Consider the following 57,671-nt stretch of genomic DNA (forward strand, 5'->3'; position numbering starts at 1 on the left):
ATTGGCTCATTATGAACCATCAACAAAGGTAATCAATATCACCAAGATGCGCGGCGGTGGCAGCTTGGGACATGAGTATTTTCATGCGATTGATAATTTGATTAAAGACCTATCTACTCAATCGGTTGGAAGTGCTAAATTCATGGGCACTTCAAATCCTGAAGAATTGCCAGACAAGGATTTATCAAGTGCATTTAAAGCACTACAAACAGCATTGAAAGTGCAAGAAAACGTTTTAGTTTATGACTTCAATAAGCATTACATTGAAGATGTTGATAATGTGAGTGATATCCGTAAGCGCACAATAGAAAGTCATGCCAGGTCAATCATGCGAATATCTGGTGTAGATGAAAAAACGGCTTCCATTGAGGAGATGAATCGTGGCTTGGCCAAAGGTGCGGCCAGTATGGTAGGGATGAATGCCTCATTACGCCCTCGTTATGCAGCGGCTGCTTTATTGTCACGATATTGGGCGCTAGGTGAGCAAAGTGGGGTAAGTATTGTAGGTGGTGTGCTCACACATGAAATTGATGGATTCTCTGCTGATTCTGAGTTCGTTCAGGCTGCAATTGCATTGGATGAAGGTAAGGTAGATAAGTACTGGTCAAAAGATTATGAGATGGCCGCACGTGCATTTTCCGCTTATCTGCAAGACCGGCTGGAAGAACAAGGCCGCAAGAATGATTATTTGGCTTATTCAACGAAGGGCGGCAATGGTAGAGCGGGCGAAATTGCATATCCACAAGGCCAAGAACGTTTGCGGATTAATGCGGCATTTGATGCTGTATTTGCGGTGATTCGTGAGAAAAAAGTGTTTGAAACGGCTAGTGAGAATACTGCTTTGATGGATTCGTTATTTAGTTCTAATTAAAATATATTTGCCGCAAATTTTGCGGCAAATATTTATAAAGAAAAACTTTCAATATGGAAAATATAGAAAAAAATCAAATAGTTGCAATATTATTGAAGTCGGTCAAACGTGATAGGCTGATTGACTCATACTGCCATTTAGGTACTGTTCTAGTACCTTTTTTTGCATCTTCAATTAAAGCCTTTAGATTTATATCTGGATTATTACCTAGAATACACTTCATGCTTTCGTAATATGATTTAGATTTTGATTTAGCAAAAATTTCAAATGGATAAAATGAGCGTGTATACATTAAAGTAGTTGGCCACCATTGTATAAAATATGTATCCGTAGAGTTAATTTCTGCTCTCAAATAAAGAATAAAATCGGCTTGCATCAAATCAATAAATTCAAGGTTTATTCCATTTGCTCTTTCCTTTAAAGTTGTTGCATGTAAATTAGCATATCCAAGGCTTAATCTTTGATTTCTAAATCCGAAAGACTCGCAATGCTGCTTAAATATTAAAAAAGAAGATAATGGTTCTCGACTATCATGATGAAGAAAGTAGAAATTTTTATTCAAAAAATAATTTAATTCTTCAAATTTTTCATTTTTAATCATTAATGCAACAAAATACAAAAATAATTCATTGATGATAAATTTGAAATTATCAAAGTCCCACCCTGCATAGGATGTAATATTTTCAGGCCTAAACAAATATCGAATGTTATTCTCAAAAAACTTATGAATAATATTTATATATTTGTTACTTGATGAATACTGGATAAGTGCTGAAACTAATTGAATGAACTCATTTCTTGCAGGAAGAAAATCACTTATATTATTGAAAATTAAATCGTCTAATTCGATTTCTTTTTCACTAGCAAGAATATCACTTATTCTAAATTTTTCGAGATTAGTATTATAAAGATTTAAATAATCCGCTAATAATCCATTAGTATTTGATTTATCATTCCGTATTGCATCTAAGCATCTTTTATAATGAGAAGTTGTATTTAAGGAGATGTGATTACCTTCATTTAAATAGGCAGGTAACATGCCTATTTCTGGTTTTTGATGTAATGGTTTATTGAAAATCCATCTAAGCAACTTTTCATACTCACCAAGATACTTTTCATCATTACTGCTTAAGTTTATATATATTTTCCCAGCATAATAGGTTGGTATAAATGCATTTCCGTTATCATCATATTCTCTAATTACAGCTACAAATTTTTCTTGAACTACCTTGTTGTACAATTCTGAAGAAACTATTTGAGCTTCAATTCCAACACCACCAGCTCTTGCATTAGCCTTGGAAGCATAAGTTTTATCGCATATCAATAATACTTTTGTAATTTCTGGGTCATTTACCATTCTCTCCATAAAAGCAATAGAGTCATGACCTTCTTTTAAGTCCCATTTATCTAACATGGCATCAACGCCGTCTTGGCGAAGGCTTGTAGCTAACTCAAGAACCCAATCTTCATGTTCAGGGCTTGACCAACTGTAAGAAATAAATAATTTTGGTGGATTAGACATATTGATTTACTTGAAAAATTACGGTTGTAGGAAATAGTTTTTAAAAAGTTAAAATTAAGAAAGTTGCGGTTCATTTGAAACAGTTTGACTCGGTTTTTTGCTGTTATTTTGAGCCAAATTCTGAAAATACAAACCGGTACTTTCATGTACTTTTTTAATAATAAAGTTGGAATATTTTTCAGTATTATCAAAACCAGCAGTATTCACTCTCAAGCAAGTTATATCAGCATTTCGTAATATTAACTCTTTGTTGAAATCACTTTGTTTAGAATGACCACCGCCATCCACTTCAATGACAACAACAGGCTTTCTATCGTAATTGATTAATACAAAATCAACATAAAAACCTCCATGGAGGTCTTTAGGTTTTTCAGAGGCAGTTTGTTTAATAAAAGCTCGTAGTGGTACTTGTGGGCAAACAATCAATTTTAATTTATGTTTTGAAATTATATGATTAAGCGTTAAATAGCAGTAAAACTCGCCCTTATTTATCAGTTCTGTTTGTTCATAAGTTGATTTAGAGATTGCCATTCCACGAGCAGTTGGATTCTCAAATAGCTGCTTTTCTTCAGAGGCCTTTCTCATTGCTTCAAATTTAGGGTTTGGTGTTTTCTTTTTGGTACCCTTATCATTAAGAAATATTACATACCCGACAATTGCGGCTATACAAACTATAGCGATACCTAAAATAATTTCCACTTGAGTATTCCCTTGTAATTATTAATATTGGTAGTTTTCAATAATTATACTGCATATTAGAGCATGTGCTATTGTTTTGAATGATAGAATAAATTGCTGCCAGAAAAGCGGTGATAACCTCGATACCGCAGCCTTCATTGAATGAGCGTGTGCAAGTGATTTCGAGCCTTGCCTGGTAGCAATAAAAAAGGCCTCTAATGAGGCCTTTTTTTAAATTGTTATGATGCTTCCATACAAATCAGCCATTTCATCTGCCAAATCTAAAGCGTATTCATTCGTTTGGTATTTCATAAAATAAAGGCAAGTTGCGAGAATGGCCATGTTGCCATTTGTGAGACCATCAACATCATATCGGAATTTGCCATTGTCGTTAATGCCGGCAATTTGAATGGTATCGCCGACCTGATACTTAAGTAATTCATCAGGAATATCAATGCAACCGGAGGCTTTGAGTTCGTTATAGGCCTGTAATGCTTCTGAAAACTGGTCAGGTGAAAACAAAACATTGAAATCGCGTCGGACAGGCGAATCTGAAATAACAGTGTATTTTTCTTTCCCTTCAAAATTGGTGGCGTCTTCTTCCATCAAATACAGGCACATATTGCCATCATCATCTATTTCAATGCCTGATTTTATTGAAAGAGGTGTGCCTTGATATCGAGTAAATGTCGCACAAATCAGACCTGATTCATTATCGTTTTCTAAATCCATATTTAATCCTATAGGAACATTGAAAATATTAGGGGTTTGACCGTCTATTATCAGTGCATCAAATACCGAATTATTTGGAGTTCCTATGCCTATTGATGCCATCGCACTTGGTGTTGCATTCCGTGAGATAAGCAATGCCAGCAGAGATAAGAAGTCTTATGAAGTTCATTCAACGCATTATGTTCAGCCGCGTGAAACCTTAGACCCAAGCCTTACCAATCAGCACGTGTACAAAAATCGTGCTGACTGGTTTGTTTCAGCTGCAATCAATGGTTTTGTAGATGTTGATGTGCCAGTTCAAACTGGTGGCCGGCGTTACATTCCTCTTGCTGAAGCCATCGCTTTGACAAGTCGAGCATTGGGTAAGAAGAAGAAAAATGGAATGAGGTTGTACTGATATGAAAAAGCAATCAATTACCCAAGATTTAAATCGTGTACATGCGCGTGAAGTCACTGCAGATAAGACACGTGAAAATGCATTAAACATTTTGAACTTGGGTAACGTGGCTAACATGCCCAAAACCCAAGCAGAAACGGTTCTAAATCGTATTAATCGCAATAGTGGTGCATTTGTTGAAAATATTGAGCTGGAAGATTTATCCAAGTTCAGTAAGTCGATGAATGAGCTACAAGATGAATTCAATCGAACAAAGGTAAGAGGCGGCATTCATCCTAAAACGGTTATTAACATGAGCCGTAGAGAGGATATACAACGGTACCAACGTGAAATTAATGCTGCGTTACCGGCGAAAAAAGATAAGAATGGAGTTGTAATATTTCGTGTTAATGCCAGTGCTCAGTCAAATGTATCGCATCATATGGTTCAAGTTGAATTTTTGAATTTTCAGGCCGCCTTGTCAGGGGGGAAAATAACAAATAATTTGGCGGATGCTGTTTTACAAGGTGCAGTACGCTTTGATTGTGATTGTGGTCGTCATCGATTTTGGTACCGGTATATTGCCTCAGTTGGAAGTTTTGCATATGGGAAAGCAGAAACAGGCTTTCCTAAAATAAGAAACCCAAATTTAAAAGGACTGGCCTGTAAACACGTTATTTTTGTAATGCGTATGCTGACACAATCGCAGTCAATGACTGGGTTTATGAAAAATTACCTATCTGAATTTCGTGAAAACCCGTTACAACGCAAGAAAACCTTATCAAATAAACAGGCTGATAAAATCGCGGCTGCAATAGCAAAAGAATCTTGGCGTAACATTAAAATTAGACGAACAAATAACAACGCATTGCCGAAAAACATCCGAGATGTGTTCTCAGCAAGCAGTAACAGCAGCATTCGTGGAACAGGTATAACGCCATCGCAATTGGCCAAAGCGAAAGCAAAAGACATTGCCCCACAAACAGCTGTTCGTGAGATTCAGCAAAAGCTGCAAAATCCTGATGTGCTTAATCAATTATCGCCGCAACAATTGGCGCAAATTCAACAAATATTAGGGGGTGATAAGTAATGTCGTCACTATACGAAAATGGTAATCCAGTCACCGCTGCGGTCAATCGTGCTGTGAGAATGGTCACTTTAAATCATCCCTGGTCAATTGATGCGGTGGTGTATCGAAAAGAACGTGTTGTGCCAGCCGGTGAAGATAATAAATTGATTGGTGGAGCAGCAATATTGGGCGGTATCAGCGATGAAGCCGACTATGAAATCACCGTACAAGGAGCTTGTAAAGTCAAATTTACAGGGCAATCAGAAGCCGCAAAACTTGCAGGAGACGGACTTTCATACACAATGCAGCCCGAAATTACAGCGATGATAGAACCAATCATTGAAAATGAGTTTGTAATTGAAAAATATGACCGCGTTTATTTGATTCTTCCGAATCTGTACATTGCCTATGAAGTAAGTGATATTAAATCGCCTGAAAATCTTCCAAATGGCCGCAGTTATTTGTATTACTTACAGCCTTTGGAGCAAGAAGCACAAACTGATTTAGATAATCTCATTTAACACGAGGGAACACCGCGAATTGCCCGTAGTAAGGCCACCGAAAATGTGAGCCACGCTACGGGATTTTTTCGTTTACCTTTGGAGATTATTTATGCCTCAAGCAATTATTCCCACCACCAATGCGGCCGATTTGCGCCCAGAGGTGCAATCACAAACTGCTCAATACTTCGCCCATGCAATGCAACAAGCTGGTGTACAAGAACAATCTGGCCGTGCTGCATTCGACAGTGTAAAGGCAAGCGAAGCATTACATGCGGAAAGTGCACCAGATGTTGTCGCATCATTGATTCAATCATTGCCAGAGCAAGTGACAGGCATTGGTGGTCGTTCTAAAGACACTGCAAGTATTGTAATGGATGCAGTTGCATCTTCAAGCATTGCATATAAAAAGGAACATGGCCGCCATGCTCCTGATTGGGTATTTGATACTGCAATTCGTCAAGCATTGACAATTGCGAACCCTGAATATGCCCGTCAAATTGGCCTTGGTGAATATGCTGGCAAAGCATCAGTATTTGATGATGTAGGCTCAGTTTCAGGTGGAGCGATGAAAATTGGCCAAGTATTGGTCGCTATCACCCAATCTTTCGCTGAAAACATTCCATTTGCCGGTAATATTGCATTAGGTAATGGCTTAGAAGGCCGAATTTTCAATGTCGGTCATATTGCTGGTAACGATGTTGGTGCCTACAAACAGGGCGATAAACTGGATGGATTGTCAGGCGGCAAATCGTTCATGCAATCTAAGCGTTTGGTTGATGGCGCATTAGACGCTGGCAAATATTCTGGTGTTGTAAAACATCAAGTAGGCGATGCAGACGGTTGTCCAATTCGCCCAGATTCAATTGCAGTGCATGTGAATGGTTTATTGGTTGTATCTTCCGCCGTTTCTACCAGCCGAAACACCACCGCTGTATCAGCTTCAAGTGATTTTAAACTGCCTTCAAGTGCCACTCCATATTCAGTCACATTACGCTGCCCAGATGTGACAAAAGGTGCAATGGAAGCCACATTTACTCCTGATTTACCAGCCGGTGCAGTTGTAGCATTTGCTGCTGATGTGGATTACGAACACAGTTCTATGATGAACGCAAACAAGCGTCCAATTGTTTCTGTAATTGCTGATTCTAAATCATTGCGAGCTCATTACATTTCAGGTCGTTATAAACGTACCCAAGAAGCAAAACATCAGTGGAGTGCAGATGTTGGCTTGGATTCTTCTTCTTTGGCTTCTTTGGCCTTGCGAAATCAATCTGGCGCTGAACGTCACAATATGGCTACCAAATTGATGTATCAAGTTGGTCGTGCTTTTCAAACCACGTTTAGCTTGAATTGGCCAACTCGCTTAGATGAGCGTTCGATGGCGAGTATTCTGGGTGATTTGACTTATGCATTAAGCGAAGCTGATACAGCAATGATTGCTCGTACTCAGGTTTCAAGCATAGGTGTTATCTATGTTGGTCAAGGTGCGGTACCGTACTTCGATTCAATGCCGCCTGAAGTATTCACACCAAGCAATATTCAACGACGAGCCGGTGTTTACCGTCTTGGTACTTTCTTGGGTCGATACGAAGTTTACTATTCACCAATTGAAGAATTGAATGTACCAAACACCGATGGCTTCCAAATGCTGTGTATTGGCCGCTCAAATCAAGTTGGTGCAAATCCGTTTATCGTTGGTGATGCATTAGGCGCTCAATTGCTGCCACAAAATATTAATGATGATGGTGAACAAGGCTCATTCTACTTCCAAGCATTGGGTGACACTGTAAACCCATGGACAGAGTTTGCGTGCGCCGCCGCAATCATCAATGTAACCAAACAATAACCTGAAAGGGGATGAACATGGTAAGACCTAAAAAAGACACCACAACATCCCCTGCTGCAGAAGTTGCACAGGGGACAGTAGTGGGACAAAACGAAGTTGTTGAGGCTGTTACGCCTTTATCTAGTTCGGAAAGTGAATCAGTTGTTGATAGCTCTACAGGAGCAACAGAACAGACACAAGATGAAGAATCACCAATTCAACCAGAAGAACCTCGTATTTTGAGTTTCCCACGAAAAATGGTTGTTTCAAATTTATCACCAACTGCTTTTACCATTCCGCAGTTTTCCATTTTGGTACCAGCCGGTGAGCAAGGGCTTGAAGTGGTGGTTAAAAATGCAGACCAACTGAATTTAGCGAAATTGAATATTGGGACATTCAACTCCCTGAATCGTTGGGATGGTGTCCATGTTGGATTAATTTTGGAAGAAATGCAGGAGGACGTTGAATGAGCGGACAAAATATTTATCAAATGAGCCCATTAATTGGGCAGCAACCAGGCGTGCAAATTAACCCTGCTGTTGACCGCACAGACCGCCTTTTGCAAGAAAGTGGTGACCAAACATTTGCTATTGTTGCAAAGCTTTCTCGCGGCCGAATTGATACGCCAATGCGCGTATCTGCTGACCGTTTGATTCGCTATTGTGGTCGTGCTGGTTCTTTACGTGTATCGGAATTAAACAGTTCCTACATTCAGATTGTGGAAGCAATTACCACCGGTGCAGCTGCTGTGGTGGTGTCACGCTTGGTAAGTGATGAAGCACTGAACCAATTCATGGTAATTAACCATGGCACCATTGATACCAATACACCGACTTCCATTGATGCCATTTTTACATTATCCGAAGAAGCCCCAACCGGTGCTGATTGGTTTGCACAAATCAAGGTGGCTGATTGTATCAATGAAGGTGTGATGGTTGAGTTGAGTAAAGGTAAATCCGCAGACCAACTGACCGTTAAAATTCGCGAACGCAAGTTCAATCGCGCTGGTAAGGATATTGCAACCGGCGAAGTATTGTATGAAGTGACCGGTTCTACAAATGTTGATGCAGTAGATGACAGCAATCAATCTACTTACATTGGTGATGTGGCTGAAAAATATTATGGTGATTGGTTGCAAATCGAAATCAATCAACAAAGCCATTTGATTTTAGCTTCTGATACTTTGGATGGACAGACTATTTCAAAAGAAATGTTGCCATTTTCTGATACCGGTAATTTAACAGATGCAAATTTTGTGGCAAGTGCTGATGCAATCCGTAAAACAGGTTTGCAATATCGATACATCATTTGTGATTCTGCAAACACCGCTTTGTTAAATGCACTGTATTTGGCTGCAGTAGCCAATAATCGCAAAATGATTGCGGATGTACCTGGTAATTTAAAGCCTGGTGCTGCAATTATTTGGAAAAATCAATTTAATTTTGATGCCCAAGATGCGATGTATACAGATTGGATTTGGACTCCAGTAAAGCGACAAGACCCAACACAAAAAAATGGGATTGTTTTGTTATCTTCAGTTGGTCAAAAAGTAGGTTATTCGTGTGAGCGAAACGGACGTACAAATGGTTTTGGTTTGCCGCCATTACACCAACCAATTGCCGGTAGTGACTTCCGTTTGACCGGTACCAATTTCACCCAAATTTATGAACCTGACAATGTCGAATTGGCTGATTTGGCTGAGGCTCGGATTAACCCATGTATCTATCAAGAGTATCACAATGGCTCGGGTTGGGTTTGGTCTGATTCCTTATCTGGCACTGAAAAAACAGGTATCTCTAAGCTTTCCAGTGCGACTGAAATTGTCATTTGGTTAATGCATTACTTTGGCCGTTACAGCAAATCGCATTTGCAAAAGCCGATGACTGAGCGCATTAAAAAGCAAAAAGAAGAAATGGAAAAAATCTTAACTTGGGCAGAGGCCTCAGGTTGGTTGGTTCCAAGTGTTTCGTTGGGTGGTGTTGCATTCACCTATGAAGTTGCACGCAATATTCGTTACCCCGATGACCGCATGGATTGGACTATGAACGTAAGTATTGAAGGTGTCGTTCGCCAAGTGGTTGGTTCAACCAATATGTACTCAGTAGATTAAGAAGGAAAAGACAATGTTTGGAAACAATATTGCGAACAGCATCATGCAAGCGACAAATGCATTGGCAGAACCAACACCCACACAATCTGCAACTTTTGACAGCGTGACTTATGATTCAACAGATGCTCGTTCAACCTATGAATTGACCAATTTGCGTTTAAGTGTTGCTTCTGCAATTGCGGCTTGGGCTGAAACTGATGATTTAGATGATGGTGAAACGCTTTCTGACCGTCTCTATTATTTGATGTGGGGCATCATTGATATCGATAAAAACGGTGAAATTGATGCTGAAGAAGCCGATTTGATGGAAAAAGCCTATCAAATTGCTGCTGATTACTTGGTAGATAAAGGTGCCGAAGAAAGCGATATTGTCGCATTTTTGAATGATGACGATGATGACGCTGCTGAAAACATTCAGGAGCTGTTACGTGGGTCATTACCTGATGGTGAAGAAGCTGAAACCGATGATTTGGAGGCCTTCGCGTTTGGTGAAGGTGATGGCTCGGAAGATACGGCAATGGATGCGGTTTACAAGCGCAAAATTGCAGTTCGCAATGGCAAAAAGGTAATTGTTCGCAAGCGAATTGCTGGCAAAGTTCGATTATCGGCGGCACAGAAAAAAGGCATCATGAAAATGCTGCGTAAATCTCACAATGGTAAGGCTCGATTGAAGCGTATGAAATCATTGCGTAAGCGTAAATCAATGGGTCTGTAAGGCATAAGGAGCAATTGTGAGTTGGATTAATTCATTAGTCAGTGCAGGAATCGAGGTTCTTTCTAAGCAATTTACGCTTACATCGAATTGGGGCGGCCTGAATTCTCAACTAATCTGCACAATTGCTCCTTGTGATAAAAACGGAGCAGTAATAGGGGCGGGGGTTAGTGCCCCTTTTCTTGATGCAAATTTACAGCAGCAAATGAATTGGAGCTCACCTTTTGAAAACATTACCCCAGAGTCACAAAGCCCAACTTTAGCAGCTGCTCTCCAAAGCGGAATGATTGCGCAAACAGTTGAGTCATTAAGTGCTGCAGCAAGTGGTGGCGATGAAGCTAAGTCAGGTTTCATGTCAAAATTGTCTGAGTTTTTGCAACAGGGTGAAGGCAGAACAGGCATAACAAAGCTTAATTCAACACAGGTATTTACGGGCAATGAGCCACTCAAATTTGATGGAACACTGGCGTTTCGTGCGTATGCTGACCCATTAAGCGAAGTGACGCAGCCTATCACTGCGCTTTGGAAAATGGCCATGCCTAAAAGTTTGGCTGATGGAGATACCATTGCCAACAATGCAGTAAACGTAGCCCAAATGGCTACAGGTTGGGTTACAGGCAATACTAGCAGCTCTGATATTAATACCATAGTCAAAGCGATATTCCCATCAGAGGCACCAGGATACGTAGCTCTACAATATCGCGGTAAAACATATGCTCCGATGGTCATTGAAAGTATTTCACAGCCTTTGGTTAATCCAACCAGTGCATTAGGTGATGTATATGCAACGGTACAAATTAGCTTGGGAACACACCGAAGTTGGGATGCAAAAGACATTGAAAATAGTGGTCAGAGTGCACTAGGTAGACTTGTAAGCGATACCGTGAGCGCTGTTTCCAGTTTATTTAAATGAAAGCGATGACCAATGTACAACCCAACAGGCCAAAAGAAAATTGTTGAAGCTGCCGCTGCTATTGGTGTTCCTGCCATTGCAGCAGAACACACTATGGTGATTCGAGGTTTAGAAGACTATCAATACTTGCTTCAATCCTTTGCCATACCAAATAACACTCCTGAAGAAAATATTTTGTATTACTTGCCTGGTGGCATTGAACAGGCGACACAGCAAATTGCTAAGGTGCATCAACAACATCCAATTAGCTTCCGTGAAACAACGGCAGGCAGCATCATTGATTTGTTGGAATACTTGACCGACGAACGCAATGTAACGAGCCGTCGTGAATTTACATTTGACCTGTATCGCGGTACTCCTGAATTGCATACGCGAAAATGGACAGGCCATAATGCTTTCTTGTTTGGTATTGAAGCCACGGAATTTGACTATGAAGACCGCACTACGTTGGTGAAACCCACAGGTCAAATCTCATACAACTTCTACAAATCGAATAAAGGCAGTATGTAACCATGGCAGAGAAAACCATTACAACTTTGGTGGCTGAATACATCGATGCACGTGTAATGAATTTTCTTGATGAATCCAAGCTGACGGCCTTATTTATTGAGGCCGCAGCAGAAGTGTATGGTTGGGGCGATTTGAATAATCATAACCGCCATTATCAAGCTGATTCAAATGGGTGCATGGAACTCGTTGCAGAAAGCATTGCAATTACTGCTGACTTTAAACTTGATGAATCTGATTGTGCCATTATTCTGCCATTTGCCCATTTAAAGGCTGAGAAAGAAACTGCATTATTGCTTGAAGCCAGTAAAAACCATGGATTAGAGCAACATGGGCGACAGAGTGCTGAAATTGAGTTGGAAATCAGCAATTACCGTGAGATGTTGCATAAAAAAACATTTTACGTAGAGCCAATTACGATTTAAAGAGGTTTCAATGTCAATTTATCAGCCAAGCGTGTTTTCAGGCCTTGCTCAAGCCGGTAGTGGCATTTTAGGCAGTGTTGGCAGTGGTTTGGCCGGTGCCCTAGGTAGTGCTGTTTCTGGTGCGCTTGGCGGTGGTGTGGTTGGTTCACTTGCAAGTGGTGCCATTAACTATGGTGCCAATCTTGCAATTGGTAAGGTCGCGCAAAACATCAATAACCTTGGTTTTGAAGCAGACCAAAGCCTGGAACGATTTTTATCAACGAATCTAACAGATTTGGGGTTAGGTGCTTATGGCTCAAGTAATGCTGATAGTAATGCTTTGCTATTTGCCGGCGGCCTGTCTCTTAAAGAAATGCGCCAAATAATTGAATTGGCCGATGGCAAAAATCTATCCCATAGTAATTTCTTCTTGCTTGAAGTAAGTGACCCATATGGTAGTGATGCTACAGAAGGCCTACAACCACATTTAAGCAAGTTCAATCTATTTACCCAAACTTTGGATTTAAACCCAATAGAGACCACTGGAGACCCCATACAGATTGGTTCTGCAACATTGAACATACCAACTCAATCTGGATTGACCGAAATGAACTTGACGGTGCTTGATGACCGTTTTGGAACCATAAAGCGATGGGCAAAACAGAAGCAAGCCATGAGCACCCCATCTGATGGTAGCGTAATGCCGGCTGTGTATCGTACTTTTTCCGTAAGAATCATTTATGGTACCAATAAAGCCTATGATGATTTTTACAATGAGCGTTACACCATGGAGTTGGCTGGCACCCAAGTTCAGTTAAGTAGAACTGAACAAGGTTTGGAGAATATTTCTATTCGTTTAATACAAGAATCAACATTTATGCCCACGAGATATTAATCATGGTGACAATTAATACAAATTTTGTTATGGGGCAAATCGAACATTGGCTTGGAACACTTACAAACGGATATTTGGGTTCAAATTACGGGATTGATTTGTACGAGAAATTGCAAAAACCAATGTCAGAGTTTGATGGTGATTCAATTATTCGGAAAATGCGGCAAGATATACCATTACTTCAGGCAATCAGTAGTGATTCACTGAACATTTATTTTCAACGAGCCTCTTTTGATTGTGTGAAATTTTATGTGCAAGTAAATGGAATGGCGCGAGAGTTTGAAATCAAAGTCTAGGGAACACGGAAAAATACAGGCCGCCGGCCAAAGATAATGATGCTCAACAAAGGTTGGGCATTTTTTCATGGCTTACACAAAAGACGAACTATACAACGAAGCACTTAATGAGCTGAGCAATGTTGAGGCTCTGGCTGAGCGCGTGCAAATCGGTGATGTGACTATTACACAGCCGATTGCAGCAATTGCTCAAATGCTGGCTATGCTTTCCATGCAAACTGATTTGGGTTTGTCGGAATATTGGACACGTGCGCGTGATTCTTTTGTATTGGCTGATGCTGCTGCACGTCAGATTCTGCCATTCGGTTCTGCCAAAGTATTCAAAATTGCAGTACGCAATGATTCAACTGCACCGCTTACTTTGCTTGCCGGTCGACGATTATTAGACCAACGCTCACGTTTATGGGTGGTGCGTGAAGGTGTGATTGTGCCTGCTGGTGGTACAGCAACATTAACGGCCACTCAATACAATGAGTATGAATTTACACATACCGTAACAGAATCAAAATCATTCTATTGGATTGCAATACCGGAGCCAGAAGCGAATCAATCCCTTATTTCAATGCAAGTCATTAAGGCTGCAACTGGAGATGAATTCGTACACACTGAAAAATTCAACAATATTGAATTGGACTCGCTTGTTTATCATGTGATGGGTGATGAAAAGCTGAACATGTACATTCAGTTTGGGCACATGGGCAAATTTGGCTATACACCCACCATTGGTGAACAAATTACCATCAAAACGCGCCAATCGTATACTAATTTCACCATCGATATCGGCTCTCAGTTCAGCCTTGAGTATTCAGGTGAAAAAGAAGAATTTTTAAGCTTCTTTGCTAATGAAGAATTACAAGCTGGTGGTGGGGCTGCGTCAATCAGTGAACTGCGCGAACTTGTCAAATTCCCATATTTGTATGATGAAAATGCTGTGTATTTAGGTGAGTTTACGCAATTAATTCAGCGAAAAATGCGGCCATTTGTGTTTTTGGCAGTATGGAATGAAGCAGTTGAAGAAAGCGTTCGTGGTGCCAATGTAAACAACATCAATACATTGTTTGTTTCATTACTGAAATCCAACACCACTATGGCATTGGCTCAGGCTGAAATTACAAAAATCATTCAACAGGCCGACGACAGCTACAAAATAAAATTTGTTGGAGCGAAAGAAGTACAGGTTTCGTTTAATGTTTCAATTTGGCTTTCTCCATTACATGATTCTGTTGCTGTTTCCCAGAAAATCAAGCTTTGGGTCATTGAAAACTTTGGTCGAAATTCAACCTGGGCACGCCGTGGCCGACAACGCATCAATATTTCTGATACTACTGACAAGCTCAAAGCAGCGGTACCAGAACTGAGCGATGGTAAGAGTGATGTAGTCATCAATGTGGTAGACCCGAATGTCAATCTACCAGAAGCATTTCGATATGTGTCAGATACATCATTGAAAATCACCACAATTGGCTTGGTATTGGATTAATACCATGTACGAATTGTTGCCTTTAAAAAACTCCCATACTGCCAATCAAGTTGAAGCTGAGTTAAATGAGCTCGTAATCTTGCTTTATCAAAAGCTACTGTATGAACGAGCACATGATGCAAATGTATCAGGTTTGCCGTTTTTGGGCTCATATGAGCTGGTTACCAATAGTTTGGTGGCTGGTAATGTGGCTTCGTTTGATACGTCATCAATTTCAGATGCCGATATGCGCTATCTGTTACTTGCATACAAATATCGGAACGGTAAGCGAGGCATTCATTTTTTAAGAACATTCTTGAAATGCGTGTGGGGTGGTGACTTTGAAGTCAATCAGCTTTGGCAACACAAGGCCAAAACCTACCCATTAGAGCAGAAAACCCGTACTCAAATTACGGAAGAAAGTCTCAATATTGATGACTATTTTTTAACTTCACGTCTACGTATTTCACTCATTGCAGAAGTAGCGCAGGAATTTCCCATGGATGTTGCGCAAATGCTTAGAAACACACTTCCTGCACGGCTTTTTATTGCCGAAATATCACAAGAGCAAAAATCTCAAGGAAACATTTTTTTTGCAACACATGCAGTGGCTTATTCGGTGGTGTTTGAAGCAACCGATTTTGTACCGCTCTAGGATTGATTATGGCCGACAAAAAGTTACTCTTTCAAATTACACCAGATGGATACCAAGCAATTTTAAATAATGAGCCTGATAACAATGGTTTCAAAGTCAAACTCACAAATGCACAAGTAATAGATACAGCAAATGTGAATCGTGGTTCTTTTGCGACTTCAGGCCGCTTAATTGGCAGTGACCAAATTACTTTACGTGTAAAAATTGCAGACAGTGTAAATACATATAGCGTTAAAGAATTACGCCTTGTGGATGGCTATGGCGGTAAAGTTTTCGGCCGAATTTATCGCGAAGATGGTTCCGCAATTGATGTCATCAATCCTGCAAAATTTGCTGTGATTATTGCCAATATCAAGCTTTCTGCTGTTCCGAATGGTTCAGTCACCATTATTGATAGCAGTGAATCGGATGCGACATTGGCGGGTGCTTTGGATGGTCATATTGCGTCACCAGCAGCACATAAATGGAGCGCAATCACTGATAAGCCAAACTTGAATACAGGTAATGGTTTGAATGGTGGGGGAAGCTTAAATAATCCACTGACGATTCAATTATCAACACCAAGCACAATTACTGCTACTAGCACGAACACAGCAACTGCCAATACATCTGCTGGTCATAGTCATGCAATTGATAAGGCAACAACAGCGATTGCTGGTATTGTGCAGCTCAATAATACCCTGACAAGTACTTCTGCAAGCCTTGCGCTAACAGCAGCTCAAGGTAAGGTCTTGGAGGATGGAAAAGTTCCATACACTGGTGCCACAAAAAGTGTTGATTTAAACGGTAAAGATTTTACTAATACCGGTTCTATTAAGCTAGGCAATGGTAGCAACAACGCTACGCAATACATTTACTTGGGAAATCACGGATTATCTACAGGGAATGGTAACTACTCGTTAATCCAAAATGGTAATTTCGTTGCTTCTGGTAAATTCATAGGCTTGTCGAATTATGGCGTGGATGGCAATCACATTTCATCAATTTTTTCTGATGAAAGTAATGCGTATGTGCGTATAGGTGCGACAAATTACACACTTGCATTACAGAAAACCAAAGTTAATGCTGGTAATGGTTTAGATGGAGGCGGTGATTCTTCAGCAGACCGGACAATTACATTAGGCACTCCAAGCACCATTACAGCCTCAAGCACCAATAATGTTTCTGCAATCAGTCATACACATGCGATTGATAAAGCTTCTACAACAACTGCTGGTGTCGTTCAACTTAATAATACGTTGACAAGCACATCCACAGGGCTAGCTTTAACAGCAGCACAAGGCAAAGCCTTGGAGGATAAAAAGGCAAATTGGGGTACAACGGCTAGTGATTACAAGATTGGTGATGTGTATACCAAATCCGAAATTAATCCTTTAAACATTAATGACACAACCACAAACACTGTTAACTCAAACGGTCATACTCACTTTGTGCCAAATGCGGCAATTGGTACCCGTGGATTGGTTGCTTTAAATGATACTGTTGGAACGTATTCATTGACAGATGCACCTACAATGACCCGACATACCAGAGATACTTACAAAATACCTGGTACTTCTGCAAATTTAGATGATGCTTCATTGCAGCCACTGGCTTTATATAATTTCACTGCAGGAGATGGTGTTTCTTCATTTGCTGGTTTTGGTTATGTACGAACAGCAATGTACAGTACAGAATCGCAAATGACACAGACGCTTACACCCTATGTTAATAGTGTTGCACCAAAAATGTGGGTGCGTCAAAAATATGGTGGAAACTGGTCACAATGGGGGCGCATAGATGGCGCAGACTTTGGAGCTGCGGTAGGTGAAACAGGTTACATTTATAACAAACCAACTACATTAGCCGGATATGGCATCACCGATGCTATTAATGTAGTGAATGGGTATGGCCGAAATTCATTAACGGTGGGAAACAGTCAGTATCCAGCATTCAGGCTGGAGCCTACAACCGGTGCATACAGTATGATTATGGAATGCAGTGGAACCCAGGGTTACATTGCAATCCGCCCACGTGGTAGTTCTGGCTCTGCAACTTCTCAAACTTTGTATAATTTTCCGTCAAGAAATTCTGGTTCAGAAAATTTGGCTTTAGACGTTGCTACTACAGACCAATTGTTTGTTAAGAAAAATCTTTACTTAGAAGATTTAAATGATATCCGTACTTTTGGCTCATACGGCCAAACAACAAATGTCAATGCAACTAATGCACCTAATTACCCATACAACGAAGCTGGCTCTTTACTTGTATTGCCAAGTGCCTACGGAGCAATGCAGTTTTATGTGACATTGACTGGAAAATTAGCGATGCGTAATGCCAGTTCAGCTAGCGCATGGAGTTCATGGAGAACTTACACGACTCTATCTGACTACAGCATTACCGACGGAGTCACAACCAATACTCAACAAGCAATTTCTGGTGTGAAAACTTTCAGCGACACAACAGGATTTTCAAGTACAAAATTGGTAGGCTTTTCTTCATGGCAAGACGCAGTGCGTCTAAGTGGCACATTGCCAGTCATCAGCACTGGTTCATTCGGTATAGGGTTTCATGCGCCAAACCGCACGATTTACTTAATAGACATTGAAAACCAAAGTTACTTAGCCACATTCAATTTTGCTGATGGTAAAGCAACCTTTACGGGAGCACTCAATGCGGCTGGAGGTCTGTTCAAAGGTACGGTTGAGGCTGCATATTCAAATGTACAAATTCAAGCGGGAACAGGTTTAACTGGTGGTGGCACATTAGCTACCACAAGAGCCTTAAACATTGATAAAGCGTCAGCAGCTCAGCTGACTGCGGGCACATTAGACAAGGTATTAACCGCAGACATTGCAAAGCCAGCATTAGATGCCAAAGCCAACAGTGCCATCACTATGACTGCTGGTATTGGTTTAACAGGAGGCGGCAATTTAGCAGCTAATCGTACTTTTTCCGTGGAAAAAGCTACAGCTGCTCAGTTGACAGTTGGTACTGCAAATAAAGTTGTCACAACTGATGTACTTGCGCCGTTCTTAAACAAAGCATATGTGGATGTGACAAGTTCAAGAAGCCTTGGTGTGACATACACAAACAACACCGGTTACGAAATATCAGTTCATGTAGATGGCCGTGTAGACGGCGGTGCGTCAGCTGCAGTGGCATATGTGAATGGTGTAGTTGTGAATCGATTACACACGATTTCTCAAAATGGTATTTCCATTATCGGTACTTTTTCTTTTGTCGTGCCAACCGGTGGGACGTATCAAGTTACTGGTATGGGTGTAGCTCACTCATCTTCGCCATATAAATGGGTTGAATACCGCTAGTTTTTTAGAAAGATTGTAAGATGATTGATACTCAATTTGATGTTACAGAACATGTTTGGAGTTCTGCAATTCTTGAACAAAAATACTTCAAAGACAAAACAAATAAAGTATTTTGTATTGATATTTTGGCCTCTAATGTCGACTCTTGGGAGAATGAAAAAGGTGTGGATTGGGATGAAATCTCACAAGAATTGGCATTAAAGCTTGTGACTCCACCGGATAATTACCATTACTTCAATGAAGTGAGCCAAGAATGGGAAACTAATGATGAATTACAGGCCGCAAAGCTTGAAAACTGGCGACAAGGTGTCATGGATTTAACACCCAAGCAACTTCGCTTGGTACTTTTAGAAAATGGATTCAATTCAAGTAAAGTTGAAGCGGCCATTACACAAATTGAAGATGAAATGGTAAAAGAAACAGCACTGATTGAATGGCAATTTGGTACAAGCTTTCAACGTACAAATCCGAATTTGGTATTGATTGCCACTCAATTACTCGGATTCAATGATTCGCAAATCGATGAAATGTGGAAACATGCTTTGACCCTTTAGTAGGGGAACGTAACAAATTCACCTTTCCCTGAAACCCATAATAAGACCCAATAGGAATATTGGGTTTTTTTATGTCTCAACAATCAGTGATACTTGATAAAAATGGTGACAATTTTCAATTAGCGACACCAGAGGAAATCTACCAGGCTTCAAATGAGGCCATGGTTGATTTCGATTCAGTCACAATCGGGCAAATGCTGGCTTCAAACCAGCAAACAATACGAAATCGTATTGAGATATATGGTGCCTATCAATACATGGCCAGTGACCCAATCATTGCAACAGCATTGAATCTGCACGTTACACAGTCATTAGGTGCACACGAAACCACAAGTGAAGTATTTTTCATTGAATCCAAGCCAGATGCAAAGGGCAATGAAATTAAAATTATTGAGGAATTGCGCGATGATTTGGCACCACTACTGAATAAAATGGCCTATGAAATTGCCTATTCAGGTGCGACATTTGGTGATGCTTATGCACGTATCTATTCAAAGCCAAAGACCGGTGTAGAAGAAATATACTTTGGTGACAAATTACACAGTGCAATCATTCAGCCAATGATGCGAGGTGAAAAGACCATTGGTTATGTTGTTGCTCTTGAGAATTCAAACAAACGTGTATCTATGAGCACAATGCAAATTGCACGTTTCAAAATGCCACGTATGGGCATGGTGTCTCAGCAACGAATACTCTTAAATGCTTGGAATGACTCAATTCTAGAAGATGATTTGTCAAAACATAAGCCTTTGCCAGATACCATTGGTGGCAGCTTTCTCCAAGATGCTGAACGGCCATATTACTTGCTTCAAAATGCGCTATTTGGCCTAAATTCAAGCCGCATCATGGATGCTGTTCAAGAGTCATTAATCACTTTGAACATGGAAGGCATGAATAACACGCAGCAGAAGAAATTCGTGAATGCCATGACCAAGATGTTGACGGCTACTAAGAACAAGCTGCATGAAGCCATATCCGCCGGCAGACCCATTACTGAACGCATTCGGCACATTCTACCAGTGAGCAGTGAGAAACAGCTTACTCAAATTGATACCGGCCTCAGTGGTTCTGGTAACTCAAACTCTTTCAATATCGATGACGTGATGCTGTACGCACGAATGCTTGCAGCAGCCTTGGGTCAAGACCTGTCTATGTTGGGTTTTGCTGACCAGCTATCAGGTGGCTTAGGCGATGGTGGCTTTTATCGTGTGTCAGCACAAGGAGCGCAGCGTGCTATTTGGATACGCCAAGGTTTTACTGACTTCGTAAATTATGTGATTGATATTCACATGCAGCAAAAATATGGTGGCATTTTCAAGAATAGGCCATACGAAATCACATTTATTGGTGCCCAAACTGCCTTGGAAAAAGAGAAGCAAGATATTCAAGAGCGCCGTTCTATGTCCAGTGCAACCACATTACAGGTCATGCAACAGCTTATTGACCTTGGATGGGATGAAAAAAGCATCATCAATTTCCTTAAAAACCAAATGTCGATGGATGAAGATGATGCACTGCTGTACGCGAAGCAATTGGCGAAGAAACAAAGCGAGCGGCCACAAGAATCAAACGAACAAGATTTCAACGAATAGGATGATAAAAAATGGCAAAAATGACAACCGGTGTTATCCGATACAACATTGCAGACCGAGGCCGTAAGTTTGTTGGCCAACCGCGTAACTTCAATATCCCAAAAGTGGTGGAGTTACTTAACGGTGGTGTAGTACAAGAATTGATTGGCAAAGGTGATTTATTTGGCTATCTGGGTCATGGTGTGCGCGAAGAATATGGATTATTTCCAGATGAAACTGCAATAGCCAATGTAAATGGCAAAACACAATTGACTTCAATTGACCCATGCTGCCGCACTATTTATCTAAAGGCTTTCCCTGATGGAACCATTGAACATGAAGAAGAATTCACAGATACATTCTTAGGCCAAAAGGCTTATGAGTGGCATTGTAAGAAAATCGGTGGTTTTTCTAGTGTATTTGCGCCGAATCCTGAAAATCCAAGTATGTTTTATGGCTTTGATTACGTCCGTATGCCTAATTTTGATGGCAATCGTGGCTATGTTGCTGATGGTGCCATGTTCGACATAGACCCTGGGCGGATTACATCAAAGCAACAGGCCTTACTGATGCAAGAGCGCTTGGAAGAACGTCGTGTTGTTATGGATTCAATTTCTCAAAAACTGTTAATAGCAAATCAACAGGTATTTGCTGAACAAGAACTGAATGCGCATTTACACGGTGATTTTGACAAATTACAGGCCGCTTATGACGAAGCACAGTTTCAATTGCGCGATATGAAGTTTCTATTGAGCCAAGAAACGCCAAAACACGAACCGATGCTTACCCTGAGTGCTGAAAATTGGCTGACAGAATCAGCAAACCAGTCGGTGATGGATTCTATTACTTTAAGCGGTGATGAAATACATTCACTCGAGCCAACAATTGAGCCTTTTGAACAAGATTTATTGGGCAGTATTTTCAATTTCGGTAAGTGAGTAAAGCATGGCAAACTCAATCAGTCTATCGCATGACGATAATGGTTTTTTGGTCGGTAAGAAATTTGATAGAAGCCAATTTGATTTAAAGCTGAAAGAAACGTTAACCAATACCAAAGCCATTTTGAAAAAACTGGATGGCCGCAGAATTGGTAACCGCATTTTGGTCTCTGGTCATATCGCAGTTGATGGTGATGTCAAACAATCGTCACAAGTGGCACCCAAGAGAAGGGTGGTTACCAGCCCACCACCTTCAGCACAGAAAGCAAGTTCTACTGGCCATGGTGGTAATAAAAACACCACCAAACGAATTGTGCTTGGACAAAAACCTATCGCCAAGCCCGTAATGCCCATGATTGTATCCTCGCATAAGGGAGTGACAGTTAAAGGCCGTAAAAGCCAGTCTAGCGCCTCGAATATCGGCAAGGAAGCAATGGATGCACGTGCTGCCAAGCAATTGGCTTTGCGGCAGGAGCGTGCTCAGCAAAAAATCTCACTTGATGATGCCAAAGAGCAGCGTACACAGACTGATTTACTTGAGACCATTGCAAAGAATATCGGTAAAGGTGGCGGAAAAGATTCAGGCGGCCTGTTATCAAAATTACTGCCATCTATTCCATTCCTATCAAAAATACCAAAAATGTTAGGTGGGGGCTTGATTGGTGGCCTATTCAAGTTTGGAAAAAAATTAATACCAGGTTTGGGCTCACCAAATAAGGTTTCACGCTTGGGAGGCTATGCTAAGAGCTTCTCTGAGAGTAAGTTCGGCAAAATGGTCGGCTTATCCAAAGGAGGCTTCTTAAGCGGCCTTATAGGGGGTAAGGGTGGCACCGGTCTCTTAGGTAAATTAGGCAAAGTTAAAGGTTTAGGGGTGCTAGGCCTTGGCCTCACTGCGCTTGAATCTGCCAATGTTGAAAACTCTGAAATGGATAGGGGCGATAAGAACAAGCAACACTTGAAAAATGGTGTGAGTTTGGCCGGTGCTTTGACCGGTGGTGCTGCCGGTATGAAGGTAGGGGCTGTCGTTGGTTCAATAATACCAGGGGCTGGTACAGGTGTGGGTGCCATTCTTGGTGGCATTGTGGGCTCACTGGCTGGTGCTGGTGTTGCTGACTACGCTATGGATGCATTAGATGATGCCATAGACCCTAAACTAAGCAAAAAGATGTTGGGCTCTTGGGATGGGTTTGTATCGACTGCAAAGCAGGGGATGAGCACTCTCTGGAAAGAGATGCCAAAGCCGATTCAGGACGCTGGTAATTACGTCGCTGAAAAATATGAAAAGGCGCAAAAGGTCATAACCACTGTAAAAGAAGGGGTAGCTGACAGTGTTGGTACCGTGGCCGGTGGTGTACGAAATAATGTGAACGATTCTGCTGTAGGTAAAGCTGTAAACAATGCAGTAGAAGGTGCCAAAAAGCTTGTCGGAATTGGTGGCGGTGGTCAAAGTGCTGAGAAACTGGAAGGCAAATTGATTTCCTCCGGTCTTCTTGCAAACAATGGAACCAAGGTAAACAAGAAATTATTACGTAAAAATGTACCAGAGAGTGTCTCAGGTGGGCTTGCTCACGCTGGAACGTATGCAGCTGCAATAGATTCTATTGATTCAGACGTTCAGAAATTTACTGCTTTCCAAGATAGTTACCATATCAATGCAAATGCTGGTTCCTACCATAATAAAGGCTTAGCATTTGATGTAACTTACAAAAATGCTAAAGGCGGCAGTGGTATAGCAACAATAAACAATGTAAATGCCAAGCGCTTTCAGCCCAAAGCTGATGCGATTAAGGCAAGAATGAAGGCCGCTGGTCTAAAAGAAGGAACTGATTTTAAGGTAACGAATGAGTATGACCCTAAAAATAGAGTAGGACATTCTACAGGTGGTCATATTCATGTTGAAATCCGAAATAAGGAAGCAGCGGCTAAATATGCTGCGTTTAATTCCGGCAAAAATTCAGCAGAAAAAGTTGATGGTAATATTGGTTTAATTCCACAAGATTCTCAATTACAACGTAACAACGATGCTGCTCGTCGAGGTGGCTCACCATCGTCATATGTTCCTTCTACCGTTGGCCTAATCCCACAAGATTCACAATTGCAAAAAAATAATGATGCGGCACGGAGAAGTGGGAATTCAGTGTATGTACCGTCTACTGTAAATATGGTTTCGGGAGCTTCAGCTTCTAAATCTAACAGTACAAATTATGAATTTAGTTTTGGAGCCGATGTTGATAATTATATAAAGGAGGCTTCAAAAAAGTATGGTATCGATGAAGAAACACTTAGAGGTTTTATTAAAATGGAGGCTGGTTGGACAGGAAAAATGTCTCCGACTGGAGCAATTGGAACGGGGCAATTTATTAAATCAACATGGAATTCATTAGCAAATCGGAAAGATGGGCAAGAAATTGGGATGACTGAAATTAATAGTTCCAATTTTAGAAAGAAAAATGACCCTAGATATAATAAAAAAGTTAATACATTAGCTACAGGTTTACTGGCTAGTGATAATGCAAAAATACTAGTAAAAGCTGGCTTACCGGTGACAGGAGAGAATTTATATATGTTACATAATATAGGTCCTGGTGTAATTCCTGCATTAAAAGGGAGCGATAATATTTCCAAATCAACAAGATTAGCAATGAAGAATAATGGTATGAAGGAAAATGAATCTCCTGTTCAATTTACCCGGCGTCAAAAAAATATTTTCCAAAGTCATTTCACAACAGCTAACAAACTTAAAAACACTCAAGAAAGAAAGCCAGTAGCTAAACAAAACTTTTCTCCTAGTAGTACCCTGTCAAAAGAAAAGCAGATTAGAGTTACTAGTGAAATTAATAAAGTGAAGCAAAATGTCAGTATTGCAAATTCACAAATACCAGAAATACCAATAACATCATTGAAAAATCGAAGTATGAAAATTTCGAGTAACAATACAATTGATAATATTAATGAAAATATTGCTCATTTACCATCTCGCCAGTTATCTCAAAAGACGATAGCATATGCTGCTTCCGGTGGAACGACCGGCTGACATAAAAAAATATTGGAGATGCAAAGTGCCAAAAAAAATTGCTACAGCTATATTAATATTATTAATGTCTAATACTTCTTTTGCGAGCTCTATTCAGCTTAATCCATTAGGAGATGATAATGAATTGATGATTTCTCAAGCTATAAATATAACTGGTTCTTGTGGAGGGGCAGTTGTCAGAATTTTAGGGGTCGAAGATTATTCTGAAAATTTAAACTTTTATAAAGTTGATATTGATTCTGGCAATATTATCGTCAGAGGTAACAACTTTGAAGTTGATGCTAAAGACCTATTAAGTGACCACAATGGGGTGTCTTGCATGGACAGTTCTAAAAGTAATGCGAAATATGTAATGATATGGAGTAACTGTTCTGGAAGTGCGTGTGGTGATGATTTTAGCTTTTATTTTATTGACCCAAAAAACGGTAAGAATGTAACTCCTAAATCTAAAAGCAATATTTGTGATGCGAATTGTGCTTCACAATTTTTGGGGAATAATTCGCCAAAATCTATAAATCAGTTAGAGTAAATAAATATATACCTAAATAAATTTTTTTGATTCAAAGTATATTAAGAAGAAACGGCCAACAGGCCGCTTCTTCATGTTTAACTCAGCTGCAACATTACCCAATCCAGCTTAGTTTTTGTCAGTTCACTGCAATCATCATAGTGCCGCTTTGCCATTTGTATTAAGCTGTAGTGTCGGTTATCACAACACTGAGCGTATTCTGCAATATCTCCTTCCATACGGCTATTTAAGCGCTCAAAGGCCGGCAATAGGTAAGTAAACAGTTTGCCCATCTTATGAATACAAGCGGCGTTGTAGGCAATTTGGAATATGTCGTCGTCGGTGATGAGGTGCTGGCCAACAGGAGACTCAAAATTGCCACAGGAGGTCACAGGCGAGTTTTCAATCGAATTAAGAAAGCTCATCGCCATTTCAAAATCAGAAGCGTTTATCTCAGTGTAGGTACTGACCTTGCACAGTGCGTGCAGCTTCAAATAAATCGCCTGATGGCTTTCTTTGGTTCGGTGGTGTCTTCTGTTTACGGCTTCTTTGATTTGTTGCTTTTGATGTTCATTGAGTTTGTAATCGGATTGAACTGATTCTTGAGATATCAAGAATGAACGTATAACACGTAATGAAAACTCTGGGTTAATCCACATGCCGTAATGAATAACAAGCTCTTTGCAAACGAATGTCCCAAGTCCTTGTTTTTTAACGATAGACGGAATTCCGTCTATTTCAATTTTACTAATTAATTCAGTAGTTTGTTTATTTTGAAGCCAACGACGAGGGCTATGCTTATCTAAGCTGCCACTAGCTTTGTGAAGGTCATTTAAAGAATATAGACCATTAATACTGCGAATTGTGACTTGTGAAATGGTGATAGCGCTCATGTGAACACTCCTAAAGTATTTGAGATTTACCCATTAAGTATGGGTGGGGGTGCTCTCAGGCTACTCTAGGTATGCCCGTGGTCGTTACCGATACCACACACCCCCGTAACTTCTATGCCTTCTTAAAATATACGACAAGAAGACCTATAAATACGATAGGCGAAAAAACACCGCGCAACTGGCACGGGTACAGCTAGAGTTTTGAGAGAGATTGAATGATAAAACAAAAAAGCCACCTATGCAAGGTGGTTACAATAGGGCGGCCAAGAGGTTCGTAAGCCCACAAAAGATAGGCTGGAGTTATTTCCACTAGGGTATTTTATTCCTCACCCTCTCGACCATAGTTTTGACGCACTATTGAATGAACAATAGATACACGAATTCTATAGACGTAAAAATATCACTTCTCGGTAGTGATTGACCGCTTTTGTGGTAGGTTACGACACCTGAGGCGAATACTAATGCATATTTACTATTCCTGCAATATTACAAATTTACAATATTGAAATCATTTCCAAGTAAATATTTGAATCATTATTGAGCATTTACTATTGAGTTTTATTTATATTCATATATCATTTAAATTTAGTTTAATATTTACTTTTCTTGGGGAAAAAATTGTCATTCCACCTTAACTTCAAAGAACTTTGTACTTCATTAAGAATGTCAAACACTACTGTTGAAACTATTAGGACTAGATGTAATACCATTACGAAAAGAATAAATTCAGATTATTGGTCAATTGATTCTGATAGTAAAAATAGATTGTATGTTGGTTCATATGGAAGGGGAACAGAAATATGGGTAAGTGACATCGACTTACTTGTTATCTTGCCCAATAGTTTCTATCACAGATTTAATGATTATACTAACAATGGTCAATCTGCGTTACTAAACCATGTTAAAGATACACTAAGAAAAACATACAGTACTTCGTTTATTAAAGGTGATGGTCAAGTAGTAGGAATTAAATTTTCAGATGGTATTGAGTTTGAAGTTGTACCTGCATTTTCAGTTACAGATGGTTCTTTTTTGTATCCGGATACAAATAATGGTGGTTCATGGAAAGTAACAAATCCTCGAGCTGAAATAAAAGCAATGAATGAATTAAACGTAATTACTAAGAAGAATTTAAAAAATTTTTGCCGAATGATTCGGGCATGGAAAGAAACAAACAATGTCCAAATTAGTGGAATTTTGCTAGATACTCTTGCCTATAAGTTTCTAGAAAATTGGAAGTACAAGGATAAGGGGTATGTTTATTATGATTGGATGACTAGGGATTTTTTCAATTATTTGATGAATCAAGATATAAACAAAGAATACTGGTTAGCTCCAGGAAGTAATCGTAGAGTTTACAAGACAGGTAATTTTCAAAATAAAGCTCAAAAGGCATTTAATTTAGCTGTAAGTGCTATTCAGGATGAGGAAAAATATCCTGCATTGGCAAAATCGAATTGGAGAGCAATATATGGAACGAAATTCCCAAACTGAATATGGTTTTCAAATAGAATCTCAGATTCGTGAAGCCTATGGGAAATTGGTTTATACATATACATGTCATAATAAAATGCATCATAGACTTCTAAAAAAAAATAATAATTTAAAAATTTGGCAAATAGTTTTATCAGCAATTTCAACTGTAGGATTTTTTGGAATTGTATTAAGTAATCATAAAGATATAGTTGCGATACTCAGCGGAATAGTTTCAGTCATACTTTTAATCTTAAATGCTTATACTAAAAATTTTGATTTAGTAGAATCTGCACAGGCGCACCAAAAAGCAGCTGATGCATTGTGGAAGGTTAGAGAGGAATATGTTTCATTGTTAACTGATTTTGAAGTGTTATCACAAGAAGAAATTATGAACATAAGAACCGAATTACAAAATAAAACCGGTGATATTTATTCCCAGTCACCTAAAACTGACGGTGAAAGTTATAAAGAGGCGCAAAAAGCCTTAAAAACTGAAGAGGAACAGACTTTTTCAGAAAAAGAAATTGATATTTTGTTACCAGAGCCATTAAGAAGATGTAGTCGGAAATTATCAAATTAATACTATAAAAGTAAATGAAATATATGCGGCCAACAGGCCGCTTCTTCTTTAACCCAGCTGCAACATTACCCAATCCAGCTTAACCTTCGTAGGTTCACTGCAATCATCATAGTGCCGCTTTGCCATTTGTATTAAGCTGTAGTGTCGGTTATCACAACACTGAGCGTATTCTGCAATATTTCCTTCCATGCGGCTATTTAAGCGCTCAAAGGCCGGTAATAGGTAAGTAAACAGTTTACCCATCTTATGAATACAAGCGGCGTTGTAAGCGATTTGGAATAGGTCATCATCGGTGATGAGGTGCTGGCCGGTATTGCCACGGGTGGTTACAGGCGAGTTTTCAATTGAATTAAGAAAACTCATTGCCAAATCAAAATCAGAAGCATTTATTTCAGTGTAGGAGCTGACTTTACATAGTGCATGCAGCTTCAAATAAATCGCTTGGTGGCTTTCAAGGGTTCAGTGGTGTCTTTTGTTTACGGCTTCTTTGATTTGTTGCTTTTGGGGTTCTGTAACTTTACCATTACCGGCACTGTGTTGATTGAATGCTAGGCGCTCACACTGAATGAAATAACGTCGAACCATGCGGCCAATATCAGTCTTCTCAATCATGGCGAGTTCTTTTGCCATATTAAGGGTTAGGTGGTAGTCAATTTTGTTATGACCGCCACGCTGTTTTGCTTTCCCGTTTTGGATAGCAAAAGTAAAATCTTGATTTTCAATAAAATTATATTCATCAATACGATTACGAATCCAGGCTGCAAAAGCCTTGCCAACCTGCAAAACCTTATGCAATGTTCGCGCATCCACCAATGATTCATCAACACCATTTAAGGTACTTTGGAATACTGGAACAGAGAAACTGGTTTGTGGCAACGGATGATTTGTATGATGGATTTTGGATGGGTGTCTGGTATAGATTTTGTTTGCATCATAATGTCCTAAATGAAATAGAAATATTTTGCGATAACATTAATGCAAGAATGTATACTGTATACTGTAGGAATAATTTAGGTAATTAATCCAGTATAACTTAGCATTTTGATGCACATTTTTTAGGGTAAGGCTAGACTGGGAACAAAATATATGAATTTAGATATAAACATCCAAAACTTTGGCAAGGTAACTGATGCTTCAATCAAGCTGCGGCAGTTCACAGTCATTTCTGGGCCAAACTCAAGTGGTAAAAGTTTCATTACTAAAGCTCTCTACAGCATTTTTCATGAAATCAATGACGAAATAACCTTAAAATTTCTTAATGAATTATTAAACAAAATTCAAAGTGGGATAGATGAAGTTGAAGCTTCGATTCCTAATATTAGTGCCGGGGAAATAGGTATTTTGGGGGAGGCTAATAAAACTGTATATGAAATATATAATGAGATTATTCATAATGTTGAAAGTGTTCCACTTTCCCAAGAAGAACAGTTAATTAGTCAAATTACTCCTTATGTTTTAAAGTTAGTATCTTATGGCAATGAGTTATTAGATGTAATAACTCCAAAACCTAGAAAATATAAGGCTTCAATTAATAGTATTGATTCTTTGAGAAAAGATTTAGATACTCTTGAAAAATTTACAGAAGATAGAAGGAAGTTTTTTGTTACTGAATTAGCTCGAAAAATTAAATATGCATTAATTGAAAATTTTCAGGTTACTTCTTTGGATAAATTGATAAATTATGAAACTAATAGTGAAGAGTCAATATTTATCCTTAACAGTGAAAATAGCTTTAAAATCTTAAAATCAGGAAGTATATCTTATTCATTTGAAAATAAAGATATTGAAGAACTACAAAGAATAAATAAAATTATTTATTTAGAGTCACCTATTTATTGGAAGTTGAAGCTTCCATTAACAAAAATAAGATTAGATCGTTTGAGGTTTAATCGCTTTGCCAGAAGAAGTCTTGTAGAAACTTTATTAATTGGTGTTCCTGAGTATTTTTATGATTTAAATGATTTATTACAGCAACAGTTTGTTGAAGACAATAATGATAATTATTTTGAGTTTGTCAATAAAATTCAAGAAACTGTTGGAGGGAAAATTAGCATTTCAACTAAGGGAGAAATGCTATTCCAGCAAAATGGCAGTAAAACTAAAATTGAATTAAATGCAACTGCTTCAGGCATTGTAAATCTTGGATTAATTGGGCTATTAATTGAGAAGGGAATATTGTCACCAGACAGTATGATTTTTATTGATGAGCCTGAAGTCAATTTACACCCTAATTGGCAGCATTTGATGATGGAGATTTTGTTTGATTTAAGTAAGTTTGGTGTACAAGTTGTAATTGCAACTCACAGTATTGATATGATTTATAAACTTGAAACTATTGTTCATAACAATGAGAATTTGTTGAACAGTGAGCACTTTGGAATTAATCATATAAATGAAAATGGAATTACTGAAGGTGATTTAGATATTTTGGAATCTATTCAACGTATCAAAAATGACTTGGGTGGTGCATACGCTGATTTATTTAAACAAAATAGTAAAATTTCTGGGTTTTAAAATGGATAAAACTTGGAATTGTTTTTATGAAAAAATGGATCATGAGTTGGATGGTTGTTTAATAGACTTAAATGAACATGGATACAGAGTTGATCAAAAAAAGGGATTTTCAGATGGGCTAAGCAAGTATTGCTTTGATCTAATTAGAGAAAATCGTTATCAAGTGAAATCATGTGATTATTTTTATAAAAGGCCTAATCGGAATTATTTTTGCCTTGAGTTTACGCATTTGGATTTACAGCATACAAACAAAGTACCAGTTGATTCATTAATTAAGACATTAAAAAAAGACGCTAAAAAAACTATAGTTGAGCACATAGGTGACAATTCACGACTTATAATCAAAGAAGTATGTCAACAACTGGAAAAACTTTCTTTTGATAAGGTAATTGTAGAAGAATTATTAAAAAAAATTTCGGATACAGATAGATTGATTAGTCTTATGCATAGAAATAAGTCTGAGTTATTTACTGAGTGTGACCCTGACTTTTTCATAAAGAATTTACCTTTTATTGTGATAATTGAAAAGCCAAAAGATGAAGGTTTTTATAGGGTAATTGATAATGTACAAACTCAAATAAAGGTGCAAACAGGTAGTATAGGCCTAATACATATAGACAGTAGCTCATTCAGAATCATACCAATTCAGGATTTTATAACTTCATGCGAGCCAGTTGCATGATTTATCAAATGAAAGAGGTGGTAAGTTAATGCAGTTACTTATTTGTAGTATTATTTAGCTTCCAATTATTTGAATTGTTAAATAATACTAGCCATAAATATTATTATGGCTGGCTGCAGAATATGACTACAAAAATTAGCAGCAAATCACTCGAAAGCCTATTGTGCACGAACAGTGGGCTTTCATGTTTATCCTTTTGATTCAAATTCAAAGCACTTTTGTTGGCTTACTCACTCCAATCAATTACCATTCAAGGAGCAATGCTATGAAACCATTGCTTTTCTCCGCTATATTACTTCTTACTTCGTGTTCTGATTCAATCCACAGCGCAATACTAGGCGTAAAAGCCGAAAACAAAACGTCTGCCGTGATTAAGAGTGAAGTCATGGCTGCAACAGCAGAATTACCAAAAGATGTAATTTTAAGGGGCGGAGAAGAACATTTTTACGCTGTCCTTGATAAAGATTACAAGCTGCAAATTGGGGATAGAGTTAAGGTTGATTGTGAACAGCTGAAGGATAAATCAATAGGGAATGTAGATTTGCTTTACTCAGAGCATTGTAAATTGATTGATTGAATTTCTGATTTTTTGATATTGCAGAAAGCATTATTACTTTTAGTTATTCAAAGTGAGATTTAAAATAAGGGAACATGAAAAAATCACGTTCTTAAATCCCATCAAAATAACAGCAAGTAGATAGCATTTGCTTCTACGGTTTGATTCATTCGCCTTATGCATGAGGTAGTAGGGGGTTCTAACACCCATATAGAACCTTCCTACGCGAATGAAGCAATTCTGTTCTTATGGGTTGGGTATTAATGATGAATAAAATTTTGCAATTTCCACTACCAATTTTTGGGCGAGTTTCCTAATTACAGCCTCCTTAATATTAATTGCGAAGAAATTGATTTTAAAAGCCCCAAAGTTTAAATACTCAAGGGCTTTTGTTTGTATAATCTTAGTAATTAACTTTTTAACTGTATTCGGTTTTGTGGCTTGAATTGTGTTAGGATTGAAGCATAGCTACGAATTACTTGGTTATATAAATCATTAATATCATATGCTTTTACAGTTATTACTAATGAATAAGGTATAGGCTTTTGTATTCTAGCTTTTTGTGCATTTTCTCTATAATGATAATATACATCAAATACTGGGCTAGATAATTTAGAAGCATCGAAAGTTTGAACATGTTTTATTATAGGTTCCCACTTATTACCCTCATCTCTGTTAATATACTCTGGGCTTTTAAACATTACTGAGTTTGTAAAGAATGTCTCACTAACTGGTTGTTGAGATTGTTTCCCATCAGTGAATCTATATTTAGTTCTATTAGGCCTAAAAATAACTTCGACTCCATGTCTTGTATATGAACCAGGAAACTCAATATCCACATCAGGCGAAATAGCTAAAGTAGCTTTTATATCAATTTTACCTTGTAAATTTACATTGTTAATTGGCACAGGGACTCTAAGATGTTGACTTACTAATAATTCACCTTGATACAAAACTGTAAACTCATTATCTTCAGATGTAATTAATTGAAGTGGGTCTAAAATAGCTCTTCCCCAGCCAACTTCTTTCAATGGAAAATTGAGCTGTTCGGCATGTTGAATCATTAATGCCCTTAATGAGAGATGGCTAACATCTTGACCGAGTGTGGCTCTTAGTGCTGCTATGGTTCTGAGCGCTAGTGGGGAAGCAAAACTGGTACCTTGATTATCAGCTGTTTTGAAACCTGTGACATCTTTTTCAAGTATTTTAAATGGGTTGTCATCAGACCCTCCAAAAGTAACAAAGTCTGGCTTTGTTCTACCAGGGCATCGGCCAGGTCCAAATGCACTGTAGCTTGCCCGTTCCCAATGTTCACCTGTCGAAGTACATGCACCTACAGAAATTACATTAACTGCATCGGCTGGTACTTGTATTCTATTTAAACCTGACATTGCATCACGCTCTCCATTGTTGCCAATGGCTACTGTAGCAACTGAATTTCCTTGTGAAAAAATTTTATCAATAGAAGCTGTCCATAAAGTAACCTCGTCGTCATCAATTGGCAAATCTGGTCCTAAGCTAATATTTACAAAATCATAGTAATTTTCATCCAAATGATTTTTAATTCTATCTAATACATCAATTATTTCAAAATCATACAAACCACTTTTTTCATCTAATACTCTGACATGGTCAAGATGAGAAATAGGAGTTGGAAGTAAAGAGCTTGAATTGATAGAACCAAATAAGTATGCACCTGTAACAGCCAAGCCATGATTTAAATATTCTTGCGTTGGGTTACCTATTCCAGATGGTTCTATATAATTTACCCATTTTTCAAGTTCTTTTGGAAACGGAATTCCTCCATCAAATATTACCGTTTTTATGGATGAATCAATTTCATTTGTTGAGGGAAGAATGATATTAGATTTACTTATTGAGTGGTTTCGAGTTATTGGGGTAAATGGTCGCAAACTAGGCATGCCTCTTGCAACTCTTACAAAGGAAAAATCAGAGATTTTGTTAATAATTAAGCTATTAGATACCGAAACTGGTAAGAACGTTAGCCCATCAATTTTTCTAATTTTACTAGTATTAATTTCTCCGCCTGACTTTTCAACATATTCAATAAATAATTCTGTAATATCTATGTCGTCATCATTATGTAATACAACTTCAAAGTGATGAAGATTTTCATTTAACTCACCTTTAAATTTTTCTTTACCAGCCAAAGTAGATAAATTTTCAATGGTTACAATACCTTTTTCCATTGCATTGGAAATATTTCCTTCATGAAGCAGATTAAACCAGTGAGAGAAGTTTTTTTCTTCACCTGCGATAAAATATGATTCAGTGTTCGCGCTATCTGGATGCTTTGTAACTCCCCATTTTAAAGGAGTAATCTTTTCAGTTTTACTTCCAATGGCTCTAAGATTTAAAGAGTTCAACATTTCGATTGGATAATCAGATTTTGAAATATATCTTGGATGTAACGTTAACTTAGCAACAACCTGATTCTTAGGTTTTGCATCTCCTGGAAGTGATTCAAAAAAATTTTTAGCTTTTATTAAATTACTAGACAACCTATTAGAAGCTTCTGATAATGAGTAAGGAGGTTTTTTTCCATCACCACCACTATTAATTTTGACTCCCGAAGTCAAAATCTCACCGTTACCTATCAAAAAATTATTTTCTCGAGCCATTTCGTATCCCTTTATTTATCTATTTGAAGTATATATTTTATTATTTTTTTTGATTTCTAAAAGTCCCTCTTACTACTCCTGTAATTTCACATGCTTTGCGTTCAGAATATCCCATATCAATAAGTTTGTATGTTACAAATATTCGTTCTTCGCGAGATAAACCTGAAATCGTTTGTTCTATTTCTTTAGCTATCAAGTCTTGTATATTACATTTGTTGATTAATGCATTTTTTCTTAAAATATTGATTAATCTTGTCACTTCGGAAAATGATTTTCCATCATAACAAATGGCCAACAAATCAATTAATTTTTCATTTTCACTTGATAATTCTTTATCAAGTAATTTTGTAATTAGTTGTATTATTTCTAATTGATTTGGACATGGAAAGTCGATAACTCTATCAAATCGACGCCATACAGCTGGGTCTAATAGCTCAGGGTGGTTTGTTGCTGATATTAGCAAGCCATCAGTTGGCCAACTATCTATCTCTTGTAATAGAACCGTCACCAATCTTTTTAATTCACCTATTTCACCTGAATCATCTCTACGTTTAGCAATGGCATCAAATTCATCTAAGAGCAAGACACATGGAAAATTACGAGCATAATCTAAAACGACTCTTATATTATTACCAGTCCTTCCAAGATAGCTACTCATTACAGCTGATAAATCTAGAGTTAACAAAGGTCTATTCAATTTATGAGCTAACCACTTGGCTGCCATGGTCTTTCCGACACCAGGTAATCCGGTAAACAAAAGTGATTTAGTTGGTGAAAGTCCGTTTTCAATTAATTCTAATGATTTTTCACGTTCATTAATTGTAGAATTTAATTCGTTCTGTACATTTTGGGGCCAGATAATATTTTCATTTATTGAGGGTTTAAGCTCTTTTCGTAATAACTCCAATCTACTATCCAAATCAACTGGAACTGGAGCTTCCTCAAAATTTTTAGCTCTCAACAAGTATGCTTCATTCATTAAGTTAATGATTGATTTAGCTTCGCTTGCAAATTCAGAGCGCTCTTTAATTATCTTTGATAATATTTTTTTAGATATTAATGCAGCATCATCATATTTTCTCTGTGAAAGTAATCTAGCAATATGGATAAATTCTTTTTCATAAACCATAATATTGTTCCATAGTAATAATATTGAAATATAAAGGAAATTATTACATTTGGTATAAGTTGATTAATTATTTTGAAAAATTGTACCACAAAATATATTTCATTTTATGAAAAATTCTATTATTTTAGTAGAGGGGAACATAAGATAAATTCATAATAATAATATTCATAATACCCACTGATACTTACAGTGGGTTTTTTCATGGCAGAAAACAATGTTGGCCGAATGCGGCAAGTTAAAATCGCATTCATTGAGCACTTGCTTAAAGGCATGGAAGAAATTCAGCCTATCACTCAGCAACTGAGTCGATTTAAAGCCCGTGAATATACAAAGCGCCTAAGAGCAGTTCCAAGTCGCATGGTTGATGATGTGACCAAAATGCTAGAAAGCTTTTGGACTGGCTCAAATGCGAATAATCAGGCGATTGATGCTGAGTTGCCGGTTATGTTCATCGCTTTCGGTAAGAATGACCGGCCAGCACCCGAAAGCCGTGGTCAGCCTTACGTGGTGAATGAAGTCATGCAGTTGGCCAACGATAGCGGCCATTATGATGTGAAGCTGCCTCATCGTGAATACGATGTACAAATTGTATTTGTTGCCCATGAGCATGAATCAGCCATGGCAATGATGGATTATGTCAGCATGTACTTCAATCGATATGACAATCACCGGTGGCCAATTCAATGGCACTACGATGGCCATGATTTTCAAACCTATGGAATGTTTGATGATGGCTTTGAACCTGAGGCTATGAGCATTGACTTGCCTGTCGAACGTTCAAATATCTGCATTTTTTCTTGGAATTTTTCTATCAGCTTTATGAAGCCATTCATTCAAGGTGGAACTGAAGCTTTGATTGATACAGTAGGTATGCAAATAACACCGGTGCAGAAGTCAACATTATTCGGGTTTACTGATGAAGATACTGACAATCCTAATGGTAATTGGAATGCCGATATTGGGGATTGGAATCCATGATTATCCAACTTGAAAACGGTGAAACAATCGATGGTGCAATGATTCAGTCTGCCGTGCTTCGCAATTCATTGACCCCAATTCCTTTTACATTTGAAGCCACAATCCGCATCGATGAAAATATAGCGGAATTTCTGCTCGAGGATAAGGAGATTAAGGTTGGCCGGAATTTAACACCGGTCAAAATTAAGCATGTAAAAGACGACATAAGCACCGTATATCAAGGAAACTACGTTCAGGTTCGCAATATCATTGCATTGCACAGTGATACGTTTGCAATGAGCCATGTGGCTGAAAAAGGCATATTCTTGGAGCAAACCAATCTATCTACTGTATATCAGGCCTGTGGTGGCAAGAGTCAAATCAACAAAGACTTTGTGATTGATAAGTTTTACTGCTTCAAAGGTGAGTTTCCAAGTGTACAGATTCAGGAGATTTGCCAGGAGCACGGTGGTGTTGTTCGCTGGATGCCTGACACCAATGCGCTGGAATTCACCAGAATTTATGATTTGTTTAATCAAGAGCCAACAATGGGCTTGGGTGATTTGATTCTAGCTGATAACACCAAAAAAAGCGGCCTGTTAGAGCGCCATGAAGTGCCTTCGTATGTCAGCACGGCACCGGACGGCTCTTTCATCAAGGGCAATTTTGATAAAGCACGTAATGTGGTTTACAGGCCTGATAAGTCACAGGCCGAATTGAATTCAATGACTGATGTTATTTTGAATGCAAAATCAATTCCAAGCCGGTATGCACCGGAAATTCACTCGGGTGCAATTATCCAATCCGGTGAAACCAAGTTTGTGATTATTACAGCAGCACATGCTTTCAGACAGCCTAATGGCTCAGGCACCGGTGAAAACAGTTGTTCAGTATTTTGGTTGGGGGTAAAACAATAATGGCCTATATTGCAGCGGTAGTTAAATCATATACGGCATCCAGCCATCGCGCACGTATCGAAATACCAGGCATGACAGATGGAGCTGACACATTGCCAGAAGCGGAAATCATGTATCCCGTTGGCCATTTGCACAGTGATACTGAAATTCTGATTCGTGTTGGTGACAAAGTTTACATCGATTGGTTAATTGACGGAGACAGCCGCACACCGGTGATTGTGGGCTACCGAAATCCAAAAACCGGCAATTTGGTGGATATTCGACGAATACGTCAAACCAATATCGAATTGATTGCTGATGCTCATATCCTCTTAAGAGCACCCAAAATCACGCTTGACCATGATGAAATGACTTCTACAGGTATCAATCAGATGCAAGCACAGACCAACCTCAATGGTGGTGCTTCAACAGAATCCGGAGCTGCTCCTGAAGTGCGAGGCGGCCTAGATGTAAAACAAGGTGATTTGAATGTACCAGACGGCGACATGAGCAATAAAGGTGTCAATGTGGGCTCAACCCACTACCATAACGCTCAAGGTGCAACTGCGCCTACTTCAACGGCGAAGTAACAAGGGAACACTGGAAAGACCATAGTCGTTCACTACCTACAATGAAATCCATGAATTTTATGTAGGTAGATTTATGACAACGATTGTTTTAACAGCCGAAGAATTGGCCAATGTCAAAAACGGAGATACTGACATTGCTTGGATTCAAAAGTGGCTTAATATCCATGGCGCTTTGCCTGTTCTTAAAATAGATGGGGTGGGCGGTACGCTAACTCGAAATGCGTTCATCAACGTGTTTGTAAATAAGAATGCCCGCGCAATCAGCTATGAAGAATTGAACACCATTGCGCGAGAGCTTGGTGATGCGAACACCTATCGTATTAAAGCTGTTTCAGTGGTTGAAAGTGGTCAATACGGTGGCTGGTTTGCATCAGGCTTGCCGGCAATATTGTATGAACGCCATAAATACTGGCAATTCGTCAAAAAAACGGCCAATAAGGTGAAGTCGTGGTTTTCAAATCCTGTTGCAGGGGATTACACGATGGACGCGAATCAAAACGGAATCAATGACAGTTGGGAAAAATTGTCTCTTGCTGTCTGCAAGGAGCCTTTGGCAGCACTGAAATCCGTATCAATCGGTAAATTTCAGGTTATGGGGATGTGGTACCAAGAGTGCGGGTATTCACACCCCATAGACATGCTGTGGGCAGCACGCAACTCCGAACTTGCACACTATCAAATGCTCCGTGATTACATTCTCAAAGTTGCCAATTTACAGGCCGCATTTTTGCAATTGAACAGCAATCCTGAAAATTGTCGTGCATTCGCCAGAGGATACAACGGCACTGGATACGCGGTAAAAGGCTATCACATCAAATTGGCCAAGGAGCTGCGATGAATGAAACCGCATTGTGGGGCTATTTGGCCGCATGGTTGGGCGCTGGTTTGGGGACATTGGCCGGTGCCTTGCCAGCAGAGTGTTTTATTGCTGGTTGCTTCCTTGGATTTTGCCTGGTCGGCGTCCATGGTCGGGTCACACGCTGGAACAGCGTATCAACCATTGTTGTGACCGCCTCTATAGCCGGTAGCTTGCCACCGTTCTTTGGGATGGCCTTGGGTCTACCACGAGAAGCATATCTCTTTGTGGCCGTGTTTTCGGCGATTGCATGGCCGTTTATCTCGCTGCGTCTGAATGAATCATTCTTTGCCGCGCTCAATAAAATCATTATGGCACTGCCAGATATTGTTCCAGATGTGATTAAACGCATTTTGAGCAAGAAATTGGGAGGAGACTAAAATGCTCTATTTAATCCAAATCATTTCGTTGGCTGTGATGTTTGTGTTTTCGTCTTGCGCAGTAGCCAAAGAACAGTTTTGTTTGAATTGTAAGCGAGATGTGGCTCATTTGTTCTTTCATGCCACGTTCGGTACCTATGCTTTAGGTCGAGTTTATTGTATGTTGAAATATGACCCTCAAATCTATTTATGGTTGGTGATAGCAGAAGGGATTACCGCCATATTGATTTGCTTGCGATTCGCGTGTTTACGAACACAAATTAAACGAAGGTTAAAAGAACAGTGCCCAATCAAAAAGGCGGTTAAAAATACTTAGCAGAAGAGTACCCACTTGGGTACTCTTGATAATCAATTTACTTTAGACTGAATTCGCATGCATCTTTTCCGCAAGCTCTGGAGCAGAAGGTGCATAATATGTATTCAAAAGCACGCGTAAATCTTTATGGCCAGATATTTTGGCTAACTCCATGGGCTCGTATAGCTTGCATAGTCTTGTAATAGCCTCCCGACGGGTATCATGGAAGTGCAAATCCTCAATCATTGCCAATTTTTTTATTTTTCTAAATTGAGCATCCATTGAAGCTGCTGGTACTTGAAATGCCGTTAAGCCATTATGTGCACTCATTACCTGTTTTAAAATAATTTTTGCTTCAGGAGATAATGGTACATTTCTGGATTCTCCATTTTTGGTGGTTTCCAAATGCACATAATTTTCATCTAGGAATACATTCTTTTTAAGTAATCCTGCAATTTCGCCTTGTCTCATTGCTGTTTCAATAGCAAAGCAAAAGGCGGCACCAACACGCTGAGTTTGTTTTAATGGCGCATTGTCTTTTGAATAGCCAGAGCACAAGCAAATTTTTTCAATTTCTTCTTCTGTAACGCGTCGGGTTCTGGGTTTTGATTTCTGTGGTTTTTTCATGCGTAACATATAATTCTCCGGTAAGAGTCTCCATTCTTTAACAGTCACTGTTAAAACATGGGAAATTGTTGACCATTCACGAATAACTGCATCATTACTTACTTCGGTTAATCTTTTATCTACCCACTGTCGGAGTTGAATATCCGATAGTTCATTTAACAATACAGTTGCCAACGGGGTTTTAAGAATTCGTTTTAAACGTAATGTTTCGGACTTTTGCCCACCTTTTGTTGGTGTCACTTCATTTAGATAGCGTTCTATTACTTCTGAGAACGGTAACTTGGGCGTTAATCCTGCTCGCATGAGTTGCCAGTCAGTTTCTATTTTACTTGCCCATGCCTGGGCGTCGGCCTTTCTGTCAAAGGTCGATGCTTTATTTATTTCGGGTTTGCCATTTTGTGCTTTGTGTCGAACTTGAACCAGCCACTTACCGTTAGCTTTTTTTGTAAAAGTTGCCATTGAGAAATCTCCTACCGCCAAATATCCAAAACAGGTAAAAAATCTGGTTGCAATGTTGGTTGCAATCTTGTTGCAACTATAGCCCAAAAGAGAGCAAATCAAAACAAACTAGAATTTTGTAACCTGAACCAAGTTAAACTTGTGACACTGTGAAAGTAGTTGATTTATAAGGATTTTGTAAAAAATGGCACCTTTTGAAAGGGTGCCATTTCTTGTAGTTTGGTGCGGATGGAGAGACTCGAACTCTCACGCCTTGCGGCGCTGGAACCTAAATCCAGTGCGTCTACCAATTTCGCCACATCCGCATCGATGAGGAGCGCCATTATATGAAAGGCATACGCGCTTGTAAAGCCGATTATGCAAACTTAATCAAATAAGTCTTGTTGGGCGCTGCCAAGCGTGATTTGCGCTGCCGCTTCGCTGTCATGAAAGATGATATTGATGTGCTGTCCAAAGCGCAAATCATTGGCCGAACTCACCACTTGGCCGCGGTGGTTTTTAACCACGCTAAAGCCGCGTTGCAATACGTGTTGTGGCGACAGCGCTTCGAGCAAGGCTTGTTGTTTGTACAAACGCTGTGTTTGTTGTTGCTGCAACGCCGACCATGAATTCTGTAACACTTTTTGAGTTTGCAACAAATGCTGTTGTAAGTATTTGATATTGGGTGAGGCAGCGTGTAATTGCGCTTGTTGCCACAGCAGTTTTTGTTGCTGGCCGCGCAAGTAATTTTGAAAACTGTAACAGATCTGTTGTTGCTGTTGCGATACTTGTAAACGCTGTGCTTTGATTTGTTCGCTTGGGTGCTTCAATTGGCGGGCATACCAATCGATGCGTTGGCTTAAATCTTGGTAACGGCGTTGCAAGGCCAATAAGGAGGCGGCCTGTAAACTGTGTAGGCGTTGTCGTAACACGCGCACATCGGGGCTGACCAGTTCTGCGGCGCCCGTTGGCGTGGGTGCACGCACATCGGCAACAAAGTCGCTTAAGGTAACATCGGTTTCATGGCCGACGCCAGCGATAACAGGGATGTTACAGGCCGCTATGGCGCGCACCACCACTTCTTCATTAAATGCCCATAAGTCTTCGATGCTGCCACCGCCGCGGCATACCAACAGTACGTCGACTTCATTGCGCGCATTGGCAGTATTGATGGCTTTGGCGATTTGGAACTCGCTGCCTTTGCCTTGTACCGCGGTTGGGTAGACGATGATTTTCAAGGAGCTCATGCGCCGCTTTAAGGTGGTGACGATGTCGCGCAAGGCCGCGGTCGCGGTACTGGTGACAATGCCCACGGTTTGGGGGTGAGCTGGCAAGGCTTGTTTGCGCTCGGCATCGAACACACCTTCGGCCGACAATTGCGCTTTCAGGCGTTCATAAGCTTCAAACAAAGAACCCATGCCGGCCAAACGCAATTGGTTGACGCTGATTTGAAATTCACCGCGTGCTTCGTATAAGGTGATTTTGCCGGTGAGCTCGACTTGGTCGCCTTCGCGTAAGGGCGTACTCAAGCGCTCGGCATGGCTTTTGAACAAGGCGCAGCGCACTTGGGCCTTGCTGTCTTTGAGCGAGAAGTAATAATGACCACTGCTGGCGCGGGTTAAATTGGAGATTTCACCGGACACCCACAAATTGGCGAGGTTTTGTTCCAATAATTGGCGCGCTAAGGCATTCAGTTGTGAGACCGCTAAAGGCGGTGGGTTAAACAGATTATCCGACATGGTGGTAAGCAATATTCTTTTACAGGCCGCGATTATAGCCCAAGTCGCTAAGCTGACGCTGCCATTGTGGTGATTTGTGATTTGTTTTACAGTGCGGCATCGTCATCATTGAAATTGGAAGCATGCCGCATTTGATAGAGCGCCATTGGCGCGAGCCGCGTTGGTATTTGACGGTGGTGTTAAAACCGCTGTCATGGCTGTTTAAAATGTTGGTACAACGCCGCCGGAGACTGGTCTTACAACATTTACCCGCACCGCTGGCCGTTCCCATCATTGTGATGGGCAATGTGCATGTTGGTGGTGTGGGTAAAACGCCGATGGTGGTGTCGTTAACCCAGTCTTTGCAGCAACGCGGTATCAAAGTTGGCTTAATCAGTCGCGGCTATGGGCGCGATAATGATGACACTTTGACCGTCACGCCAGAGAGTTTGGCCAGTCAAGTCGGTGACGAGCCTTTGCTTTTGGTCAAAAAAACCCTTGCCCCGATGGTGGTAGCATCGAAACGCTTACAGGCCGCTTTGAGCTTGTTGGCACAACATGAATTGGATGTCATCATTGCCGATGATGGTTTACAACATTATGCGTTAACGCGGCAATTGGAATTGGTGGTGTTTCCCAGTGAAGATGTGGGTAAGCGCTTGGATGTGTTACCAAATGGGCCGCTGCGTGAACCGATGAGTCGTTTGAACAGTGTGAACGCGGTCATCATCAGTCGCACTCAAACACTTCAAGCCGAACACAGCTTGCGACTGCAACTGGATTTATCCCCATCGGTGGCGCTGTTTCAGGCCGATATTCAAGTTGGGACGGTCTATGGTTGGAACACGCAACAGACATGGCAAGGCAAACGCTTGCTGGCGGTGTGCGGCATAGGTCGGCCTGAACAATTTGTGCAGTCTTTGCAGCAAGCGCAAGTCAATTATGTGGATTTACTCAGCTTGCCCGACCATGCTTTGCTTGATTGGCAAAGTCTGCCTTCTGGCATAGAGGGTATCATTACCACCGAAAAAGATGCGGTGAAATGGCAAGGTTTATTGCCTTTACCGGTGTGGGTTTTGCCTATTGATGCTACAATCATGCCTGATTTGGCCGAGTGGGTAGAGCAAACTTTACAACTCGCGCCGCAAAAGAATAATTAAGGAAACACAACATGAATCAAGCTCAATTGGATATTTTGGTTTGCCCTTTGTGCAAAGGCCGTTTGGATTGGGACGCTGCAGCGCATGAACTGGTTTGCACGGCCGATAAATTGGCTTTTCCTGTAAAAGATGGCATTCCTTATATGTTGGTCACCGAAGCCCGCTCAACCGTCGCTGAGGCGTAAACATGAGCGTTCCATTTGTGGTATTGATTCCCGCACGTTTGCAATCAAGCCGTTTGCCGAACAAGCCTTTGGCCGATTTGGGCGGGCGGGCGATGGTGGTGCGTGTGGCCGAACGGGCGAAGCAAACCGGCGCTGAGCGCGTAGTCGTGGCGACCGACAGCCAAGAAATCATTGATGTTTGCGCGCAATATGGCGTGGAAGCGGTGATGACGCGTGCCGATCATGACAACGGTACTGAACGTTTGGCTGAAGCAGCGAACTTGCTGGGCTTGGCACCGGAAGCCATCATCGTCAATGTGCAAGGCGACGAGCCGATGATAGACCCGAAATTGATTCAGCAAGTCGCGCTCTATCTGCATCAGAATCCTGTGCCTGTGGCGACCGCCGCCCATTTTGTGCGCTCAGCCCAAGATTTTAACAATCCGAATGTGGTGAAGGTGGTGTTGAACAAACGCCAAGAAGCGCTGTATTTCAGCCGCGCGCCGATTCCGTTTCCACGCGACGACATGGCGGTGGTGTTGCAAGGAGCCGATGACAAATTGCCACCGGTGTTGCGTCACATTGGCATTTATGGCTATCGCGCCCAATTTTTGGCGACTTACCACCAAATGCAGGCCTCGCCTTTGGAACAGATTGAAAAATTGGAACAGCTGCGGATTTTGTGGCACGGCCATGCCATCGGTGTGGTGGTGACGGACAACATACCGGTTGCGGGTGTAGACACATTGGAAGACTTGCAGCGCATGCAGGCGCACTTCCAAGCATAGCTTTAACTTAAGCGTCTTGTGGGTTTACAGGACGCTTTTAATTTGACTGGGCTCGTTTGAGCCACTCTAAAAAACCGAAAAGGAAGATACATGAAAGTATTGTTATTGGGCGCACCGGGTGCAGGTAAGGGTACTCAAGCACAATTCATTAAAGAAGCCTTCAATATTCCACAAATTTCTACGGGTGATATGTTGCGTGCCGCTGTCAAAGCCGGCACGACTTTGGGCATAGAAGCGAAAAAAATCATGGATGCAGGTGGTTTGGTGCGTGACGACATCATCATTGGTTTGGTGAAAGAACGCATTCAAGAAGCCGATTGTGCCAATGGTTTCTTGTTTGACGGTTTCCCACGCACTTTGGCCCAAGCCGAAGCGATGAAAGAAGCTGGCGTGGTATTGGACTACGTGGTTGAAATCGACGTACCTGATGCGGTGATTATAGAACGCATGTCTGGTCGCCGTGTGCACATGTCTTCAGGCCGCACTTACCACGTGGTTTACAACCCACCTAAAGTCGAAGGCAAAGACGACGAAACCGGCGAAGATTTGATTCAACGAGATGACGACCAAGCCGAAACCGTACAAAAACGCTTGAATGTGTACCATGAGCAAACCGAAGTCTTGGTGGACTATTATGGCAAACAAAGCGTGGAAACAGGCTTACCTGCTTACGTAAAAGTTGACGGTACCCAAGACGTGAACGTGGTCAAAGACCAAGTGTTGGCGCAATTGCAAGAAACCAACTAAGTTAGTTGCTAGTTTGAAGAAAATCAACGCTGCTGAGGCAGCGTTTTTTTTATGGGACTGTCTTGTGCTGAAAATAACCCATACGGTTTTTCAAAAGCGTGTTTGTTGATTATGGCCATTGCTTGGCTCTGGCAACAAGGCGGGATAAACCGAGCTTTGCCACTGGCCTTGCGAGTGTTCCAGCATCAACAATTGCCATGTAAGCCCATGCGCTTTCATTTCAGTCGTCGTGGCCGCCACGCCCAAAAACGCGCCTGTTGGCGAGAAAACACAGCTCTTACCGGTGGCCATATAGCCACCACTGAAACCACTGTAATTGGCCATGGCCACCAGCATGCCATGCTGGCACGCACAGTGCTGCAATTGAGCACAATCCGAAGCATAGCCTGATTCGGTAATCAATACCGAAGCCACATACACATCGGCCTGTAAATCAGCATAATGCTGTGCATGGCTGTCATACAAGGCATCTGCGCAGATGGCCATGCCTATGCGCCGTCCTTGTAGTTCAAATAGCAAGGTTTCGCTGCCCACGCTCACAAACCTGTCTTCCCCAGCATGCAAATGCATTTTGCAATACACCTGCGCTGGCAGGTGATGGCGCAGCAAAAAACTGGCAATGTAAGGTTTTTCTGGTGCTGCTTCATTGAATAAGGGCGCACCGACTATCACACTGATATGGCAGGCATCGACCAGCGTTTGTATGTGCTTGAGTACAGGGTGGGTGGGTGTCACAGCCAAACGCACCGCCTCAGCCAACTCATAGCCGCTTAAAGACAACTCCGGAAATACCAACAGACTGACACCTTGTGCATGGGCCGCTTGCATAAGTCGCAAATGCGTTTGTAAGTTTTGTTCCAGCGCTGTGTGTAAGTGAGTGCAGGGTGAAAACTGTGCCAGTGCCAGCTTAAACGTCATGGAGAATTCTCCTGTGTGATTTAAAGAGTCGGGATGTGAATACAAGGACAAGGTAGCACAAGCACAGCGAAGGCGAACAGTTAGCCCTAGATTAAAGAAACAAATAAACCATATATTATTGTATCGTTAATTAACATAACGCATTTATGCTGTTAAAAATTTCATAGCCTTAAAATAAGCAAATTAACAGCATAGCAAAATAAGTGCATCAATTAATGACTGTAAAACATTCAAGAAAGCCAACAGAAAAGGAGGCGCAGATAGAAGGGCATTAAAACAATGAATACAGCTGAAGCAGAAGATGCTCAATATAAACTGCACTATTCTCAGTGGCTTTTAAAAAACTGTGTTTACAGGCCGCTTTTCAATGCCACAAACGCCTATTTCAGTACAAATCAGACTTGCAATGAAACAGTGATACCGATAGCTGCGGCCTGTGACATCACAATAGGGCAGCAGCGTATTGCAAAGCCAGCACAGGCATGAAAAGTGGTAAAATGCTGTTTTACTCAGCCGCGCCGCCATGTTACTCAATCGCCAACAAAAACAAGCCATCGAATATTTGGATGGGCCTTTACTGGTCTTGGCCGGCGCTGGCAGTGGCAAAACCCGTGTCATCACCGAAAAAATCGCCTATTTGGTCAATAAAGCCGGTTATCCGCCGCAGCAAATCGCTGCCATCACCTTTACCAATAAAGCCGCCAAAGAAATGCAAGAGCGCATTGCAGGCTTGTTGTCTGCGCAGCAATGCAAGTTGCTGAATGTGTCGACGTTTCACTCATTGGGCATGCGCATGTTGCGGGAAGAAGCGAATGAAGTCGGCCTGAAAAAGAAGTTTTCCATTTTCGATGCCGGCGACAGCGGTAAAATCCTGCATGAAATCATCGGCAGCAGTGGCAAAGACGCGCTGTTTCGGGCGCAGCAACGCATTTCGCTGTGGAAAAATGCCTTGCTCAGTCCCGAGCAAGCCTTGGATGGTGCGGAAAATGAGTGGGAGAAGCAAATGGCCTTGGTTTACGCTTCTTACCAAGACACTTTGCTCGCTTACCAAGCGGTGGATTTTGATGATTTGATTCGCTTGCCGACGCTGTTATTGCAGCAAAATGCCGAAATCCGCTACAAATGGCAAATGCGTTTGCGCTATTTGTTAGTCGACGAGTGCCAAGACACCAATGAATGCCAATATGCGTTGATGAAATTGCTGATAGGGGCTGATGGCAAGTTCACCGCCGTTGGCGACGACGACCAAAGCATTTACGCATGGCGCGGCGCCAATATGGAAAATCTGCGCTTACTGCAGCAAGACTACCCGAATCTGGAAGTGATTAAACTGGAGCAAAATTATCGCTCTAGCGCGCGCATCTTGCGCATTGCCAACCAAGTCATCAGCCACAATCCGAAATTGTTTGAAAAAAAACTGTGGAGCGAATACGGTTTGGGCGATGTGGTGCAGGTATTGGCGTGCAAAAACGAAGAACACGAGGCCGATACCGTTGCCAACCGCATTTTGTTCGCCAAAAACAGCCATCCCAAAATCAAATTATCCGATTTCGCCATTTTGTACCGCGGCAACCACCAAGCCAAATGGTTGGAAGAAGCGCTTCGTAGCGCGCGCATACCCTACAAAATGTCGGGCGGGCAAAGCTTTTTCGACCGCGCTGAAATCAAAGATGTGTTGGCTTACATCCGTGTGCTCAACAATCCCGACGATGATCCCGCCTTTATCCGCGCCATCACCACGCCCAAGCGCGGCATAGGCGAGTCCACGTTGAACCGCTTGAATGAATTTGCGCGCGATCACAATCTCAGCCTCTATCAAGCGGCGCAAGACACTGGTGCTTTATCAACGCTGGCGACCAAGGCCAAGCAAGATTTGCAGGTGTTTATGTTGCAAGTGGCGCAATGGCAAAGCGATGCGGCCTGTAAGCCTGCCGGCGAGTTTCTCAATGCTTTGCTGGACAGCATCAAGTTTGAAGCACACTTATTGTTGCATGAAGAGGGCAAATCGGGCGAAATCAAGTGGCGCAACGTCATGGATTTGCAGCGTTGGATTGCCAATAAAGGCGAAAAAGACGGCAAAAACATCTTGGAAATCGGCCAAACCATCGCCTTGATTACCTTGCTTGAAGGTAAGGAGCAAGAAGAAGTCGATGCGGTCAATATGATGACGTTGCATGCGTCCAAAGGCTTGGAATTTCCGTATGTGTATTTAATCGGCTGTGAAGAGGGTGTGTTTCCGCATGGCGACAGCGTTGAAGAAGGCAATTTGGACGAGGAGCGGCGGCTGATGTATGTCGGTATTACCCGCGCCAAGCAAAACCTGACCTTAACCCATTGTGTGAAACGCAAGAAAATGGGGCAATGGCAGTTTATGACGCCGAGCCGCTTCATCGATGAAATGCCGCAAGAAGACATCGAAATCCTTGGCCGCAAAGACAGCGCGCCCATCGTGTCTAAGGCCGAAGGCAAAAGCCGCTTGTCCAGCATGATGGACATGTTAAAAGACAAAAAATAAGCCTAATTGGCTCTGGCATGGCTTTACAGGCAGCCTATATTGTTGCGCGATGTGCATCAGTAAGCGCGGACTCATCCATCATTTATGCATCATTGCGGTCACGATTACCCACAGGAGCAGACATGTTACAGACTTTGTATCTGATACGGTATGGTGAAAGCACGGCCAATGTCGGTGGCGCGGCGGTGCTGGACAAGTTGATTGAATTGACCGCACGCGGGCAAGAGCAAGCGCAAACCCTGTTACAACGCTTGGATGGGCAACACACCACCGCTGTGTACACCTCAGAAATGCGCCGCACCCAACAAACGGCGCAAGCGATGTGTGAGCGTTGGCAATTGTCCGCGCAAGTTTTGCCGTGTTTGAATGAAATGTGCCCATTGGATTTTGACCGCATTGCCCACGTCAGCGTGGAAGAGCGGCGGCGTTTGGCGAAAGAATATTGGTTACAGGCCGCTTGTGACTACCAAGATGGGCCTTTGGCCGACAGTTTTACGCAGTTTGATGCCCGCGTCGATGCGTTCTTACAGCTCGCGCCGAGCTTGCCCAATCACAGCATGTTGTTCACCCACGGCATTTGGATAGGCTTATTGGCGTGGAAGCTGATGGGTTTTGCCGTGACCGATGTCGCCAGCAAAACCAAATTCCGCCAATTCCAAACCGCGATGAACATGAAAAACACTGTGGTGTATCGATTGTGCAGTGACAGCGATACAGGTTTAAGGCAATTGGCGTATTACGCGTGATGGTTGGTATATCAATGAAAAAATACATTTACAGGCCGCTTGTTCTGATACAAGCGGCCTGTAAATGTTTCTAATATTTGATTTAAATCATTTATAGGGATTGTATTGAAGTCTATGGCTTTTATAGGGCTAATCTGGCTGGCATTACATATATTATTGAAACTTGTTTGCTGGAACTGGCAGCCACCAAAATAGATAAAGCAAAGACATTACCAGAACATTGGCTTTTAAAGCGTTCAAAATCAATCAATTCGATGATTTAGCTAAGAAAATCAATCGAATTAAATTGCATGCATTCAAAACAAATATGCTGCTAAAACAGAATCTCTTTGTGAGTGATGGGTCAGCGGATTTGATAGGGCATACCGCTGAAGCAGAAAGCTTGAGCTTTAATGAGAACCGACTACATCCTGATATCTATATGAATGAGCTGTTAGATAGATGATTTTGTCGTCGATGACTGTCAACTCACTACCCGAAAATGAATGTTTACAGGCCGCTTATATCCCTTATAAGCGGCCTGTAAAGCTTAAGATGCCGCCAAAATGTCTTCCAAGGCTTGTTTCAATTGCAATTGGGTTTTGGTGTCGGCCAGTTTGCCGGATTTGAGCAGGAACGTGTCTTCTACGCGTTCGTCCAGCGTCATCACATGCGCGTGTATCATGCTGATGTCCATGTCGGACAAAATTTTGGCGATGTTGGCGAGCAGACCGCGGCGGTTGGCGGTGACGATGTTGAGCACGTACACATCGCTTTCTTTAATCACATCTTCTTCAAACAAGGTGATGCGCGGCGCCACATGCGAGTGGCGGATGCGGCGTGAGGCCTTGCGTGGCGCTGGAATGGGGATGAATTGTCCAAGGATAAAATGCCCCAAAGTCGCTTGCAACATTGCTGCAATCTCAGGATATTCGTCCACTTCGCTGCCTTCGGGCAACAATAGGTGAAAAGTGTCCAAAATAAACTGATGGCCGGTGACATAAGCGCGCGCAGCAGCAATGTCCAATTGGTGTTGGCTGAAAATGGCGCACAGCTGCGCAAACAACTTCGGCGCATTCGGCATAAACACCATCACCTTCAGCGATTTTAATTCGGTGTCGATTTGGATTTGCGCTTGCGGCTCGTTTTCACGGCCTATCAACTTGCTCACATGCCACAAGATGTCTTGTTTTTCGTGTCGTACCCAATAAGATGGGCCCAAGATGTTCCACAGGCTGCGCTGTTGGCGCTCGTTATAACCCATGTCATCCAATAAGGTGATGGCGGCTTGTTGGCGGCGGCTGACGGTAATGCGCTGATTGCTGCCCAAACCCGACAGCGTGCGCAGCGAGGCTTGGAACAGGTTTTCCAATAAGCCGGCTTTCCAGTCGTTCCAAATCTTAGGATTGGTGCCACGCACATCGGCCACGGTGAGCAAATACAAGGCGATTAAGCGGTCGCGGGTTTTGACATGGGCGCAAAAGCGGTTTACCACTTCGGGGTCGGAAATGTCTTCTTTTTGCGAGGTGGTGGACATGATTAAGTGGTCGTTGACCAACCAGCACAGCAAATCGGTTTCGTAATCGGTGAGGAAATGGTCTTTGGCAAATTTGCGCGCATCGGCCACACCCAATTCGGCATGGTCACCACCACGGCCTTTGGCGATGTCGTGGAACAGCGCGGCCAAATAAAGCACGGTTTTGTAGGGGAAACTCGCCATCAGGCCGGAAGCAAACGGCAATTCGTGGCTGTGCGCTTCTATTGCCAAACGGCGCATATTGCGCACCACCATTAAGATGTGGTCGTCCACTGGATAAATATGGAACAAATCGTGTTGCAACAGGCCGACGATTTTCGCCCACGGGCGGATATAGCGGCCTAGCATGCCGTACAGATTGAAAAAGCGCAAAATGTGCGTTAAGCCAGTGCCACGACGGAACATGGAAATGAACATCTTGCGGTTTTCGCTGTCGGCATAAAAATCTGGGCCGATTTTCTGTGCCGCCTGCCACCATGCCCTAAGCGTGCGTGGGGCGATTTGGTTGATGTCGTTGTGTGACTGCATCACGCGCACGATGTTGAAGATTTCATGCGGTTGTTGCTTGAACAGCTTCACATTGAGCACGGCGATGGCATTGCCGACTTGGTAATACTTGTCGTCGATTTCATAAACATTGCGCGGCAAACTGGAAAACACCCGTCCTTTGAGCATGGGCAACAAAATGCCGTTGAGCTGTTTCACCGTTTTGGTGGCGCGGTACATTTGCTTCATCAGCTGTTCGCTTTTGATGCTGGACTCATTGTCTTGGTAGCCCAAGCGTTCAGCCACTTGGCGCTGCAAATCAAAAATCAAGCGGTCTTCTTCGCGGCCGGCCACCAAATGCAATTCGATGCGCATGCGTGCCAATTGCTTGTGGCTGTGCATCAATAAGCCCGCTTCGGCGCGGGTGAGGATGCCTTCGTGCACCAAAGTGGGGAAGTGTGGGCGCAAGCCTTGCGCCTTGGCCAACCACAACATGGTATGCAAATCGCGCAAGCCACCAGGGCAAGTCTTGATATTCGGTTCCAATTGGCTGGCGGCTCCGCGCGCCTTGTAATGGCGTTGGCTTTGTTCCAGCAATTTGCCTTCGACGAAACCGGCAACATCGCGTTGTAAATTCAGTTGCGCCACGAATTCGTGCGCCAATTTGTGATTGCCACAGACAAAACGGCCTTCTAGAAATGCGGTATCGCTGGTCAAGTCTTCGGCAGCGGCCTGTAACAATTGCACCGTGCTGCCTATCTTGGCCGCAGGTGCCAAACCGATGTCCCACAATACCTGCACAAAACGGGCAATGTCTTGCTCGTCCTCAGCGCTCAATTCTTCGGCGCTGACGATGGCCAAGTCCAAATCTGATTGCGGGTACATTTCTTGGCGACCATAGCCACCGGTGGCGAGCAAACACATGCGCCGATTGACAAAGCTTTCTTGCCATAAGATGCCCAAGCAGCGGTCGAGCTCGGCGCCATAGCGGCGGAAAAACATCGACGCTTGGCGGTGGTGCAAATAGTCTTCAACAATGTGTTGTTTGCGTTGTTGCAATTCTTGGTGAATATAGCTGATCAATTCTTGGTTCATCATAAGGCGGTACTCGCTAAACTGAGTGAGATGGCTTGTAGGCGCGCAGTGCGGATGTTGAGGGGAATAGTGGCTTTGTCGGCCGATGTGGCAGCAATGGCGGCAACGTCTACGGCCAAACACGCTGATAATGCTTGTTGCCACGCCGCTTGCGGTGGCGGCAGTTCGGCCACCGTTGTCATGATGTGCGCTGCCTCCCAAGCCGCTTGCCAACGCTCAGGGCGACGCCACACATCACAGCGCTGGAACACCGTTAACACGGTCTCGGCATTCAAGGCTTCAGTTTGTAACAGCGCAGGGTAGGCGGCCTGTAACACATCAGCGGCATCGGCGCAGTCTTTGGGCACGCGCAGGTGTTGATGCAGGGCAGTCAATGGTGTGGACACATGCACACACATTAAAGCATACGACAGGCTTACAGGTCGCTGTTGTTTTGCAGCCAATATCAAAGCCTGCATGGTTGTCGACCAATACGAGGTGTGCTCATATAAAGCCGCCAATTCGGGCAGAATTTTCGCCAAGGCACCGGCTTGTTGCAATACCTCAAAAAAGCGCTGCGGATGCGGCTCAGACAGAGCACGCGACAGCTCTTGCCACACGCGTTCCGCTACCAAAGCATCGACTTCGCCAGAAGACACCATTTGCTGCATTAAAGCCAAGGTTTCAGCGGCAACACAATAATTGTAGCGGGCAGCAAAGCGGGCCACGCGCAAAATGCGCACAGGGTCTTCGGCAAACGCCGTACTGACGTGGCGCAAGATGCCGGCCTGTAAATCGGCTTGGCCGCCATAGGGGTCGATAATATTGCCGTCGGCGTCTTGCGCCATGGCATTGATGCTCAAATCGCGGCGCGCCAAGTCTTGTTCTAAGGTCACTGAGGCATCGGTATTGAATTGAAAGCCGTGATAACCGACGGCGGTTTTGCGCTCGGTGCGCGCCAATGCATATTCTTCATGGCTTTGAGGATGCAAAAACACCGGAAAATCTTTGCCCACTGGGCTGTAGCCCAAAGCCAACATCTGTGCCGGGGTGGCACCCACCACCACCCAATCGCGGTCTTGTACACACAAGCCCAGCAAACCATCTCGCACCGCACCACCGACCAAGTAAACCTGCATATCACTGCCTTCTGTTTTTAGCTATTACAATTGGATATAACTTGTATATTTACAATAAGCCTGTATATTACTGCCAAAATCAAGGGTTTGATGGGTTTTCTGCGATGCAGCAACAATTTTTTGGTTAATTTAATTTTAATTAGGCAAAGAAGTGTGCTATTTTTTCGCATGACTAGGCTATTTCCGCGACATAAGTGGAAAAGTAACCATAAAAATCGAAACAAAAACGACACATGGCAAAGGAGCGAGATCTTGACGTCGGAAATTTTCATGCAATTGCTGTTAAACGGGCTGGTGGTAGGCTCGATATACGGCTTGATTGCCCTAGGCTATACCATGGTGTATGGCATTATGGGTTTGATTAACTTTGCGCACGGTGAAGTGGTGATGTTCGGTGGCATGATCTGCATCAGCATCCTCACAGGTTTCATCGGCATGGGCATACAATTGCCTGGGTTCGCTCTGGTGTTACTGGCCATGATTTGTACCATCCCCGTGTGTATGGCCATCGGTTATACCATGGAATTGGTTGCCTACCGTCCTTTGCGCCGCGCCCCGCGTTTGGCGCCATTGATTACTGCCATTGGCTTGTCCATCGTGTTGCAACAAGTGGCGGTGATTATTTGGGGCACTTCTTATGTGAAATTCCCTGCGATTTTGGATCACACGCCGATTACCATCATGGGCGCCGTGGTGACCAAGATTCAAATTCTGATTGTGGTATTGTGCTTCGCCATCATGTTTAGCATGCTGGCCGTGGTTAACAAAACCAAATTGGGTCGCGCCATGCGTTCTACCAGCCAAAAACCGGATGTGGCACGTTTGATGGGTGTGAATGTGAACTGGGTGATTTCGATTACCTTTATGTTGGGTTCGGGCTTGGGCGCCATCGCTGGCGTGATGCACGCGGCCAACTACGATCAAATTCACTACACCACAGGCTTTATGATCGGCCTGAAAGCCTTCTGTGCAGCAGTATTGGGCGGTATTGGTAACTTGACTGGTGCGGTGGTTGGTGGTTTGGTTTTGGGCATAGCCGAAAGCTTTTTTGCCGGTACGATTTCCAGCATTACCAACGGATTCTTGGGTTCTAACTACCAAGACATCTTCTCATTCTTCGTGTTGATTATGGTTTTGGTCTTCCGTCCTAGCGGTTTGTTGGGCGAAAAACAAGCCGATCGTGCTTAATTAGGAGGGAATACAGATGCAAAAAAACAATCCCGCCTTAAACATAGGCTTGAATATTGTGCTGTTTGCTGTGCTGATTGTGTTGCCATTTTTCATCGGCAATATGTTTGGTAATTCGTGGGTAAACTTGCTCAACTTTGCGTTGATTTATGTGATGTTGGCCTTGGGTTTGAACATGGTGGTGGGTTTCGCCGGCTTGCTCGACTTGGGTTATGTGGCCTTCTATGCCGTTGGTGCTTACACCTTTGCCTTATTGTCTTCACCGCATTTGGGTGCCTTATTGGGCAACGAAGGTTTGCACCTGCCTTGGTACATCACCATTCCGATTGGCGCCTTACTGGCCGGTTTGTGTGGCGTGTTATTGGGCACACCGGTATTGCGCTTGAAGGGTGACTATTTGGCCATCGTGACTTTGGGCTTTGGTGAAATCATCCGCATTTTCATGAACAACATGAGCCAACCGATTAACATCACCAATGGCCCACAAGGCATTTCCAGCATTGATCCAATCATGTTTGGTGATTACAAATTGAGCTCAGGCTTTGAAGCTTTCGGCAATTCTTACCCCAAAGCCTATGCTTACTACTACTTGTTCTTGATATTGGCCGCTTTGATTGTGTTGTTCTGCAGCCGCTTGCAATACTCGCGCATCGGTCGCGCTTGGGAAGCGATGCGTGAAGACGACATTGCCGCACAAGCAATGGGCATTAACATCCGCAACATGAAATTATTGGCTTTCTCATTGGGCGCCTTGTCCGGTGGTATTGCTGGTGGTTTGTTTGCTTCTTACCAACGTTTTGTGTCGCCAGAATCGTTTACCTTGATGGAGTCGGTGATGATTCTGTGTATGGTGGTTTTGGGCGGTATGGGCAATATCCGCGGCGTCATCGTCGGTGCCATCTTGATTACCTTTATTCCTGAAGTGTTGCGTGAATTTGCCGAGCCTGTGCAACAATCGCTGTTTGGTAAGGTGTATTTGCCAACTGAAAACGTGCGCATGTTGTTCTTCGGTGTGGCTTTGATTTTGATGATGTTAACCCGTCCACAAGGTATTTTGCCGGCCAAACGCCGCGCATCTGGACTGAAAAAGCTGTTGAAAGACGTACAGCCATCAAAACCAACAGGAGAGGCATAAATGTCTGAAACATTGTTAAATATCAAAGGCATCGTAAAGCGTTTTGGCGGCTTGACCGCGCTCAACGATGTGGGTTTGCACATCAATAAAGGTGAAGTGTACGGTTTGATCGGCCCGAATGGCGCCGGTAAAACCACCTTGTTTAACGTTTTAACCGGCCTGTACGTACCTGATGAAGGTGAATTTACCTTTGCTGGCCACAATTTGTTCCAAGTGAAACCGGATAAAGTGGTCAAAGCCGGTATTGCGCGTACCTTCCAAAACATCCGTTTGTTTGGTGAGATGACGGCCTTGGAAAACGTGATGATCGGTCGCCACACCCGCAGCCATGCAGGTGCCATCGGTTCGATTTTGCGCACACCGCGTGTCAAAAAAGAAGAGGCCGCTATCGCGCAAAAAGCCTATGACTTGCTGGAATACGTGGGCATCAGTGATGTGGTCGACGAGCAAGCACGCAATTTGTCTTACGGCCACCAACGCCGTTTGGAAATTGCCCGCGCTTTGGCGTGTGAGCCCAAGTTATTGGCTTTGGACGAACCCGCAGCCGGCATGAACCCATCGGAAACCGAGGGCTTGAAACACTTGATGAGCAAAATCCGCGACGACGGTGTGACCATCTTGTTGATTGAGCACGACGTAAAATTGATGATGGAATTGTGTGACCGCATCGCGGTTTTGGATTACGGTCAAAAAATCGCCGAGGATTTCCCAGAAGGAATACGCACCAATCCTCGCGTGATTGAAGCCTATTTGGGAGCATCGCACGAATGAGTTTATTGAAAATTGAAAATTTGAATGTCAACTACGGCGGCATTCAAGCGGTCTCCGACCTGAACATGCACATTGAACAAGGTGAATTGGTGACCTTAATCGGTGCCAATGGCGCGGGTAAAACCACGACTTTAAAAACTATTACTGGTTTGGTGAAACCGAAATCGGGCACTTTGTTATACCAAGACCAAGACATTCGCAAAACTGAGGTGCACAAATTTGTCAGCCAAGGTTTGGTGATGGTGCCCGAAGGTCGCGGTATTTTCCCCAAACTGACGGTGGTGGAAAACTTGGACATGGGCGCGTTTTACCGCAAAGACAAGGCGCAAATACAGGCCGACATCGAATACGTGATGACGCTGTTCCCACGTTTGAAAGAACGTGCCAAACAATTGGCCGGTACTTTGTCAGGCGGTGAACAACAAATGGTGGCGATGGGTCGCGCGATTTTGTCCAAGCCGAAATTGTTGTTATTGGATGAGCCGTCTATGGGTTTGGCACCGATCATCGTGCAACAAATCTTTGACATCATTCAAACCGTACACAAAGAAGGCGTGACCATCTTGCTGGTAGAACAAAATGCGAAATTGGCTTTGCAAATTTCCAATCGCGGCTATGTGATGGAAAGCGGCAAAATCACCATGGCGGACAAAGC

General features: G+C 42.0%; 54 protein-coding genes, 1 tRNA gene and 1 pseudogene (2 of these 56 only partly in view). 42 read left to right on the top strand and 14 right to left on the bottom strand.

From position 1 onward, the window contains the following. A protein-coding gene (locus BN3003_RS11765; RefSeq protein WP_058356865.1) for an LPD1 domain-containing protein crosses the window boundary here: on the top strand, positions 1-871 show its end. 1,277 nt of this gene lie to the left of the window's left edge; the window shows 871 of its 2,148 coding nt (coding positions 1,278-2,148); the start codon falls outside the window, past its left edge; its stop codon occupies positions 869-871. Positions 872-944: 73 nt separating this feature from the next. Here the strand turns inward: BN3003_RS11765 and BN3003_RS11770 are convergent, their stop codons facing one another. The 3 genes from BN3003_RS11770 to BN3003_RS11780 form a co-directional block, all read right to left on the bottom strand. After that, positions 945-2,393: a toll/interleukin-1 receptor domain-containing protein gene (locus BN3003_RS11770; RefSeq protein ID WP_058356866.1), complete on the bottom strand. Its 1,449-nt coding sequence runs from the start codon at positions 2,391-2,393 to the stop codon at positions 945-947. A 54-nt stretch (positions 2,394-2,447) separates the two neighbouring features. Continuing rightward, positions 2,448-3,092 carry a DUF2726 domain-containing protein gene (locus BN3003_RS11775; RefSeq protein ID WP_058356867.1) on the bottom strand — a complete coding sequence of 215 codons (645 nt, stop codon included), beginning with the start codon at positions 3,090-3,092 and terminating at the stop codon, positions 2,448-2,450. 210 nt (positions 3,093-3,302) lie between these two features. Continuing rightward, on the bottom strand, positions 3,303-3,803 hold the full coding sequence (locus BN3003_RS11780; protein WP_147645425.1) for a hypothetical protein: 501 nt from the start codon (positions 3,801-3,803) through the stop codon (positions 3,303-3,305). An 85-nt stretch (positions 3,804-3,888) separates the two neighbouring features. Between BN3003_RS11780 and BN3003_RS11785 the strand changes: the two genes are divergently transcribed. The 20 genes from BN3003_RS11785 (at position 3,889) to BN3003_RS11880 (ending at position 25,461) form a co-directional block, all read left to right on the top strand. Then, positions 3,889-4,200 (top strand): hypothetical protein, encoded by a 312-nt coding sequence (locus BN3003_RS11785; protein WP_058356869.1) that lies wholly within the window; start codon positions 3,889-3,891, stop codon positions 4,198-4,200. 1 nt (position 4,201) lies between these two features. Further along, on the top strand, positions 4,202-5,269 hold the full coding sequence (locus BN3003_RS11790; protein ID WP_058356870.1) for a hypothetical protein: 1,068 nt from the start codon (positions 4,202-4,204) through the stop codon (positions 5,267-5,269). Next, on the top strand, positions 5,269-5,769 hold the full coding sequence (locus BN3003_RS11795) for a hypothetical protein (protein ID WP_058356871.1): 501 nt from the start codon (positions 5,269-5,271) through the stop codon (positions 5,767-5,769). Before BN3003_RS11790 ends, BN3003_RS11795 begins: the two co-directional genes overlap by 1 nt. Positions 5,770-5,860: 91 nt before the next feature. Continuing rightward, complete coding sequence (locus BN3003_RS11800; protein ID WP_058356872.1) at positions 5,861-7,597, top strand: hypothetical protein; 1,737 nt, start codon at positions 5,861-5,863, stop codon at positions 7,595-7,597. A 17-nt stretch (positions 7,598-7,614) separates the two neighbouring features. Continuing rightward, positions 7,615-8,046: a hypothetical protein gene (locus tag BN3003_RS11805; RefSeq protein WP_058356873.1), complete on the top strand. Its 432-nt coding sequence runs from the start codon at positions 7,615-7,617 to the stop codon at positions 8,044-8,046. Next, positions 8,043-9,686, top strand: a complete 1,644-nt coding sequence (locus tag BN3003_RS11810; RefSeq protein WP_058356874.1) for a hypothetical protein — start codon at positions 8,043-8,045, stop codon at positions 9,684-9,686. The genes BN3003_RS11805 and BN3003_RS11810 overlap by 4 nt, the downstream gene beginning before the upstream one ends. Before the next feature lie 13 nt (positions 9,687-9,699). Next, positions 9,700-10,401, top strand: coding sequence for a hypothetical protein (locus tag BN3003_RS11815; protein WP_058356875.1), 702 nt, complete (start codon positions 9,700-9,702; stop codon positions 10,399-10,401). 16 nt (positions 10,402-10,417) lie between these two features. Then, positions 10,418-11,311 (top strand): hypothetical protein, encoded by an 894-nt coding sequence (locus tag BN3003_RS11820; RefSeq protein ID WP_058356876.1) that lies wholly within the window; start codon positions 10,418-10,420, stop codon positions 11,309-11,311. Positions 11,312-11,323: 12 nt separating this feature from the next. Beyond that, the gene (locus BN3003_RS11825; RefSeq protein WP_058356877.1) at positions 11,324-11,821 is read left to right on the top strand and encodes a hypothetical protein; all 498 of its coding nucleotides are present in this window, start codon (positions 11,324-11,326) and stop codon (positions 11,819-11,821) included. Positions 11,822-11,823: 2 nt separating this feature from the next. Continuing rightward, entirely contained in the window at positions 11,824-12,243 is a 420-nt protein-coding gene (locus BN3003_RS11830; RefSeq protein WP_058356878.1) for a hypothetical protein, read from the top strand. A 10-nt stretch (positions 12,244-12,253) separates the two neighbouring features. After that, positions 12,254-13,117, top strand: a complete 864-nt coding sequence (locus BN3003_RS11835; RefSeq protein WP_058356879.1) for a glycine zipper family protein — start codon at positions 12,254-12,256, stop codon at positions 13,115-13,117. Between the two features lie 2 nt (positions 13,118-13,119). After that, a complete protein-coding gene (locus BN3003_RS11840) occupies positions 13,120-13,413 on the top strand; it encodes a hypothetical protein (protein WP_058356880.1) in 294 nt (97 codons plus the stop codon). A gap of 67 nt (positions 13,414-13,480) precedes the next feature. After that, complete coding sequence (locus tag BN3003_RS11845) at positions 13,481-14,893, top strand: hypothetical protein (protein ID WP_058356881.1); 1,413 nt, start codon at positions 13,481-13,483, stop codon at positions 14,891-14,893. Between the two features lie 4 nt (positions 14,894-14,897). Beyond that, positions 14,898-15,527, top strand: coding sequence for a hypothetical protein (locus BN3003_RS11850; protein ID WP_058356882.1), 630 nt, complete (start codon positions 14,898-14,900; stop codon positions 15,525-15,527). A gap of 8 nt (positions 15,528-15,535) precedes the next feature. Then, the gene (locus BN3003_RS11855) at positions 15,536-18,835 is read left to right on the top strand and encodes a pyocin knob domain-containing protein (protein ID WP_058356883.1); all 3,300 of its coding nucleotides are present in this window, start codon (positions 15,536-15,538) and stop codon (positions 18,833-18,835) included. A gap of 20 nt (positions 18,836-18,855) precedes the next feature. Further along, positions 18,856-19,389, top strand: coding sequence for a hypothetical protein (locus BN3003_RS11860; protein ID WP_058356884.1), 534 nt, complete (start codon positions 18,856-18,858; stop codon positions 19,387-19,389). A 71-nt stretch (positions 19,390-19,460) separates the two neighbouring features. Further along, positions 19,461-20,981 (top strand): hypothetical protein, encoded by a 1,521-nt coding sequence (locus tag BN3003_RS11865; protein ID WP_058356885.1) that lies wholly within the window; start codon positions 19,461-19,463, stop codon positions 20,979-20,981. A gap of 11 nt (positions 20,982-20,992) precedes the next feature. Next, positions 20,993-21,898: a hypothetical protein gene (locus tag BN3003_RS11870; RefSeq protein WP_058356886.1), complete on the top strand. Its 906-nt coding sequence runs from the start codon at positions 20,993-20,995 to the stop codon at positions 21,896-21,898. A gap of 7 nt (positions 21,899-21,905) precedes the next feature. Further along, the gene (locus BN3003_RS11875) at positions 21,906-24,932 is read left to right on the top strand and encodes a hypothetical protein (protein WP_058356887.1); all 3,027 of its coding nucleotides are present in this window, start codon (positions 21,906-21,908) and stop codon (positions 24,930-24,932) included. Between the two features lie 25 nt (positions 24,933-24,957). After that, on the top strand, positions 24,958-25,461 hold the full coding sequence (locus tag BN3003_RS11880; protein ID WP_147645426.1) for a hypothetical protein: 504 nt from the start codon (positions 24,958-24,960) through the stop codon (positions 25,459-25,461). A 77-nt stretch (positions 25,462-25,538) separates the two neighbouring features. Here BN3003_RS11880 and BN3003_RS11885 read toward each other — a convergent pair whose 3' ends face one another. Further along, the gene (locus tag BN3003_RS11885; RefSeq protein WP_058356889.1) at positions 25,539-26,333 is read right to left on the bottom strand and encodes a KilA-N domain-containing protein; all 795 of its coding nucleotides are present in this window, start codon (positions 26,331-26,333) and stop codon (positions 25,539-25,541) included. A 618-nt stretch (positions 26,334-26,951) separates the two neighbouring features. On the opposite strand from BN3003_RS11885, the gene BN3003_RS11890 reads away from it, so the two are divergent. Both BN3003_RS11890 and BN3003_RS11895 read left to right on the top strand, forming a co-directional pair. Then, a complete protein-coding gene (locus tag BN3003_RS11890; RefSeq protein ID WP_058356890.1) occupies positions 26,952-27,827 on the top strand; it encodes an SMODS domain-containing nucleotidyltransferase in 876 nt (291 codons plus the stop codon). After that, positions 27,805-28,389 carry an SLATT domain-containing protein gene (locus BN3003_RS11895; protein ID WP_058356891.1) on the top strand — a complete coding sequence of 195 codons (585 nt, stop codon included), beginning with the start codon at positions 27,805-27,807 and terminating at the stop codon, positions 28,387-28,389. Before BN3003_RS11890 ends, BN3003_RS11895 begins: the two co-directional genes overlap by 23 nt. 48 nt (positions 28,390-28,437) lie before the next feature. On the opposite strand, the gene BN3003_RS11900 is transcribed toward BN3003_RS11895, so the two are convergent. Next, the gene (locus BN3003_RS11900; RefSeq protein WP_058356892.1) at positions 28,438-28,821 is read right to left on the bottom strand and encodes a hypothetical protein; all 384 of its coding nucleotides are present in this window, start codon (positions 28,819-28,821) and stop codon (positions 28,438-28,440) included. Between the two features lie 27 nt (positions 28,822-28,848). Further along, positions 28,849-29,265, bottom strand: coding sequence for an antA/AntB antirepressor family protein (locus tag BN3003_RS11905; RefSeq protein ID WP_199822590.1), 417 nt, complete (start codon positions 29,263-29,265; stop codon positions 28,849-28,851). Positions 29,266-29,475: 210 nt separating this feature from the next. Here BN3003_RS11905 and BN3003_RS11910 point away from each other — a divergent pair, with 210 nt between their 5' ends. The 3 genes from BN3003_RS11910 to BN3003_RS11920 all read left to right on the top strand — a co-directional run bounded on the left by BN3003_RS11910 (position 29,476) and on the right by BN3003_RS11920 (position 32,162). Then, on the top strand, positions 29,476-30,903 hold the full coding sequence (locus BN3003_RS11910; protein WP_058356894.1) for an AAA family ATPase: 1,428 nt from the start codon (positions 29,476-29,478) through the stop codon (positions 30,901-30,903). A gap of 1 nt (position 30,904) precedes the next feature. Beyond that, positions 30,905-31,585 (top strand): hypothetical protein, encoded by a 681-nt coding sequence (locus BN3003_RS11915; RefSeq protein ID WP_058356895.1) that lies wholly within the window; start codon positions 30,905-30,907, stop codon positions 31,583-31,585. A 265-nt stretch (positions 31,586-31,850) separates the two neighbouring features. Next, positions 31,851-32,162, top strand: coding sequence for a hypothetical protein (locus BN3003_RS11920; RefSeq protein WP_058356896.1), 312 nt, complete (start codon positions 31,851-31,853; stop codon positions 32,160-32,162). A 389-nt stretch (positions 32,163-32,551) separates the two neighbouring features. Here BN3003_RS11920 and BN3003_RS11925 read toward each other — a convergent pair whose 3' ends face one another. Both BN3003_RS11925 and BN3003_RS11930 read right to left on the bottom strand, forming a co-directional pair. Next, the gene (locus tag BN3003_RS11925; protein WP_058356897.1) at positions 32,552-34,783 is read right to left on the bottom strand and encodes a S8 family peptidase; all 2,232 of its coding nucleotides are present in this window, start codon (positions 34,781-34,783) and stop codon (positions 32,552-32,554) included. A 40-nt stretch (positions 34,784-34,823) separates the two neighbouring features. After that, a complete protein-coding gene (locus BN3003_RS11930; protein ID WP_058356898.1) occupies positions 34,824-35,912 on the bottom strand; it encodes an AAA family ATPase in 1,089 nt (362 codons plus the stop codon). A gap of 201 nt (positions 35,913-36,113) precedes the next feature. Here BN3003_RS11930 and BN3003_RS11935 point away from each other — a divergent pair, with 201 nt between their 5' ends. The 5 genes from BN3003_RS11935 to BN3003_RS11955 all read left to right on the top strand — a co-directional run bounded on the left by BN3003_RS11935 (position 36,114) and on the right by BN3003_RS11955 (position 39,591). After that, positions 36,114-36,890 carry a hypothetical protein gene (locus tag BN3003_RS11935; RefSeq protein WP_147645427.1) on the top strand — a complete coding sequence of 259 codons (777 nt, stop codon included), beginning with the start codon at positions 36,114-36,116 and terminating at the stop codon, positions 36,888-36,890. Further along, positions 36,887-37,786: a hypothetical protein gene (locus tag BN3003_RS11940; protein ID WP_058356900.1), complete on the top strand. Its 900-nt coding sequence runs from the start codon at positions 36,887-36,889 to the stop codon at positions 37,784-37,786. Before BN3003_RS11935 ends, BN3003_RS11940 begins: the two co-directional genes overlap by 4 nt. Then, positions 37,786-38,355, top strand: coding sequence for a hypothetical protein (locus tag BN3003_RS11945; RefSeq protein ID WP_058356901.1), 570 nt, complete (start codon positions 37,786-37,788; stop codon positions 38,353-38,355). Before BN3003_RS11940 ends, BN3003_RS11945 begins: the two co-directional genes overlap by 1 nt. A 73-nt stretch (positions 38,356-38,428) precedes the next feature. After that, positions 38,429-39,193, top strand: a complete 765-nt coding sequence (locus tag BN3003_RS11950) for an N-acetylmuramidase domain-containing protein (RefSeq protein WP_058356902.1) — start codon at positions 38,429-38,431, stop codon at positions 39,191-39,193. Continuing rightward, complete coding sequence (locus BN3003_RS11955) at positions 39,190-39,591, top strand: hypothetical protein (RefSeq protein ID WP_058356903.1); 402 nt, start codon at positions 39,190-39,192, stop codon at positions 39,589-39,591. The genes BN3003_RS11950 and BN3003_RS11955 overlap by 4 nt, the downstream gene beginning before the upstream one ends. A gap of 358 nt (positions 39,592-39,949) precedes the next feature. On the opposite strand, the gene BN3003_RS11965 is transcribed toward BN3003_RS11955, so the two are convergent. The 3 genes from BN3003_RS11965 to xseA form a co-directional block, all read right to left on the bottom strand. Then, a complete protein-coding gene (locus tag BN3003_RS11965) occupies positions 39,950-40,972 on the bottom strand; it encodes a site-specific integrase (RefSeq protein WP_058356905.1) in 1,023 nt (340 codons plus the stop codon). A gap of 220 nt (positions 40,973-41,192) precedes the next feature. After that, positions 41,193-41,277, bottom strand: a tRNA-Leu gene (locus BN3003_RS11970). Between the two features lie 60 nt (positions 41,278-41,337). After that, on the bottom strand, positions 41,338-42,690 hold the full coding sequence (xseA, locus tag BN3003_RS11975) for an exodeoxyribonuclease VII large subunit (protein WP_058356906.1): 1,353 nt from the start codon (positions 42,688-42,690) through the stop codon (positions 41,338-41,340). Positions 42,691-42,812: 122 nt separating this feature from the next. Between xseA and lpxK the strand changes: the two genes are divergently transcribed. From lpxK to adk, 4 genes are all read left to right on the top strand, one after another. Further along, complete coding sequence (gene lpxK, locus BN3003_RS11980; RefSeq protein ID WP_058356907.1) at positions 42,813-43,829, top strand: tetraacyldisaccharide 4'-kinase; 1,017 nt, start codon at positions 42,813-42,815, stop codon at positions 43,827-43,829. 11 nt (positions 43,830-43,840) lie between these two features. Beyond that, positions 43,841-44,014: a Trm112 family protein gene (locus BN3003_RS18465; protein ID WP_082625654.1), complete on the top strand. Its 174-nt coding sequence runs from the start codon at positions 43,841-43,843 to the stop codon at positions 44,012-44,014. A gap of 2 nt (positions 44,015-44,016) precedes the next feature. Beyond that, entirely contained in the window at positions 44,017-44,781 is a 765-nt protein-coding gene (kdsB, locus tag BN3003_RS11985; protein WP_058356908.1) for a 3-deoxy-manno-octulosonate cytidylyltransferase, read from the top strand. A gap of 90 nt (positions 44,782-44,871) precedes the next feature. Beyond that, on the top strand, positions 44,872-45,528 hold the full coding sequence (adk, locus tag BN3003_RS11990) for an adenylate kinase (protein WP_058356909.1): 657 nt from the start codon (positions 44,872-44,874) through the stop codon (positions 45,526-45,528). A gap of 90 nt (positions 45,529-45,618) precedes the next feature. Here adk and BN3003_RS11995 read toward each other — a convergent pair whose 3' ends face one another. Beyond that, positions 45,619-46,446: a carbon-nitrogen hydrolase family protein gene (locus tag BN3003_RS11995; protein ID WP_058356910.1), complete on the bottom strand. Its 828-nt coding sequence runs from the start codon at positions 46,444-46,446 to the stop codon at positions 45,619-45,621. A gap of 279 nt (positions 46,447-46,725) precedes the next feature. On the opposite strand from BN3003_RS11995, the gene BN3003_RS12000 reads away from it, so the two are divergent. The 3 genes from BN3003_RS12000 to BN3003_RS12010 all read left to right on the top strand — a co-directional run bounded on the left by BN3003_RS12000 (position 46,726) and on the right by BN3003_RS12010 (position 49,707). Beyond that, a complete protein-coding gene (locus tag BN3003_RS12000) occupies positions 46,726-46,932 on the top strand; it encodes a hypothetical protein (protein WP_058356911.1) in 207 nt (68 codons plus the stop codon). 37 nt (positions 46,933-46,969) lie between these two features. Continuing rightward, positions 46,970-48,961 carry a UvrD-helicase domain-containing protein gene (locus BN3003_RS12005; protein WP_058356912.1) on the top strand — a complete coding sequence of 664 codons (1,992 nt, stop codon included), beginning with the start codon at positions 46,970-46,972 and terminating at the stop codon, positions 48,959-48,961. Positions 48,962-49,083: 122 nt separating this feature from the next. Continuing rightward, on the top strand, positions 49,084-49,707 hold the full coding sequence (locus tag BN3003_RS12010; protein ID WP_058356913.1) for a histidine phosphatase family protein: 624 nt from the start codon (positions 49,084-49,086) through the stop codon (positions 49,705-49,707). Between the two features lie 529 nt (positions 49,708-50,236). On the opposite strand, the gene glnD is transcribed toward BN3003_RS12010, so the two are convergent. Together glnD and cca are read right to left on the bottom strand one after the other, a co-directional pair. Next, entirely contained in the window at positions 50,237-52,804 is a 2,568-nt protein-coding gene (glnD, locus tag BN3003_RS12020) for a [protein-PII] uridylyltransferase (RefSeq protein ID WP_058356915.1), read from the bottom strand. Positions 52,805-53,289: 485 nt separating this feature from the next. Further along, positions 53,290-53,922 (bottom strand): annotated as a pseudogene (gene cca, locus BN3003_RS19345) (multifunctional CCA addition/repair protein); the annotation flags it as partial. A gap of 270 nt (positions 53,923-54,192) precedes the next feature. Here cca and BN3003_RS12030 point away from each other — a divergent pair. The 4 genes in view from BN3003_RS12030 to BN3003_RS12045 are tightly spaced (at most 16 nt apart) and all read left to right on the top strand, a layout consistent with a single transcriptional unit that may run on beyond the window. Continuing rightward, positions 54,193-55,110, top strand: coding sequence for a branched-chain amino acid ABC transporter permease (locus tag BN3003_RS12030; protein ID WP_058356917.1), 918 nt, complete (start codon positions 54,193-54,195; stop codon positions 55,108-55,110). 16 nt (positions 55,111-55,126) lie between these two features. Next, positions 55,127-56,245, top strand: coding sequence for an ABC transporter permease subunit (locus tag BN3003_RS12035; protein WP_058356918.1), 1,119 nt, complete (start codon positions 55,127-55,129; stop codon positions 56,243-56,245). Then, a complete protein-coding gene (locus tag BN3003_RS12040; RefSeq protein ID WP_058356919.1) occupies positions 56,246-57,016 on the top strand; it encodes an ABC transporter ATP-binding protein in 771 nt (256 codons plus the stop codon). Further along, positions 57,013-57,671, top strand: the 5' portion of a protein-coding gene (locus BN3003_RS12045; protein ID WP_058356920.1) for an ABC transporter ATP-binding protein. The gene runs 52 nt beyond the window's last position; the window shows 659 of its 711 coding nt (coding positions 1-659); its start codon is at positions 57,013-57,015; the stop codon falls past the right edge of the window. Before BN3003_RS12040 ends, BN3003_RS12045 begins: the two co-directional genes overlap by 4 nt.

The organism is Vitreoscilla massiliensis, from assembly GCF_001457815.1.
GTDB lineage: Bacteria > Pseudomonadota > Gammaproteobacteria > Burkholderiales > Neisseriaceae > Vitreoscilla > Vitreoscilla massiliensis.

What these genes read in the sequence shown, in the direction of transcription:
- BN3003_RS11770 (WP_058356866.1), bottom strand. Translation starts at nt 2,393, where the DNA reads ATGTCTAATCCACCAAAATTATTTATTTCTTACAGTTGGTCAAGCCCT.
- BN3003_RS11780 (WP_147645425.1), bottom strand. Translation starts at nt 3,803, where the DNA reads ATGGATTTAGAAAACGATAATGAATCAGGTCTGATTTGTGCGACATTT.
- BN3003_RS11785 (WP_058356869.1), top strand. Translation starts at nt 3,889, where the DNA reads ATGCCTATTGATGCCATCGCACTTGGTGTTGCATTCCGTGAGATAAGC.
- BN3003_RS11790 (WP_058356870.1), top strand. Translation starts at nt 4,202, where the DNA reads ATGAAAAAGCAATCAATTACCCAAGATTTAAATCGTGTACATGCGCGT.
- BN3003_RS11795 (WP_058356871.1), top strand. Translation starts at nt 5,269, where the DNA reads ATGTCGTCACTATACGAAAATGGTAATCCAGTCACCGCTGCGGTCAAT.
- BN3003_RS11800 (WP_058356872.1), top strand. Translation starts at nt 5,861, where the DNA reads ATGCCTCAAGCAATTATTCCCACCACCAATGCGGCCGATTTGCGCCCA.
- BN3003_RS11805 (WP_058356873.1), top strand. Translation starts at nt 7,615, where the DNA reads ATGGTAAGACCTAAAAAAGACACCACAACATCCCCTGCTGCAGAAGTT.
- BN3003_RS11810 (WP_058356874.1), top strand. Translation starts at nt 8,043, where the DNA reads ATGAGCGGACAAAATATTTATCAAATGAGCCCATTAATTGGGCAGCAA.
- BN3003_RS11815 (WP_058356875.1), top strand. Translation starts at nt 9,700, where the DNA reads ATGTTTGGAAACAATATTGCGAACAGCATCATGCAAGCGACAAATGCA.
- BN3003_RS11825 (WP_058356877.1), top strand. Translation starts at nt 11,324, where the DNA reads ATGTACAACCCAACAGGCCAAAAGAAAATTGTTGAAGCTGCCGCTGCT.
- BN3003_RS11830 (WP_058356878.1), top strand. Translation starts at nt 11,824, where the DNA reads ATGGCAGAGAAAACCATTACAACTTTGGTGGCTGAATACATCGATGCA.
- BN3003_RS11835 (WP_058356879.1), top strand. Translation starts at nt 12,254, where the DNA reads ATGTCAATTTATCAGCCAAGCGTGTTTTCAGGCCTTGCTCAAGCCGGT.
- BN3003_RS11840 (WP_058356880.1), top strand. Translation starts at nt 13,120, where the DNA reads ATGGTGACAATTAATACAAATTTTGTTATGGGGCAAATCGAACATTGG.
- BN3003_RS11845 (WP_058356881.1), top strand. Translation starts at nt 13,481, where the DNA reads ATGGCTTACACAAAAGACGAACTATACAACGAAGCACTTAATGAGCTG.
- BN3003_RS11850 (WP_058356882.1), top strand. Translation starts at nt 14,898, where the DNA reads ATGTACGAATTGTTGCCTTTAAAAAACTCCCATACTGCCAATCAAGTT.
- BN3003_RS11855 (WP_058356883.1), top strand. Translation starts at nt 15,536, where the DNA reads ATGGCCGACAAAAAGTTACTCTTTCAAATTACACCAGATGGATACCAA.
- BN3003_RS11860 (WP_058356884.1), top strand. Translation starts at nt 18,856, where the DNA reads ATGATTGATACTCAATTTGATGTTACAGAACATGTTTGGAGTTCTGCA.
- BN3003_RS11865 (WP_058356885.1), top strand. Translation starts at nt 19,461, where the DNA reads ATGTCTCAACAATCAGTGATACTTGATAAAAATGGTGACAATTTTCAA.
- BN3003_RS11870 (WP_058356886.1), top strand. Translation starts at nt 20,993, where the DNA reads ATGGCAAAAATGACAACCGGTGTTATCCGATACAACATTGCAGACCGA.
- BN3003_RS11875 (WP_058356887.1), top strand. Translation starts at nt 21,906, where the DNA reads ATGGCAAACTCAATCAGTCTATCGCATGACGATAATGGTTTTTTGGTC.
- BN3003_RS11885 (WP_058356889.1), bottom strand. Translation starts at nt 26,333, where the DNA reads ATGAGCGCTATCACCATTTCACAAGTCACAATTCGCAGTATTAATGGT.
- BN3003_RS11895 (WP_058356891.1), top strand. Translation starts at nt 27,805, where the DNA reads ATGGAACGAAATTCCCAAACTGAATATGGTTTTCAAATAGAATCTCAG.
- BN3003_RS11910 (WP_058356894.1), top strand. Translation starts at nt 29,476, where the DNA reads ATGAATTTAGATATAAACATCCAAAACTTTGGCAAGGTAACTGATGCT.
- BN3003_RS11915 (WP_058356895.1), top strand. Translation starts at nt 30,905, where the DNA reads ATGGATAAAACTTGGAATTGTTTTTATGAAAAAATGGATCATGAGTTG.
- BN3003_RS11920 (WP_058356896.1), top strand. Translation starts at nt 31,851, where the DNA reads ATGAAACCATTGCTTTTCTCCGCTATATTACTTCTTACTTCGTGTTCT.
- BN3003_RS11925 (WP_058356897.1), bottom strand. Translation starts at nt 34,783, where the DNA reads ATGGCTCGAGAAAATAATTTTTTGATAGGTAACGGTGAGATTTTGACT.
- BN3003_RS11930 (WP_058356898.1), bottom strand. Translation starts at nt 35,912, where the DNA reads ATGGTTTATGAAAAAGAATTTATCCATATTGCTAGATTACTTTCACAG.
- BN3003_RS11935 (WP_147645427.1), top strand. Translation starts at nt 36,114, where the DNA reads ATGGCAGAAAACAATGTTGGCCGAATGCGGCAAGTTAAAATCGCATTC.
- BN3003_RS11940 (WP_058356900.1), top strand. Translation starts at nt 36,887, where the DNA reads ATGATTATCCAACTTGAAAACGGTGAAACAATCGATGGTGCAATGATT.
- BN3003_RS11945 (WP_058356901.1), top strand. Translation starts at nt 37,786, where the DNA reads ATGGCCTATATTGCAGCGGTAGTTAAATCATATACGGCATCCAGCCAT.
- BN3003_RS11950 (WP_058356902.1), top strand. Translation starts at nt 38,429, where the DNA reads ATGACAACGATTGTTTTAACAGCCGAAGAATTGGCCAATGTCAAAAAC.
- BN3003_RS11955 (WP_058356903.1), top strand. Translation starts at nt 39,190, where the DNA reads ATGAATGAAACCGCATTGTGGGGCTATTTGGCCGCATGGTTGGGCGCT.
- BN3003_RS11965 (WP_058356905.1), bottom strand. Translation starts at nt 40,972, where the DNA reads ATGGCAACTTTTACAAAAAAAGCTAACGGTAAGTGGCTGGTTCAAGTT.
- xseA (WP_058356906.1), bottom strand. Translation starts at nt 42,690, where the DNA reads ATGTCGGATAATCTGTTTAACCCACCGCCTTTAGCGGTCTCACAACTG.
- lpxK (WP_058356907.1), top strand. Translation starts at nt 42,813, where the DNA reads ATGCCGCATTTGATAGAGCGCCATTGGCGCGAGCCGCGTTGGTATTTG.
- BN3003_RS18465 (WP_082625654.1), top strand. Translation starts at nt 43,841, where the DNA reads ATGAATCAAGCTCAATTGGATATTTTGGTTTGCCCTTTGTGCAAAGGC.
- kdsB (WP_058356908.1), top strand. Translation starts at nt 44,017, where the DNA reads ATGAGCGTTCCATTTGTGGTATTGATTCCCGCACGTTTGCAATCAAGC.
- adk (WP_058356909.1), top strand. Translation starts at nt 44,872, where the DNA reads ATGAAAGTATTGTTATTGGGCGCACCGGGTGCAGGTAAGGGTACTCAA.
- BN3003_RS11995 (WP_058356910.1), bottom strand. Translation starts at nt 46,446, where the DNA reads ATGACGTTTAAGCTGGCACTGGCACAGTTTTCACCCTGCACTCACTTA.
- BN3003_RS12000 (WP_058356911.1), top strand. Translation starts at nt 46,726, where the DNA reads ATGAATACAGCTGAAGCAGAAGATGCTCAATATAAACTGCACTATTCT.
- BN3003_RS12005 (WP_058356912.1), top strand. Translation starts at nt 46,970, where the DNA reads ATGTTACTCAATCGCCAACAAAAACAAGCCATCGAATATTTGGATGGG.
- BN3003_RS12010 (WP_058356913.1), top strand. Translation starts at nt 49,084, where the DNA reads ATGTTACAGACTTTGTATCTGATACGGTATGGTGAAAGCACGGCCAAT.
- glnD (WP_058356915.1), bottom strand. Translation starts at nt 52,804, where the DNA reads ATGAACCAAGAATTGATCAGCTATATTCACCAAGAATTGCAACAACGC.
- BN3003_RS12030 (WP_058356917.1), top strand. Translation starts at nt 54,193, where the DNA reads ATGCAATTGCTGTTAAACGGGCTGGTGGTAGGCTCGATATACGGCTTG.
- BN3003_RS12035 (WP_058356918.1), top strand. Translation starts at nt 55,127, where the DNA reads ATGCAAAAAAACAATCCCGCCTTAAACATAGGCTTGAATATTGTGCTG.
- BN3003_RS12040 (WP_058356919.1), top strand. Translation starts at nt 56,246, where the DNA reads ATGTCTGAAACATTGTTAAATATCAAAGGCATCGTAAAGCGTTTTGGC.